Origin of the sequence: Propioniciclava sp. (genome assembly GCF_029977985.1) — a bacterium.
Lineage (GTDB): Bacteria > Actinomycetota > Actinomycetes > Propionibacteriales > Propionibacteriaceae > Propioniciclava.
The window spans coordinates 1-57,671 of the sequence record NZ_JARKOT010000166.1; the positions used below are offsets into that span (position 1 = coordinate 1).

Annotated in this window: 21 protein-coding genes and 2 pseudogenes (1 of these 23 running past the window's edge); 16 read left to right on the forward strand and 7 right to left on the reverse strand. The window is 71.8% G+C overall.

Annotated elements, in window-relative coordinates; all coding sequences use genetic code 11:
- Positions 1-854 precede the first annotated feature (854 nt).
- Entirely contained in the window at positions 855-2,246 is a 1,392-nt protein-coding gene (locus Q1K57_RS10180; RefSeq protein WP_260062985.1) for an IS1380 family transposase, read from the forward strand.
- Between the two features lie 114 nt (positions 2,247-2,360).
- Here Q1K57_RS10180 and Q1K57_RS10185 read toward each other — a convergent pair.
- Positions 2,361-3,234 (reverse strand): annotated as a pseudogene (locus tag Q1K57_RS10185) (IS5 family transposase).
- Between the two features lie 140 nt (positions 3,235-3,374).
- Between Q1K57_RS10185 and Q1K57_RS10190 the strand changes: the two are divergent.
- Positions 3,375-4,097 carry a formylglycine-generating enzyme family protein gene (locus Q1K57_RS10190; protein WP_260062958.1) on the forward strand — a complete coding sequence of 241 codons (723 nt, stop codon included), beginning with the start codon at positions 3,375-3,377 and terminating at the stop codon, positions 4,095-4,097.
- Between the two features lie 216 nt (positions 4,098-4,313).
- Here the strand turns inward: Q1K57_RS10190 and Q1K57_RS10195 are convergent.
- Both Q1K57_RS10195 and Q1K57_RS10200 read right to left on the reverse strand, forming a co-directional pair.
- Positions 4,314-4,736 (reverse strand): annotated as a pseudogene (locus Q1K57_RS10195) (MFS transporter); the annotation flags it as partial.
- A gap of 33 nt (positions 4,737-4,769) precedes the next feature.
- A complete protein-coding gene (locus Q1K57_RS10200; RefSeq protein WP_366525365.1) occupies positions 4,770-5,627 on the reverse strand; it encodes a GNAT family N-acetyltransferase in 858 nt (285 codons plus the stop codon).
- 19 nt (positions 5,628-5,646) lie between these two features.
- Between Q1K57_RS10200 and Q1K57_RS10205 the strand changes: the two genes are divergently transcribed.
- From Q1K57_RS10205 to Q1K57_RS10265, 13 genes are all read left to right on the forward strand, one after another.
- Positions 5,647-5,790 carry an IS3 family transposase gene (locus Q1K57_RS10205; RefSeq protein ID WP_300081936.1) on the forward strand — a complete coding sequence of 48 codons (144 nt, stop codon included), beginning with the start codon at positions 5,647-5,649 and terminating at the stop codon, positions 5,788-5,790.
- 144 nt (positions 5,791-5,934) lie between these two features.
- Positions 5,935-6,435, forward strand: coding sequence for an acyl-CoA dehydrogenase family protein (locus tag Q1K57_RS10210; RefSeq protein WP_300081939.1), 501 nt, complete (start codon positions 5,935-5,937; stop codon positions 6,433-6,435).
- Positions 6,432-7,853, forward strand: coding sequence for an MFS transporter (locus Q1K57_RS10215; RefSeq protein ID WP_300081942.1), 1,422 nt, complete (start codon positions 6,432-6,434; stop codon positions 7,851-7,853). Before Q1K57_RS10210 ends, Q1K57_RS10215 begins: the two co-directional genes overlap by 4 nt.
- Positions 7,843-8,589 carry an ABC transporter ATP-binding protein gene (locus Q1K57_RS10220; protein ID WP_300081945.1) on the forward strand — a complete coding sequence of 249 codons (747 nt, stop codon included), beginning with the start codon at positions 7,843-7,845 and terminating at the stop codon, positions 8,587-8,589. The genes Q1K57_RS10215 and Q1K57_RS10220 overlap by 11 nt, the downstream gene beginning before the upstream one ends.
- Positions 8,586-9,353 carry an ABC transporter permease gene (locus Q1K57_RS10225; RefSeq protein WP_300081948.1) on the forward strand — a complete coding sequence of 256 codons (768 nt, stop codon included), beginning with the start codon at positions 8,586-8,588 and terminating at the stop codon, positions 9,351-9,353. The genes Q1K57_RS10220 and Q1K57_RS10225 overlap by 4 nt, the downstream gene beginning before the upstream one ends.
- Before the next feature lie 5 nt (positions 9,354-9,358).
- The gene (fabD, locus tag Q1K57_RS10230) at positions 9,359-12,736 is read left to right on the forward strand and encodes an ACP S-malonyltransferase (protein ID WP_300081952.1); all 3,378 of its coding nucleotides are present in this window, start codon (positions 9,359-9,361) and stop codon (positions 12,734-12,736) included.
- Between the two features lie 4 nt (positions 12,737-12,740).
- Entirely contained in the window at positions 12,741-29,732 is a 16,992-nt protein-coding gene (locus tag Q1K57_RS10235) for an SDR family NAD(P)-dependent oxidoreductase (protein ID WP_300081955.1), read from the forward strand.
- Positions 29,725-42,126, forward strand: coding sequence for an SDR family NAD(P)-dependent oxidoreductase (locus tag Q1K57_RS10240; protein ID WP_300081958.1), 12,402 nt, complete (start codon positions 29,725-29,727; stop codon positions 42,124-42,126). The genes Q1K57_RS10235 and Q1K57_RS10240 overlap by 8 nt, the downstream gene beginning before the upstream one ends.
- On the forward strand, positions 42,123-51,644 hold the full coding sequence (locus Q1K57_RS10245; RefSeq protein ID WP_300081961.1) for an SDR family NAD(P)-dependent oxidoreductase: 9,522 nt from the start codon (positions 42,123-42,125) through the stop codon (positions 51,642-51,644). The genes Q1K57_RS10240 and Q1K57_RS10245 overlap by 4 nt, the downstream gene beginning before the upstream one ends.
- Before the next feature lies 1 nt (position 51,645).
- Positions 51,646-52,461 carry a metallophosphoesterase gene (locus tag Q1K57_RS10250; RefSeq protein ID WP_300081963.1) on the forward strand — a complete coding sequence of 272 codons (816 nt, stop codon included), beginning with the start codon at positions 51,646-51,648 and terminating at the stop codon, positions 52,459-52,461.
- Positions 52,458-53,138: a 4'-phosphopantetheinyl transferase superfamily protein gene (locus Q1K57_RS10255; RefSeq protein WP_300081966.1), complete on the forward strand. Its 681-nt coding sequence runs from the start codon at positions 52,458-52,460 to the stop codon at positions 53,136-53,138. The genes Q1K57_RS10250 and Q1K57_RS10255 overlap by 4 nt, the downstream gene beginning before the upstream one ends.
- Before the next feature lie 49 nt (positions 53,139-53,187).
- Positions 53,188-53,505 (forward strand): transposase, encoded by a 318-nt coding sequence (locus Q1K57_RS10260; RefSeq protein WP_300081969.1) that lies wholly within the window; start codon positions 53,188-53,190, stop codon positions 53,503-53,505.
- 577 nt (positions 53,506-54,082) lie between these two features.
- Entirely contained in the window at positions 54,083-54,691 is a 609-nt protein-coding gene (locus Q1K57_RS10265) for a TetR family transcriptional regulator (protein WP_300081971.1), read from the forward strand.
- Here the strand turns inward: Q1K57_RS10265 and Q1K57_RS10270 are convergent.
- From Q1K57_RS10270 to Q1K57_RS10285, 4 genes are read right to left on the reverse strand one after another with little or no spacing between them, the layout of a single operon-like run.
- Positions 54,688-54,840, reverse strand: a complete 153-nt coding sequence (locus Q1K57_RS10270; RefSeq protein WP_300081973.1) for a hypothetical protein — start codon at positions 54,838-54,840, stop codon at positions 54,688-54,690. The genes Q1K57_RS10265 and Q1K57_RS10270 overlap by 4 nt on opposite strands.
- Before the next feature lie 15 nt (positions 54,841-54,855).
- Entirely contained in the window at positions 54,856-55,893 is a 1,038-nt protein-coding gene (locus Q1K57_RS10275) for an IS3 family transposase (protein ID WP_300081976.1), read from the reverse strand.
- Positions 55,890-56,342, reverse strand: coding sequence for a transposase (locus tag Q1K57_RS10280; protein WP_300081979.1), 453 nt, complete (start codon positions 56,340-56,342; stop codon positions 55,890-55,892). Before Q1K57_RS10280 ends, Q1K57_RS10275 begins: the two co-directional genes overlap by 4 nt.
- A 53-nt stretch (positions 56,343-56,395) precedes the next feature.
- Positions 56,396-56,665 carry a VOC family protein gene (locus Q1K57_RS10285; protein ID WP_300081982.1) on the reverse strand — a complete coding sequence of 90 codons (270 nt, stop codon included), beginning with the start codon at positions 56,663-56,665 and terminating at the stop codon, positions 56,396-56,398.
- A gap of 132 nt (positions 56,666-56,797) precedes the next feature.
- Between Q1K57_RS10285 and Q1K57_RS10290 the strand changes: the two genes are divergently transcribed.
- Positions 56,798-57,671, forward strand: the 5' portion of a protein-coding gene (locus tag Q1K57_RS10290) for a YafY family protein (protein ID WP_366525366.1). 74 nt of this gene lie beyond the right edge of the window; 874 of the gene's 948 nt are visible here — the first part of the coding sequence; the start codon lies at positions 56,798-56,800; the stop codon falls past the right edge of the window.

Consider the following 57,671-nt stretch of genomic DNA (forward strand, 5'->3'; position numbering starts at 1 on the left):
AACTCAACCTCGGCCTCAGCGCCTGACCCCCCACGAAGGATCAGACCGTTACACCACTTCAGGGGACTTGACCCGCCGGCCAGCACGCTCAGCACTATCCGGGTCTTCTTCTCCGCCGGAATCGAGGGTGGTCTACCCATGTCTGACTCTCGTTCAGGACCTACATAACGGCCCTGCCACTAAGTCTGACGCGCGACACCGACACCCACCAGTGGGCGGGAGCGGCGACAGTGGCGACGCCGCTCCCTGGTCGTCGCCGCCTACCGAGACCGTTACCAGATCACCGACCCCACCCCGCTCGGCGCCCAGCCCGAAGACACGGCGCAGAGGATCGACCGTGCCCGGGCCGAAACAGCGTTAAGGATGTTGCCTCGCACCCGTGTCGAGAACCCCCAGACGGGGCCTGAACGGCGCATGGAGCGTCCGCTTCAACTCTGAGCCCAACTCTCTGTGACCTCAGATCTCTGTCGGCTCGCCTTGGGGATGCCCTTGACGAGCGGCAACACGTACCGACGGGGAAGACGATGGCAGAGGGTGGACAGCTAGACTTGGTTGACAAGGTGGCGCAACCTTCATAGGGCGACACCGTTCTGTCGAACGCGCAGATCACCTACGGGAAGGGGGTGCGGCCCATGATCGACTCCGCATGGAAGAGCTGGTATCGAGCAAAACATGACCAGCGGTGCATCGCTTCCGGTGATGCTTTCGAGGACTACGCCACGGCGCTCTTAGCCTCAATCCACCGATGCGGGGTGAGATTCGCTCGGCGTTTTAAGAACGGAATGCCCGTCTGATCAGGGAGAATAGGACTTGTCTAGAGTTCTGTTCCACCGTGATGAGAGGGCATCCCGTCGATGCAAGTTTCCCACACCCCGGCCGCGGTGTCAGCGTCGTTCGATGATCCGAATCTTGTGTCGACGGCCGGGCTGGTCCCGATCATGCGACTGGCCCAGAACGCCGGCCTTGCTGCGCTGTCCCAGCAGTGGTTGAGCGTACCGACGGACAAAGGTGCCAACGCCGGAGCCAAGGTGTCTTCGTTGGTGGCTGGCATGGTCGCCGGAGCGGACTCGATCGATGACCTGGCCGTGCTGCGCCACGGCGCGATGGGCAAGCTGTTCAACCGGATCTACGCCCCCTCGACGCTGGGCTCGTTCCTGCGCGCCTTCACCTTTGGTCACGTCCGCCAATTGGACGCGGTCGCCTCCCGGCTGCTGCAAGGACTGGCCGTGCAGGCCCCGCTGCTGATCCCTGGCGGGAAGGACTACACGTTCCTGGATGTCGATGACACGATCATCAAGGTCCACGGACACGCCAAGCAGGGCTCCGGGTACGGATACTCCGGGGTGCGCGGGCTGAACGCGATCCTGGCCACCGCCAGCACGAACACCTCAGCACCGGTGATCTTGGGCCAGCGGCTCCGCCGCGGCGCCACCGGTTCTCCACGCGGGGCCAAGCGACTGATCCGCGATGCCCTGGCCACCCTCAGACGGCTGCACGGGATGGATCAGGCGCCGGTGCTGGTGCGCGCGGACTCCGCGTTCTACGGCCACGCCACCATCGCTACGGCGATCAGGGCCGGAGCTGATGTGTCCATTACCGCCCGGATGGACCCGGCCGTGAAGAAGGCCGTCGCCAGCATCGACGAGAACGCCTGGACGGGGATCGAGTACCCGGAGGCGATCTACGACGAGACCACCGACCGGTGGATCTCCAAGGCAGAGGTCGCCGAAGTGCCCTTCACCGCGTTCACCTCCCGGAAGAAGTCCGAACGGGTTCCCGGTCGGTTGGTGGTGCGCCGGATCCCCGAACTGAACAAGAAGGACCTGGATCAGCCGGGGTTGTTCGATCTGCACCGGTTCCACGCCTTCTTCACCACCAGCACCCTGGATACCGTCACCGCGGACAAGACCCACCGGGGGCATGCGGTGATCGAGCAGGTCAACGCGGACCTGAAGAACAGCGCCCTGGCACACCTGCCCTCCGGGGTCTTCACCGCCAACGCCGCCTGGCTGGTGCTGGCCGTGCTGGCCTTCAACCTCACCCGGGCTGCCGCGACCATCACCGGTACCGGGCTGGCCAAGGCCACCACGGCGACGATCCGCCGCAAGATCGTCAGCATCCCAGCCCGGATCGCCTCTTCAGCCCGCCGGCTCACCCTGCACCTACCGCGATCCTGGCCCTGGCAACAGCAGTGGACCGCGCTGTTCAACCACGCCCACGGGCCGCCGACGACCACGATGACCTGACCACCGAAGCCGGACACCGGCGCGAGACGAGGAACCCCAGTGGAACACGCCGGGCAGCGAGGCCCGCCCCTCAGTCCTGCCTGGAACCATCAATCCCAACCCAAGAAGAATCCCTCACCACTGCCGAACCAGCTCGGTGGATTGAGGGTAAGTGATGGCGAGCTTGTCGTAGCGAGTAGCCAAGCCGCGCCATTGCTTGGCCAGGGCGAAGTACCGTTCCACGACGTTGCTCCCGCGGTAGGCCTGCCCGTCAAAGGCCGGGGGTCGCCCGCCGCGACTGCCCCGCCGTTGGCGGGCGGCGATCTGGTCCTTCTTGTCCGGGATGACCGCCCGGATCCGGCGCCGACGCAGTTCGGTGCGGATCACCCCGGTGGCGTAGGCCCGGTCCGCGATCACCGCCTCCGGTCGGGTCCGCGCCGCCCCGGGGCCGGGCCGGGGGACGTGGATCTCGGCCAGTACTTGTGCCAGCACGGCCCCGTCGTTGCGCTGGCCACCGGTGACGATCGTGGCCAGCGGCCGGCCCCGGCTATCGACGGCGTGGTGGATCTTGGTGGTCAGTCCACCGCGGGAGCGTCCGATGCCGTGACCAGGCGGTTCAACCTCGGTCAGCGGCAGTTTCTTCTGATTCGCCCCGGCCCCCTGTGTCCTGGTCCGGGCGGGTCGTGTTCGTGGCGTGCTGATGGGCTCGGGCGATGGTGGCATCGACCGAGACGGCCCAGTCGATCATCCCGGCCGCATCGGCCTCGGCCAGCACCTGGGTCAGGACTCGGTCCCAGGTGCCGTCCGCGGCGTAGCGGCGGTGGCGTTTCCACACCGTCTGCCACGGCCCGAACTGCTCCCGGGGCAGGTCCCGCCACGGGATCCCGGTCCGGTACCGGTAGGCGATGCCCTCGACCACCCGCCGGTGCTCCCCGAACGGGTGCCCGCGCCGGCCCTGATTCGCGGGCAACAACGGCTCGATCCGCTGCCACTGCTCGTCCGTGAACACCCGATACCGCGATCCCGTTGATCTCACCCGACCAGCCTGCCGCGAGCCTCATCACCGATAAGGGAGACACGCCCTAGCTCCGACGGGCGCTTTCGTGCGGGTGGCCAGTCGGTACGCGCAGCCTCGTCTATGGTGACTGTATGCGTTTGGGTCTGGGCACTCTCATCTCTCTGCCTGCCGGTGAGGTGACGCTGCACGACGCGCGCCGGTCCGAGCGGCGCACCGTGCGGGTGGAGGCCTTCGCACTCAGTCGCACGAGCGTTACCGAGGGATCGACCGACCTGCCACTCAGTGGGGTCACCTGGTTCGAGGCCGTGCGAATCTGCAACTTAGTCTCCGAGCAGAACGGGCTGCCGCCCGCCTATGAAATCGCCGACGAAGGGGTGCGATGGGATGTCACGTCCGATGGCTACCGCCTGCCGACGGAGGCCGAGTGGGAATACGGGTGTCGCGCCGGGACCAGCGGACCACACTATGGTCCACTCGAGGAAATCGCATGGACCGCCCTGGACGCTACCGGTTCGGCGCAACGCGTCGCCTTGAAGCGCCCCAATGCTTTCGGCCTCCACGACATGCTCGGTAACGTGTGGGAGTGGTGCTGGGACTATCTCGACACAGCACGCTATGGCGACTACCGGGTGTTCCGAGGCGGCGACTGGGCCGCCGAGCCGTGGAACGTGCGCGCGTCGGTCCGCCGAGGGAGCGCCCCGGACGCGGTGATGGCGGGCACCGGGCTACGCGTGGCCCGAGGCGGCCTCACCACGACCGAGGAAGTTCAGGGATGGTCGGCCCGACGCGATCAGGATCGGGCGGCGGTGACGGGGGCGCTACCCGTTGGTTGGACTCCCCTGCGTCCGATTTAGCGGCCATATCAATCAGCCCAGATAACGCCAAATAGCCCCACCAGAAGCACGCCACCCATCGGCAAACTTCACAAGAGTCCATTGCACTTCCGGCCGGTCGTTGAGTAGTGATGCAGCAATCTCAGCAGGGTCAGGTTCCGCCACTTGACTTAGAGACCCCATGCGGTTGCGACTCATGGGAGCCTCCGAAGACCCATCCGCGTGGAGGTCGAGTGCTTAGCGCGACAGGGCTCGATCACTGCGCAAGAGGAGAACGATGCCCATGAACCCGACAAGGCATGCAGCCGCTGTGAGCGCCAGCGAAACCTGGTACCCCTCAGTCCCGCAGGAGGGTTCACGGGCCATGAACGCCGCGTAGATGCTGCCCAGCAACGTGACGGAGATCAGGCTGCCGAACTCGTATGACACTTCCTCGACGCCGGAGGCCATCCCGGCCCGATCAGCAGACACGTTGAAAATGATCGTGGAGGAAGCCACTGTGATCAGGACTCCAATTCCTGTGCCCGCGAGGAACAGGCTGACCGCGAACATCCATAAGTTCGCCTCCAGAGCCAGGGTTGCCAGTGCATAACCCCCGCCCGCAACAACACAGCCCGCGCAGAGCAGGCGACGTCGCCCGACACGGGAAAGCAGTGAACCTGCAAGGAAGGGAGCATGAAGTCAGACTCCCGATCATTGGGGCATGTGTTCGGAGGCAAGTCGCGCGAAGATGAGGGTGTCGGTCCATTCGCCCTTGCTGAACCAGTCCTGGACGTGATGTGCTTCGAGCCGGAGCCCGACACGACGAGCCAGTGCTGCCGAGGCGCTGTTGCGGGCATCCATCTCCGCGGTGATGCGGTGGAGCCGGTAGTGGTCAAACCCGAGGGCGAGTACTGCTCGGACGGCTTCGCTGGCGAAACCTTGCCCACCTTGCGCCGGGTCGAGAACCCACCCGATCTCGCCTTGACGGTGCTCGTGATCGGTGAGCCACAACGCGACGTCTCCGATCGGGACGCCGTCATGCTCGATGACCAGCGCAAGCGCGCCAGTCTCGCCATCGATGTCAGTCTTCGCTAGGCGTTCGGTGAGCTTGTCGTGGGTGACTTCCGCGGTCCATGGCTCGTCCAGCAGGTAGCGGGCAACGTCGGGTCGCGAGTACAGCTCGTAAAGCCATCCGAAATCGCCTGTCTCATGCAGGCGGAGCCGGAGCCGCTCCGTCGCCAACGGCCACTGGGCGGTGGGCAAGAGATCGCGCCGGTAATGCAACAACTCCTCGTACTGTCCTGCGGGCGTCGTCCCTACGGATCGCTCGACCTCACGGAACCCTGCGCTCGTCAAGCACCGCTGGGAGGCCTTGTTCTCCGGAAGTGTGCGTGCCGTCAAGGTTCGCAGTCCACTGTTGCGTGCGAAGCGCGATGCCAACTCCAGGCCCCGACGAGCATGTCCCTCTCCGCGTGCATCGGGATGAATCCAGAACCCGACCTCGGCAGCCTCGGGGCTGACATCGAAGAGCACCAAGGAGCCCACAAACCGGTCCGTCTCGACAAACATCGACCACCTCGAGCTCGCCGTGGCCGAGTACATCGACTGGTACAACCATCGACGCCTGCACGGCGAACTCGGCCTGAGGCCGCCGGTGGAGTTCGAGGACACCTACTGCCGTCACAATCCCGCCCCGGCTACCGTCGAGGCGTCAGAACCGAGCCTCTACTGAACCCGGCACGCAACACAAGTGAATTCTGTTGTCCCGCAACGCGAACGGTTGGCCCGGAACCTTGACAGGTGGCCGGTGTGGCTGCTTGAATGAGCGGGGACAGCGCCCGTCACCTCGGGCCTCTCTCGGCCCTCGGGTGGCAACATGAGCTATGACGAATCGGACGACCTCTTCCAGGTCGTCGCGGACTTTTGTCGGCACCGGATGACTTCCGTGGCGGACCGCCTGGAGCTGACCGATGGTGGCGCCGAAGTGCACAGTCCGACGTTGGCAGCCGAGATGGCGGAGAACGGGTGGCTCGGCATCGGCATCGCCCCGGAATACGGCGGTGCGGGCGGCACCCTCCTCCGATGGCTCGGCGATGCGGCCTACCAGGCGGGCGTCCTGCTCGCGGCGGACTTCGTCCGTACGGAGCGAAATCGGGTCATGGAGGTCGCCTACCGCCTGGCGGGCTTCGAGTCTCCCGACGAGCTCCACCCGGACGACCGGACGAGGTTCGTCCTCGAGCCGACCCCGACGGCCGACGACGGAATCATCCACATCGAGGCGGTCGCGCCCTTCGGCCGACCGACGCCGACCCTCTGGCGTTGGTCCGGCAGCCAGGACGAGACCGTCGGTGCCGAGCACGAGGTGGCGGCGCGGTGACGGTGGAACAGCGGTCCCTTCAGTCCTCGGCCGTCCCCCACCGGTGGGCGGCGCTCCTGGCCATGGCGCTGGTCCTCGTCACGATCGGGATGGACCTCACCGTTCTGAACGTGGCACTGCCGATCCTCGCGGTGGACCTTCGTGCCACCTCGTCGGACCTTCAGTGGTTCGTGAACGCCTACTCCCTGACCATGGCCGCGTCGCTGCTGCCCGCTGGGCGACTGGGTGACCGGTTCGGGCCGCGTCCCCTCATCCTGGGTTCGACCGTCGTCTTCGGTGCGGCTTCCGCGCTGTGCGCCTGGTCGGGGAGCACGGGCCTGCTCATCGTCGGCCGCGCGATCCTCGGCGCCGCAGCGGGTGTCTTCATGCCGCTCTCCATGTCGATGCTGGCCAGACTCTTCTCGGGGGAGGAGCGCAGCCGCGCCGTGTCGGCCTGGACCGCGGCGGTCGCCCTGGGCATCCCCGTCGGCCCTGTCCTCGGCGGCTTCCTTGTCGACCACTTCTGGTGGGGCTCCGTCTTCCTGGTCAACATCCCCCTGTGCCTCGTCGCGCTCGCCTGCCTCGTCGTCACGCTGCCCGCCACGGCCGCCCAGCCGCACCTCTCCGTGGACCTGATCGGCGCGGTCCTCGCGGCGGGCTCGTTGATCGCCCTGACCTACGGTTTGATCCAGAGTGGCGACCACGGCTGGACCTCCGCGCCGACTCTCGTACCGCTCCTGGTCGGCGTCTTCCTCGGCGTGCTGCTCTTCGCGCGGCTGCGGCGCGCCCCATCGCCGCTGATCGAGCTCGACCTCTTCGACCCGCCGCAGTTCCGTTGGGGCGTCATCATGGCGACGGTCGCCTCGCTCATCATGATGGTGACGATCTACATCGTGCCTCAGTACGCGCAGGTCACAACGGACACGGACGCCCTCGGGCTCGGGCTGCGGCTGCTGCCGCTGATCGGGGGACTCGTCCTCACCGTCCCGCTCGGCGAGGCGGTCGTGCGAGCACGCGGATATCGTCTCGTCGTCGCCACGGGCTTCGTCGTCATGGCGATCGCGTGTGGCCTGGCGGCTACCACGACGACAGGCTCCGGGCTGGCGCACTTCATCGCCTGGAACGTGATCATGGGCATCGGCATCGGGTGCGCCCTGCCGACGTGCATGGACCTCGCCATGAGCGCCCTCGATGCCGAACGCAGCGGCGTGGGCTCGGCCGTCGTCCAGAGCATGCGCCAGCTGGGCGGGTCCTTCGGCGTCGCGACGTTCGGTACGGTCCTCACCTCCGCGTACCGCGGTCACCTCCACCTGGACGGCCTCCCCACCGAGATGGTGGACGCGGTCCAGAGTTCGCCGTCACTCGGCGCCGTCGTCGCCGCCGTCCGGGTGCCTCGGGAGCCCGGTAGCGGAGCCTCGGAGTTCGCCGATGGCCGCTGAGAAGGGAATCGATGCGCAGGAGGTGACGACCCGTCTCGGGGGAAAGACGATCCTCGAGAAGGTCACCCTGCACGTCGAGCCGGGGACCGTCCACGCGCTCGTCGGCATGAACGGCGCGGGGAAGACCACGCTCATGCGCAATCTGCTCGGAATGCTCCGGGTCGACGCCGGCGAGGTCCGCCTGCTGGGCCTTCCGGTGGACAGGCTCCCAGCTCGGGCGTGGGCCCGGGTGGGCCAGATGATCGAGGGCCCGGCGCTCTACCCGGAGCTCACCGTGCGAGAGCACCTGACGAGCATGCTCGCTCTGCACGGCCTGTCGAGCTCCGAGATCAACGGGGTGTTCGAGCGCGCCGTCGAGCGGCTCGGCCTGTCGCCGTGGATCGATGTCCGGGGGAAGCGGCTCTCGCTCGGGACTCGGCAGAAGGTCGCCCTCGCGGCCGCTCTCGGGCACGGTCCCGAAATCCTTATCCTCGACGAGCCGACCAACTCCCTCGACCCCATCGCCATTCGCGGCCTGCGAGACCTCATCCGGGAGATCGCCGAGGCCGGCGGGGCGGTGCTCATCTCCAGCCACCACCTCGACGAACTCGCGCGACTCGCCGACCGGGTCACCCTTCTGCACCGCGGCCAGATCGTCGGCGACCTCGACCCGACGGGCCACGATCTCGAGAAGTCCTTCTTCGAGCGGGTGCTGCGCGTCGACGAAGAGCGCCAGAACCGGGAGCCGCAGCCGTGAACTCTCTCTTCCCCGTGGCCCTGCGCTTCGAACTCGACAAGATGCGCCGCTCCAACGTCGTCCGCATCGCGTCGCTCATCGTGATGATCTTCCCGCCACTGCTCGCGGCCGCCGGAGTCGTGGCACTCCGGGCCGACCTGGAGGGGGCCTTCGCGGCGAAGGCCTCCGTCCTGGTCCGCGGTGAGGGCTGGGAGGCCTACCTTGGCCTGGCCGCGCAGGTGCTGTCCGTGGCCGCGCTGCTCGGCATCGGCTTCGTCTGTGCCTGGAGCTTCGGCCGGGAATTCGAGGAGAACACCATCGTGAATCTCTTCGGGCTGCCGATCCGGCGCGGCGAGCTCGCCTTGGCCAAGGGACTCGCACTCGTCGCCTGGGTGATCGCGCTGTCGCTCTTCGCCGCGGTGCTCGTGGTCCTCGTGGGATTCGCGGTGCGGCCGGGGACGGGGTCGCTGGCCGGTGCGTGGCTCCCGTTCGTCGTCAGCGTCCTCACCGGGTTCAACGTCTTGCCGGTCGCCTGGGTGGCAACCGCCCGGCGCAGCTACCTCCCCGCCGTCGCAGTGCTCCTCGGACTCGTCGTGGCCGTCCAGCTGCTCATGGCGGTCGGTGTCGGGGCGTGGTTCCCCTGGTCGGTGCCGGGCCTACTCGCCGGATTCTCCCCGACATTGCGCCCCAACGTCGTGCAGTGTCTCCTCCCCCTGCTCGTCGGTGCGCTGTCGGTATGGGCGGTCGTACGCGCGTGGGACCGCTTGGAACTCGGACGGAGCTGATCGTTGTGACCACCGACCTGCGCGCGGCCACGCCCCGCCTCGGCGAGACGACCGGGGCAGAGAGGCGGCCGTGGGGCACGAACCCCCTCGTGTTCGTGTTCGGCGGGCAAGGTACCCAATACCGCGGCATGGGTCGCTACCACTTCGACCACGACGAGGTGTTCCGCGAGTCGGCGCTCGCGATGGAGCGGGTCCTCATCGACCAGGGGCACGGCGGCGTTCTCGACGAGATCATGAGCCGGCCGCCCGGCGCCCCGTTCGCCATGGAGGACCTGCGCCTCTCGCACCCCGGCATCGCGATCGTCCAGCTCGCGCTCGCCGACAGCCTCAGGGCCCGGGGGGTGCGGCCGGACGTCGTGGTCGGCTCCAGCCTCGGCGAGCTCGTCGCCCTGAGCGTCGCCGGCGCCATCGACCGGGAGTGGCTGCTCAGGGCCCTTGTCGAGCAGATCCGCTCGCTCGAGCGGCACCGGCCGGCCGGCGGCCTGCTGGCCGTCTTGGAGAACCATGCGATCTTCAGCGAGGACCCCGCCCGCTGGGCACCGTTGGAACTCGCCGGGATCAGCGCCTCGCGTCACTTCGTCGTCGCCGGTCCGCCCGACGCCCTCGACGCGCGGGCGCGGGCGCTCCGTAGCGAGGGGATCACCGCCGAGGCCGCCCCCGTCCCCTACCCGTTCCACTCCTCGTACATCGACGTCATCCGCGACGACTTCGTCACCAGCCTCGCCCGCACGCCGCTGCGCCGTCCGGACATTCCCGTCGTGTCGGCCGTCACCGGCCGACAGATCACGGATGTCACCGCGGAGCACCTGTGGCGGGTGGCGCGCGAACCCTTCCTCTGGCAGGACGTCGCCTTCCACATCGAGGCCGACGGCAGCGCGAGGTACGTCGACCTCAGCCCGAGCGGTTCGATGTCGGGCTACCTCCGCATGGACTTCGGACGCCGCCTCGCGGGGCGGATCGTCGCTCTCACCGGCCCGCTGTGTCCGCAGGAACCGGTCTCGGCCCGTGTCGCCGAGATCGGCGTGAAAGCCCGACCCTTGGGGGAAACCGTGACGCTACCCACCGCTGCGACGCACGACCTGCCGTCCGCGGCCGAACCGTCGGCGCCCGCGCGCGTCGCCCTCGTCTTCCCCGGACAGGGGTCCCAGCACGTCGGCATGGGTGCCGACCTGTTCGACCGCTTCCCGGCCCTGGTGCGTGAAGCCGACGAGATTTTGGGCTACTCGATCCGGACGCTGTGTCTGGAGGACCCCGACCGCACCCTGTCGCAGACGCAGTTCACCCAGCCGGCGCTCTTCGTCGTCGGGGTGCTCGCCTACGAGGCCTTCCTCGCCGACGAGAGCGAACCCACCGACCTGGTGCTCGCGGGACACAGCCTCGGCGAGTTCACAGCTCTCTACGCGGCGGGGGCGCTGACCTTCGGTGACGCGTTGCGTCTCGTCGCCGAACGAGGACGGCTCATGAGCCACGTCGAAGGCGGCGCGATGGGCGCGGTCCTGGGGCTGGGAGAAGCCGAGATCCGCGACCGTCTCCAGCGCGCGGGAGAGGACTCGGTCGACATCGCGAACCTCAACGGGCCCACTCAGACCGTCCTGTCCGGGCGGGCCGAGGACGTCGACCGGTGTGGAGCCCTCTTCACCGGTGACGGCGTGCGCTTCGTCCGGCTCAAGGTGAGCGGTGCCTTCCACTCCCGCTATATGGCGGCCGTCGCCGACGAGTTCCGCGCCGCGCTCGACCGCACACCGTTCGCCACGCCACGGCATACCGTCATCGCCAACGCGACCGCGCAGCCGTACGCGGGCGACCCCCGCGACCTGCTCGCTCGACAGCTCGTCTCCCCCGTGCGCTGGCTCGACACGGTGGGCTGGTTCCTCGACCGCGATCTCACCGTCCGCGAACTCGGTCCCGGTGTCGTCCTCACCAGGCTCGCCTCGTCCATCGCCGCCGCATGGACGGTCCGCCCCACCCCGTGGCCGGCGGCCGAAGAACCGGCGAGGGAGCCGAGCGCCGCACAGACGACGGACACGGGGGACACGCCGGGCACCCGGCTGGGGTCCGCGGTGTTCCGCCGGACCCACGGCCTCACGTACGCCTACGTCTGCGGCGGCATGTACCGCGGGATCGCGTCCCCTGCCCTCGTCATCGACGCGGCGCGCGCGGGCGTTCTGTCGTTCCTCGGGTCGGGCGGTCTCACCACGGAGGCAGTGCGGTCCGCGATCGCAGAGGTCCGCGCGGCCGGCGGCCTGCGGGCCCCCTTCGGGGTGGATGTCGTCCACGACGTCTACGACGACACGCCGCAGGCGGAGCTGGTGTCGCTCCTGGTGGAGCAGGGCGTCACCCACGTCGAGGCGTCCGCGTTCGTCCGGGTGACGCCGGCGCTCGTCCGGTACGTGGGCGCAGGCCTGGCGCGCGCTGCCGACGGCGGCGTCGAGCGGCGAACGCATCTGCTCGCGAAGGTGTCGCGGCCCGAGGTGGCCCGCGAGTTCCTTGCGTCGGCCCCGAGCGAGATCGTCGCCGGTCTCGTTCGCGACGGCCTGCTCACGGCAGAGCAGGCGGAGCTGCTGCGGTCCGTGCCGGTCGCCGACGACCTGTGCGTCGAAGGGGACTCGGGTGGGCACACCGACCGGCGCAACCCGCTCGTCCTCTTCCCCGCTCTGCAGCGCGAAGCGCAGCGGGCCGCGACGGACTTCGGCTATGCGGCGCACCTCGCTACCCGGGTCGGGCTCGCCGGCGGCATCGGTGCGCCGGAGGCTGCGGCGGCGGCCTTCGCGATGGGTGCCGACTTCGTCCTGACCGGCTCGATCAACCTGTGCACTGCCGAGTCGGGCATCTCGGAGGCCGCGAAGGACATCCTCGTGGGGCTCGACATCCAGGACACCGACTACGCCCCGGCCGGCGACATGTTCGAGCTCGGCTCGCAGGTCCAGGTCGTCCGGCGCGGCATCTTCTTCCCCGCCCGCGCACGCAAGCTCCACGAGCTCTACCGGCGCTACGACTCCCTCGCCGACATCGACGAGGACACGCGCACCCTCCTGGAGACGCGCTACTTCCGTCGGTCGCTCGAAGAGGTCTGGGAGGACACCCGCGCCTACTTCGCGACCCGCGACCCGGCGCAGATCGCTCGGGCCGAACAGGACGACCACCACAAGATGGCGCTCGTGTTCCGGTCGTATTTCGGGCGCAGTCAACGCGCCGCGTTGGACGGAACCCCCGGCCTCAAGCTCGACTATCAGATCCAGTGCGGGCCCGCAATCGGCGCGTTCAACTCCTGGGTACGGGACACCCCGCGCGCCTCCTGGCGCAACCGGCACGTCGGGGAGATCGCCGCCGCACTCATGGAAGAGGCCGCGGCCCGACTCGACGAGCTCGCGGCGGGTCGGTGATGGCGTGAACGAGACACTCCGTCCGTGGACTCCGATCGCCGTCGTCGGGGTGGCCTGTCGGCTGCCCGACGCTGACAGCCCCGCCGAGCTCGCGCGGCTCATGATCGACGGGCGCATCGTTCCGCGGGAGATCCAGGCCGATCGGTGGGACACGCGGGAGTTCGGGGACCCGGCCCACGCGCCCGCGCGCAGCGTCACCCGCTGGTCGGGACTCATCGACGACCCCTACGCCTTCGACGCGGCGTTTTTCGGCGTTTCGCCGGCCGAAGCTCCTCACGTCGACCCGCAACAGCGTCTTGTCCTGGAGGAGAGCTGGCACTGCGTGGAGGATGCGGCCATTCCCACGGCCGAGCTGCGCGCCGCCCGTACCGCCGTCGTCATCAGCGCCGCGTCGCGCGACCACCTCCTCGGGCCGGTCGATTGGGACCACGTCACCGAACGCTCGACCTTCGGCGGGTCCGACTACATGCTGGCCAGCCGCGTCGCCCACCAGCTCGGGCTCGATGGTCCCTGCTTCTCCGTCGACGCGGCGTGCGCGGGCAGCGCGACCGCCATTCACCTCGGCGGTCGTCTGATCCACGCCGGGGAGGCGGACTTCGCCCTGGTCGGCGGGGTGAACCTCAACTTGAATCCCTGGCGATACCTGTCGTACTCGCAGGCTCGCATGCTCAGCCCCACGGGCCGGTGTCACACGTTCTCCACCGACGCGGACGGGTTCGTCGACTGCGACGGCGTCGTGACCCTGCTCCTCCGGCCCCTGGACGACGCCCTTGCCGCTGGGGACCACGTCCACGGCGTCATCATCGGGTCGGCGGTCAACAACGCCGGACCGCGCCGCTCGATCACGAGCCCGACAGTCGCGGCCCAGGCCACCGTCGTCGCCGAGGCGCTCGCCTCCGGCGGCATCGATCCCGCGTCCGTCGACCTGCTGCTCGCGCACGGCACGGGGACCCCGTTGGGCGACCCCATCGAAGTCTCTGCTGCTCGCCGCGCCTACGCCGTGGAGCGCGAGCGCCCCCTGCGGCTCTCCTCGGTCAAGGCCCACGTCGGGCACGGCGAGTCGGCCGCCGGGGCGACCGGCGTCGTCGGAGCGCTCGGGCTGATCGGCGCGCGCACCTTCCCCGCGTACCCGATCGCCGCCGACCCCAACCCGCTGCTCGTCCTCGACGACCGGGTCACGCTCGTCGAGGACGATCCCGAGGAGTGGCCGGAGCCTGCGGGCGCGCCTCGCCGTGCCGCCGTGAGTTCCTTCGGTGCCGGAGGGTCCAACAGCCACATCGTCGTCGAGGACGCGCCTTCGCCGCGAGTCGGCGCAGCCACGATGCCGGAGGAGGGCCTGCCCGCCCTGCTGTCCGCCCGCGAGCCCGCGGCACTCGAGGCGCTCTGCGCCGCCTGGCGCGAGTACGCGCAGGGCCTGTCGGCAGAGGACCTACCGGACAGCCTCTCGACGTTGGCGACCGGCCGCGACGAGATGGCCGTACGATGCGGTGGCGTCGTCCACGATGTCGCCGGCCTCGAGCGGGTGCTCACCCCGACGGGTGGGCAGCCGGCCGTCACCGCGGTCCGGACGGGCCCCAGGCCCGCTACCGTCGACGACGCGAGCATGGACGCCCTGATCGGCCACGATCACCCTCTCGCGCTGGCCTGTCGCTCGACCGGTGACGAGGAAGACCGCCGTCTTCTCGCCCAGTGCGCCGTGACGATGGCCCTGCTCGCGCACCTTCCCGCAGCCATCCCGCTCGTCGCGGCCGAGGACGGTGTGCGAGCGGCGCTTGTCGCCACCGGGATGCTCGACGCGGAGAAGGCCCTCGACCCGAACCCGACGGGACTCCGCCCGCCGATGCGGACGGTGCGGCTGGCCGGGGCCCCGTCCTGGACCGACCCCTACACGGTCACGGCTGCCGAGCTGCGCCATCTGCAGGGCGCGATGGCGAGCGAGCCGGAGGTGCTGCACGCGGAGATCGACACGGCCTTGCGCCATGCCGAGGTCAACCCGTCCGTCCGTCGCGACCTAGAGGCATGGGGGCGCGCCCTGGCGGAGGCGCAACTGCCCTCGGTGGCCGAGCATCTCGACCGCGGCGCCGACGAGGCCGGCCTGCACGCGGCTGCTGTGGCCGCTCGCGTCGTGCTCGCCTCGCTGGAGCATCGCTGGGGCATCGACGGCACGGCAGGCGCCGACGACACGGCTCTGGCCGCGTACGGGGATCTTCTCCGCGACGCGGGCGTCTCGCCGGAGGCTGCCGTCGCGCTCCTCACCGGCGACTCCGTCGTCCCGATCTCCCTCCGGAGCCCCCTGTCCGCCCGACGCCTCCTCGACCGTCGCGCGGAAGAGGCGGCAGGGGTCGCCCTGCAGGATCTCGCGGCGGAGACGGAGCCGCCCGCGCCGGACGAGCTCGTCGTCGCCGCGCACGCCACCCGCGGAGCCGTGCAGGAGGCGCTCGTCCGCGTCTGGCTGGGCGGCGGCGACATCGACTGGGCCGCCTGGCTGCCACCGCATCGCCGCGTGTCCCTCCCGACGTATCCATTCCAGCGCAAGGAGTACCGGTTGCGGCCCCCCGCTCGCCGGGACGGTTCCGCCCCCGCGGCGGAGCTGTCGTGGGCGGAGGTCGAGTGGGAGGCGACCGCGGGGGGTGATGCGCCTCGGCGCGTCCTGGCCGTGGGAGACGACATCGCGGCCGCGCTCGACGGTGTGGACGGCATCACGACGGCACCCGCCTGGACTTCTCGGGGCGACTGGGCGACGTGGTTGCAGGACGCGCGTGACGCCGACGAGCTGCCCGACGTGGTCCTCGTCTCCGGACTGGCCGACGGCGGCGAGCGCTGGGAGTCCGACGCCGTCGGGACCTTCCGCGCCCTGCTGCAGGCAGCGCTGACGAGCGTGCCCCACCACGTGATGCGCGTCGTGCTCCTGACGGCGCCGGACGCCGCGGCAGACGTCTCCTGCGGCCGGGCGCTACCGCCGGGCCTCGCCCGCGAGTCCTCGCGGCTGAGCGCCACGTACCTCAAAGTCTCCGGGGACCTGGCGGAGGCGGCCCTGTCCGAGATCCGCGCGACCGATCACGCGCCCCGGGCGCGGTACCGCCACGGAGTGCGCGAGGCCGCCCGGATCCGCCGCCGCCTGGCCGGTGGCCGACTGGGCACCCCCCGGCGCACCGGGGTCGTCCTCGTGAGTGGTGGTCGAGGCCGCGTCGGCGACGCACTCGCCCGCTGGCTGGCCCGGCAGGGGATGACCGCCGTCACGCTCGGCCGCACCCCGGCCGCCGCTCCGGACGAGCTCCTCGGCCGGGGTCGTCTCGTGCACCGTACGGCGGATGTCACGCGCGTCGACGAGTTGGCCGAGGTCGTCGACCGCCTTCGGTCCGAGTACGGGCCGATCACGGGCGTCGTGCACGCGGCGGCCGTCGTCGAGGACCGCCTGCTGCGCAACCTGGATGAGGCCGCCCTCGCCGCGACGGCCCACGCCAAGGTGGGGGGAGCACGCCACCTCGACGAGGTGACCGCCGCGGACGCCCTCGACTTCTTCGTGGTCTGCTCGTCCATCGCCACGACCGTCGGCAACCTCGGGCAATGCGGGTACGCCTTGGCCAACGCGTGGCTCGACGCGTTCGCCGAGCAGCGCGACCGGGCCGTGGCCGCAGGCTCCCGGTCCGGGAGGAGCCGTTCCATCCAATGGTCCTGGTGGGACGGCGGTGACCTGTCGCTGGACCCGGACCACCCCTCCGTACGCTCCGGTGCTCTCGTCCCGATGCCTGACGTCGTCGGTGCCGATGTCTTCGAGCACGCCCTCGCCGGCGGCGCGGCGGTCTGTCGACCTGTCTTCGGCCGGCCGGCCGCGTGGGAATCGCTCTTCGATCTGTATCAGGGCGCCGTTGCGGCGGCCGATCCCGGCGCCGACCCCGCCGTCACGGCGGCCGACATCGAGCCCGCCGCGGCGGCAGAGGCGTACGTCCGGGTCGCCCTCGGCGACGTCCTCGGCGTCGAGCCCGACGAGCTCGACCTCGGAGAGAGCCTCGATTCGTACGGCTTGGACTCCATCGCCGTCACGCGCTTCAACCACCGGCTGAGCGAGGACGTCGGCTGCACCGAGGTCACCCTCCTCTACGAGGCCCAGCACATCGGTGACATCGTCGAGCGTCTCGCGGCAGGCTACGGCGACGGGGTTCGCCGGTGGGCCGCGTCCGCTGCCACCACGCCCGATGCTCCCGTCGCCGCCGCTCCCTCCGTCGCCGGATCAGCCGAGCCTGCGGCCGCTCGCCCCGCGAGCCCCGCCCCCCAGGAGCGGGCACTCTCGGTGACCGGCCTCGCCGTACGGCTGCCGCACGCCGACGACCTGGAGGCCTTGAGCAGCCTCGTCGAGGGCGAGGTGACGGCCATCGCCCCGGTGACGCGCTTCGTCGTGCCGGAACGCACCTCGACGACGCCCTCCGGCACCCATCCCACGTCGTGCCCGACGGGCGGGTTCCTCGAGGACGTGGAGGAGTTCGACTCCCAGTTCTTCGCGATGTCGCCGCTCGAGGCCCAGGTCACCGACCCGCAGGAACGGCTGCTGCTCCAGAACGCGTGGCACGCGCTCGAGGACGCGGGCCTCCCGCCGGGCCGCTTCGGAACCCCCGGCGGCATCGGGCGCGATCGCGTCGGGGTCTTCGTCGGGGCGACCTCGCACACCTTCTCGCTCTGGGGGCCGGCCTACTGGGGCGCCGACGCGCAGGTCTTCCCGACGTCCATGGGGTGGTCGCTCGCCAACCGCCTCTCGTACGTCCTCGACCTGCACGGCCCCAGCGAGACCGTCGACACGGCGTGCTCCTCGAGCCTCGTCGCCCTGCACCATGCGGCCCGGTCCTTGCGCTCCGGGGAGTGCGATGTCGCCCTCGTCGCCGGCGTCAACCTCTATCTCCACCCGGGCAAGTACGACTACCTCGCGCACAAGGAGATGGTCTCGCCGAAGGGGCGCTGCCGCCCCTTCGGCGAGGGCGCCGACGGGTTCGTCCCCGGCGAGGGTGTCGTCTGCCTCGTGCTCCGCCGCGAGGACGACGCCCAGGCGGACGCCGATCGGGTCCGCGCCCGCGTGCTCGGCACCGCGGTGAACCACGGGGGCAAGGTGTCGGGGTTCACCGTCCCGAACCCGAGGGCACAGGCCGCGGTCATCCGCGCCGCGCTCGCGGACGCCGGTCTTCCGCCCGCTGCCGTGTCGTACGTCGAGGCCCACGGCACGGGTACGTCGCTCGGCGACCCCGTCGAGGCACGCGGCCTGGCCGAGGTCTTCGGAGGGACGCCGCCGGCTGTCGGTGCCGTCAAGGGGCACATCGGCCACCTCGAAGGCGCCGCGGGCCTCGTAGGTCTGGCGAAGATCGTCACCCAGTTCGAGACAGGCCGGATCGCGGCGACGCTCGGCAGCACCCCCCTGAACCCTGCCGTCCGAGCCGCCTACCGAGAGATCGACGTCGTCACCGAGCCCCGCCCGTGGGTGCCGGCTGCCGGCTTCGGGCTCGTTGCGGGCGTGAGCAGTTTCGGCGCGGGAGGCGTGAACGCCCACGTCGTCTTGGCGGTTCCGGACTCGGCTGCGCACGCGTCCGCGCCGCGGCCGACCCGCGAAGAGGTGGTCGTCCCGTTGTCGGCGGCGAGCGAGGAGTCGCTGCGCGACCTCGCGGGCGCACTCGCCGCGTGGGTCGACCGCCACACCCCGGACCTGGGCCACCTCGCCGAGCATCTGCGTGCCCACCGAGAGGAACTCACCTGTCGCGCCGCGATCGTCACCGCGGACCCGGTGACGCTGGTGACCGCCCTGCGCGCACTGGCTGCGGACTCCGGCCACCCGGCCCTGGTGACAGGACGCGTCCGCCGCCGCGCTGTCGCCGCCGAGCCCGACCCCGGCCTCCGTGGGCTCGCCTCCGCCTGGGTCGTCGGCGGGAGCGACCTGCCTGACCACGGTGCCGTCGCGCCGTTGGACACGCCGCTCTACCCGTTCGCCCGGGAACGCCACGTCCTGCCCCCCGTCCCGGCCCCGGCGGGCGGATCCACGCCGGCGCCGGTGCTCTCGGCGACTGCCGAATGGACGACGTCTCTCGACCCGGAGGATCCCACCCTCGACGACCACAGGGTCTTCACACGCCGCATCATGCCGGCGGCGGGCATCATCGAGCTGGTCCGTCGGGCCGCGGCGGAGTGCGGGCTGCCGGTGTCGCAACTCACGAAGACGGCGTTCGAGGTGCCGTTGCTCGTCGAGGAGCACCTGCCGGTGCGCGTGGTCTTCACGGCTGCGGGGGAGGGCTGGGACGTCCGCGTGGAGTCGCCGGCGGGCCCGGACGCGGCCGCGACCGTGTACGCGACCGCCCAGGCCCACGCGGGCGCCGGGCCGCTGCGGGGCGCGCCTGCCGAACTCGGCGGCGACGAGGTCGACCCCCACACGATCTACGCGGCCCTGCGCGAGCTCGGCCTCGACCTCGGGCGCCCGTACCGGCAGATCCGCCGCGTCCGCCGCGAGGGGGACGTCGTCGAAGCGCTGGTCGCCGCGGTCGAGCACAACCCGGCCACCTGGTGGCCCGCGACGGCCCTGGATGCGTGTTTCCAGGCGTCGAGCCTCTTCGACACGTCAGGGGACCTCCTTCTGCCCTTCCTGGTCGAATCGATCACGGTCGGGCAGCCGTGCGAGGGACCGCTGCGCAGCAGGGTGACCCTGCGCGCACAGGTCAAGAACGCTCGGAAGATCGACATCGACGTGTGGACGGAGAGCGGGGACCCCGTGATCCGGTTGGAAGGCTTCTGGGTGCGGTTGCTCACCCAGGACGCCGTCGCCCCCGCCCACTCCCTGCAGCGGCTCGTCCCGTCGTGGTCGCCGGTGACCGCCGACGCGAGCGCCGTCCTCGACCGCGTGGTCCTGGTCGCCGAGCCGGGCACGGGCCTGGAGACGCAGCTGGGTGCCACCGACCTTCGGACGGTGCCCTGGACGACGGAGTGGCAGGCCCCCGTCGCAGCCCAGCTCGATGGCGCGGAGCGCGCGGCCGTCGTCCTCGTCCCGCCCGTGGGCCTGGGGCAGGACGAGCTGGCGGACCTCGGGCCGCGGATCACGAGGCAGCTGCCGGCCGGGGCGTCGGTGCGCGTCCTCGTCGTGGAGCGTGCCGCAGCCCCCAGCCCGGCCGCTCGCGGCCTCGCGGCTCTGTTGCGCACCGCCTCGGACGAGATCAGCCGTCTGTCCGCCGCCGTCATCGCGTGGGACGGAGCCAGCCCGCAAGCCCTCGGCGCCGCCCTCGCCGGGCGGGTCAGCGGGCTGCTGCGTGCGGGCACCGAACCGGAAGCCCTCGGGTGGGGACGTGCGGCCGGCGAACCGGGGGAGAGTGCGCTGCGCCGACGGGGCACGTACCTCGTCACGGGCGGCCACCGCGGAATCGGGCTCGCCTTGTCCCGGTGGCTCGTGGACCACTGGGAGGCCTCCGTCGTCGTCCTCGGCCGCTCCCCGGACGGGCTCGAGCGCAGTGGGCTGGACCCTCGCCGGGTGCAGTACGTCCGGGGCGACGCCACCGACGCCTCGGACGTCCGGTCGGCCGTCGCCGCGGCGAACTCCGTCGGGACCGGACTCTTAGGGGTCTTCCACGTCGCGGGCGTCCTCCAGGACGAGGCGGCCCTCCGCCTCACGGATGCCGCGATCGAGGCCGTCCGGGCGCCGAAGATCACGGGCTGGCGGGTCCTTCGCGACGAGACTCGGCATCTCGACCTCGACCTCTTCTGCGTCTACTCGTCGCTGGCCGGCGCGATCCCGAGCACCTACCAGGGCGCGTACGGTCAGGCCAACGCCTGGCTCGACGGCTTGGTGGCCGAGCAGTCCGGCGGGCGCACCCGCATGCTCTCGGTCCTGTGGCCCTTCTGGGCCGAGGGCGGGATGCGGATGCCCGAGTCGGCGGCGGAGCGGCTCACCGAGCGGTTCGGGCTGACGCCGATCGGCACCGAGGACGGTCTCGCCGCCCTCGACGCGGCGCTCCGGTACGACGACCCCGTCGTGGCCGTCGTTCCGGGCGGCGCCGTCGCAGCTCTCGTGGCACCCGCGGCCCGCGCCGACCAGGCTGCGTGCCCCCCCGCCGCCGACGACGGGACGGAGGGGGTCGACGTGGGTGCGGCTGTCCGCGACTTCCTGCGCGGGCAGGTGCACGAGTTGTCCGGGGTGGCTGTCGAGAAGATCCGGCTCGATGCCGACATCGCCGACTACGGCCTCGACTCCCTCGCGTTCTCCCGCCTGGCCGAGGCCTGCAACGCCACCCTCGGCAGCGACATCACACCTGCGACGATGTTCGAGTTCGCCACCGTCGCCGAGCTCGCCGACCATCTCGTCGCCGAGTACGCCGAGCCGCTCGCCGCCTGGGCGGGCGCGACCGCCCGCCTCACCGCACCCACCCCCGAGCCGGCACCGTCGGTCGTGCGGGTCGACCACACCCGCGCGGACGTCCCCGTCGCCCCGCTGCTTCGTGGGGGGGACGAGGTCGTGGAACGGATCCCCGCCACGGCCGACGAAGCGTACGCGATCGTCGGGATGGCAGGCGTGGCACCAGGTTCGCCGTCCTTGGCCGACCTGTGGGCACACCTGCGCGACGGCGACGACCTCATCGAGGAGATCCCGTCGGACCGGTGGGACTGGCGCGAGGTCTACGACCCCGAGATGGCTCGGCCCGGGACGACCAACAGCCGGTGGGGAGGCTTCCTTCCCGACGTCCGACGTTTCGACCACGCCTTCTTCGGCATCTCCCCGCGCGAGGCCGCGCTCATGGACCCTCAGCAGAGGCTGTTCCTGGAGACGGCCTATCGGGCGGTGGAGGACGCCGGCCACAGCCCCTCGTCCCTCGCCGGGAGCCGTACGGGCGTCTTCGTCGGGGCGGCCTCGCACGACTACTTCGAGCTCGTCCGCGACTCGAAGCTGCCGATCGAGGCCTACAGCACGACCGGGATGTTCCACTCGCTGACCGCCAACCGCGTCTCCTACCAGCTCAACCTGCACGGCCCGAGCTTCCCGGTCGACGCGGCGTGCTCCAGCTCCCTCGTCGCGCTGCACACGGCCCTCGAGGCGATGCGCTCGGGCGCCTGCGATGCCGCGCTCGTCGGTGGGGCCAACCTCCTCATCTCCCCGACCGTCTACGTCTCCTTCTCCCGCGCCGGGATGCTGAGCCCGACGGGCCGGTGCCGGACCTTCGACGCCGCCGCCGACGGGTACGTTCGCGGCGAAGGGATCGGCGCCGTCCTGGTGCGCCCGCTCGCCGCCGCGAGAGCGGACGGGGACCACGTCTACGCCGTCATCCGCGGATCGGCCGTCAACCACGGCGGCAAGGTCAACACGCTCACCACCCCCAACCCGCGGGCCCAGGCCGACCTCATCGTGCGGGCCCACGAGGAAGCCGGCATCGCTGTCACCGATCTCGACTATGTCGAGATGCACGGGACCGGCACTCCGCTCGGGGATCCCATCGAGGTCAACGGGCTCGCCTCCGCGCTCCGCCGGCTCCGGGCCGACCAGGGCGAGGAGGAGCCCCACGAGGTGGTCATCGGCTCGGTGAAGTCGGTGCTCGGCCACGCCGAGGCCGCCGCCGGGATGATGGGCCTCTTCAAGGTGCTGCTCTCGCTGCGCCACGAGATCATCCCGGGCAACCTGCACGTGGAGCACGTGAACGAGCAGATCCGGCTCGCCGGCACCGGTCTGGTCATCGCCGACACCGCCCGGCCGTGGCCCACGCGGCCGGGGCACCGGCGCACGGCCGGTCTCAGCTCCTTCGGCTTCGGCGGGATCAACGCCCACGTCGTCCTCCAGGAGCCCAGCCCGGTCCCGGACGAGGTGCAGCGCCCCGTCGGTCCATACGTGATCCCCCTCTCCGGCAAGACCCCCGGAGCGCTGGCGCGCCGGGTGGACGACCTGGCCGAGGCGCTCCGGGTCTCCGGGTCCGGGACGAGCGAGCTCCGCGACCGCCTCGCGGGCATCGCGGCCGCCGACCTCGGCTGCCGCCCCGAGGAGGTGCCAGTCGAGGAGAGCTGGGCCGGCCTCGGCCTGACCCCCGTCGGCCACGCCGCCGTCGAGATCGCGCTGCGCGACGCCGCCGGCACCGCGGATCGACTCGTGGACCTGGTCGACGACGGCCCCCATCCGTACGACGTGGGCTTCACCCTCGCGCTCGGACGCGACCACCACACCCACCGCGCGGTCTTCGTCGTCGCCGACCTCGCCGAGCTGGTGGCGGCCCTCGACGCGCAGTCGTCCGGCAGGCCGCACGCCGCGATCGTCACCCCCGACACCGAGCCCCCGGGCGGCGTGGCGGGGCGCTTCGCCCAGGCCTGGCTCGCGGGCGAGGACGTCGACTGGGAGACGAGCTATCCGGTGACCGGCCGGCGGTTGGCTCTCCCGACCTATCCGTTCGGCGGTCGGGAACACTGGTTCACGACGCTGCTCGAGGGGACGCCGGAGCCCGCTCGGCCCGAACCGGTCGCTCCGGTCCGCCCCGCCGCCCCACGCAGCCGGCGCGTGCCGGTGCGAGCTGAGGACCCGGTGGTGCGGGACCACCGCGTCTCGGGCGTCCCCACCGTGCCCGGCGTGGTCCACCTGGCCCTTGCCGCGTCGCTCCTCGAGGACGGTGAGGTGCTGACCGACGTGACCTGGTCGGCCGCGGCGAGCATCCCGGTCGAGGGCCTCGACCTCATGGTCACCCGGGCGACAGAGGTGGACGGGGACGTGGTGCGCATCCAGGCGGACGACGGCTCGACCTTCTGCACGCTCCGCGTCGGCGCCGGCGGTCCGCCCGCCTCCGCAGTCGACCTCGCCGCCGCGCGGACGCGCTGCGGAAGCGTCATCGACGGGCCGGACCTCTACGCGACCCGCGCCGCGGCCGGGCTCGACTACCGGTCCGGCTATCGGGCGATCGCTCGCCTGCACCTCGGCCCCGACATCGCCCTCGCCGAGCTGATGCCGCCCGGCCCGGGCACGTCGTACGAGGGCGTCCACCCCGGTCTCCTCGACGCCGCACTCCAGACCGTCGCGGGCCTCGACCCGGCGCCAGAGGCGGGCGCGGCCCCCGTCGTACCGTTCGTGCTCGACCGTGCCGAGCTGACCGGCGACACCGCGGAGGCTGCGTACGCCCTCGCCACGCGGTACGAGGGGCAGATCACCGCCCAGCTGCTCACCGCCTCCGGTGCGCCCGTCGCCCGGTTCGAAGGCCTGCGGAGCAGGCAGATGGCGCCGCGGCGCCCCGCCCCGCACGTCCTGCGCCCCGAGTGGGCCCTCGAACCGCTCCCGCTCGCGACGCCCGCTGCGGGACCTGTCGTGCTCGTCCGGACGACGGACGACCTCGGCGTGGAGGCGCTGCTGCGGGCCCGCGGCGAGTGCCGTACGTTCCCGGTCGGCGGAACCGAGCTGCCGGCCGACATGACGGATCTGTGGCTCGCGTTGACGTGCCCCGAGGTGGGTGACGCCGAGCGCTGCTGCCTCGACGCATTCACAACCCTGCAGGCCGCGGCGGTGACCGGGTGCCTCGACGCCTGTACCTCCGTCACCGCCGCGCTGGGGCAGGCCCTTTCGGTGGACTCGGGGACCGCCGGTCAGCCCGGTGTCGCCGGGGTCCTCGGGCTGCTTCGCTCCCTGGCGCGCGAGTTCCCGCACCTCACAGTCCGGGCCGTGGTGCTCGCCGACCGTGGCGGGCCGGATCTCCTCGCCCGGCTTGCGGCGGAGCCGCCGATGCAGCCGGGGCGCGAGGTCGTCTACGACGGGAGCCGGCGCTTCGTACGGGCCCTGCGGCACGTCACGCTGCCCGCCGGGGGGGTCACCCCGCCCGTGGAGGCCGGGGGTAGCTATCTCGTCGTCGGTGCCGGCGGCATCGGTCGGGAGATCGCCCGAGACATCGCCGACCGTGGCGGACGGGTGACGCTCACCGGCCGTCGGCCTCGTGACCGGGTTACACTGCCCACGGTGCAGGGCTCCGGCACGGTGCGCTACGTGTCCGTGGACGTCGCCGACGCCCCCGCGATGCGCCGACTCGTCGGGGATCTGCAGGACGCCGGCGGCCTGCGGGGCGTCGTGGTCGCGCCGATGGTCCTCGACGACGCCGCCGTCCGCAATCTCGACCGAGAGCGCGTCCGCGCCGTGCTGCGTCCGAAGGTCGCCGGCACCGTCGCTCTGCTCGACGCCCTCGCGGACGACACGCTCGACTTCGTCGCCGTCATGTCGTCGGTCCAGTCCTTCACGGGCGCTGCCGGCCAGTCGGCCTACGCCATGGCGAGCACTGCGGCAGACGCACTCTGGCTCAATGCCCGCCGCCGGTACGGGCTGCCCGTCACGCTGCTCGGCTGGGGCCCGTGGGCAGGCGTCGGGGCAGTGTCGTCCGCCGACCAGCAGGCGAGCCTCGAGAAGCGCGGCTGGTACGGGTTCGACGTCGCCGAGGGTCTCGACCTGCTGTGGCGGGCTGTGGCGACGGGCGTGGGGCACCTCGTACCCGTCGTGTGCTCCGAGGAAGTCCTCCGGGCCGACCTCGCCCCCCGAGACGAGGCTCCCCTGACGATGAGAACCCTGGGCGTCACCGGTCTCACCGCCGGCGCTCACGCCGCCCTCGAGGCGGAGATCGCCGAGCGTGCCCGCGCCCTGCTGGACTCGACCCCGGCCGCCGGGACGAGCGACCGACGCCGCTACGTGGCTGCCCTGACCGCCCTGGCCCGCGGTGCCCGCCCCCCGGCCGTCACGCACGGTGACCGGCAGCCGCTCGCCGCCCGCGAGGCCCTGGCCGGCCATGTCCTCGCCGAGCTCCCGTCGTGGCTCACGGGGGAGGCCACCGCCCACGACGTGCTCTTCGGCACGGATGCGGGGGCACGGCTCACGGCGTTCTACCGGAGCGACCCCTTCGGCGAGGTCGCCAACGAAGTCATCTGCGCGTCGGCCGTCGCCCTCGGTGCGGCAACCAACGCCGACGGGGCTCGGCTGCGCGTGCTCGAGGTCGGTGCCGGCACGGGCAGCACGACCATTCCCCTCGTCGCGGCGCTGCGTCGGGCCGGCATCGACTTCCACTACACCGCGACGGATCTCGCCCAGAGCCTGCTCGACTCTGCGCGAGCCGTCGTCGGTGACGAGCACATGACGTACGTCGTCGCCGACCTGCAGTCGTTGCCGGCCGGCGAGACGTACGACCTGGTCGTCGCGGGCAACGTCCTGCACGTGCTGGACGACCTCCCCGAGACCCTCGCCCGCCTCGCCCGCTCCGTGGCGGACGGGGGGCGGCTGGTTGTGAGCGAGCTCGTGACCACGTCGGTGTTCCACAACCTCGTCTTCGGGTTGTTCGACGGCTGGTGGACGAGCGATCCTCGCGGGCTCCGCCTTCCCGGTAGCCCGCTGCTCGACGTCGACGGCTGGCTCGGGGTCATCGCTGCGGGCGGTCTCGTCGCCACGAGCGTCGAGACCGTGGGCCACGAGGGGGGCGCCGCATACCAGAGCGTGATCACCATGACGAAGGGAGCGCAGATGGAGTCCCCTGACGCCCGCGAGATCCGGCGGTCCGTCCTGCCCACGGCACCCGCCGCGGTCGGGCGCGTGACGGCCGCGTCGGCCCCGACCTCGTCGTCGGCTGTGGCCGTCGACCGTGCGGCCGTACAGGACGCCGTCGTCGGCGTCGTCGCGCGGGTCCTCGCGAGCACGGCGGCCGAGGTCGACGTCGACGCGTCGTTCAGCTCTTTCGGCGTCGACTCCATCGTCAGCGTGGACCTCGTCCGTGCGCTCGGCACGGCACTCGGGCTGAAGCTCAAGACGATCGTCGTCTTCGACCACCCGAGCGTCGCCGCGCTGGTCGACCACCTCGTCACCGCGTACGACCTCTCGGGGACGTTCCCCGCATCGGCGCCGGTCGCTCCGACGGCCGGGGCCCCGGCCCCGGCGGGGGCCGCGCCGGGGTGGTCGACGGCCTCGGCGAAGCCCCCGGCTCCCATCCCGGTCGCGAGCCGCGAGTTGGCGCCGGAGGAACCACGCGCGGCCGCGGCCGTCTCGGGGCAGATCCCGCCGGCGACCATGTGGTCCGCGGCGGACGAGCTGCGCGGTGCGACGAGGGCGCTTGCCGTGGTCTTCGACCGTCCGACGGCGCAGCCGGAACCGGCGCTTCGGGAGGTCGCGGTAGGCCCGCCCGGACCTGGTGAAGTCGAACTCGCCGTGACGGCGTTCCCGCTCAACTTCTCCGATCGCTTGGTGGCGCGCGGGATCTATCCCTTCATGCCCGACTTCCCCGTCGTCCCCGGCGTCGAGGTCGCGGGGCGGGTCAGCCGCCTCGGCCCCGGTGTGACCGGTCTGCGCGTCGGCGACCGGGTCGTCGCCCCCACCCGCCCGGAGATGGGTGGCCAGGCGACGGCAGTCCTCGTGGAGGCGACCTTCTGCGCACGAATCCCCGACGGCGTCGACGACGTGACGGCCTGCGGCACGGCGGCGCCGTACCTGGCCATGTGGGCCGCTCTGAGGGCTGCGCGTGCTCAGGCGGGGGAGAGCGTGCTCGTGAGCGGCGCCATGGGCACGAACGGGCTCATGCTCACGCGGCTGGCCGAGGCCCGGGGCCTTCGGGTCATCGGGGCCGTCGGCTCCGAGGAGAAGGTTCGGCGGCTGCGCGAGCAGGGGCGGACGGGAGTTCGCTACGACCGCGGGGATCTCCGCGACGCGGTGCTCGCCGCGACCGACGGTCGGGGTGTCGACATCGTGGTCGACCTCATCGGCGGCCAGGTCATCCCAGCCGGGATGTCGGCGCTCGCGCCGGGCGGACGCTTCGTCGAGGCGGCCGTGCTGGGCCTGCAGACGGCCGCACCGCTGGACGTGAGCATGTTCACGCACAACCAGGAATTCATCTCGCTGAACGGGAAGAAGCTCTTCCTCGACCATCCCGAACTTCGTGCCGAGGCCCTTGCGGCGCTGACCGCGGACCTCGCCGCGGGCGGGATCGCCCCACCGATCGCGCACCGTCTCGAGCTGTCCCGGATCGAGGAGGCCTACCGGCTGCGGGACGACAGGTCGCTCGTCGGCCGCGTCGTCGTGGTGACACCGGTCGTCGAGTCGCCGACCGCCCAGCGCCCGGTACGCGAGGACATCGCGATCGTGGGCCTCTCCGCCCGGTTCGCCGGGGCGGAGACCCCCGAGGACCTCTGGCGACTGCTCCATGCCGGCCAGGGCTCGGTCGGCCCCGTCCCCCCGGAGCGGTGGAGTGCGGACTGGGTCGACGCCGACCGCAGCCGCAAGGACCGGACGTACTGTGCGGCTGGGCACTTCCTCGATGATGTCGACGCCTTCGACGCGGGCTTCTTCGCCTTCTCCGGCAAGGAGGCCGCGCAGACGGACCCGCAGCAGCGGATCTTCCTCACGGAGGTCTGGCGGGCGCTGGAGCGGGCAGGCATGACACGGGCCCGCTTGACCGGCAGCCGATTCGGGGTCTTCGTCGGCGCCGGGGTGTCCGGCTACGAGAAGCGGATGGTCCAGGCGGGATCCACCCGCGAGGCGCAGTCCTTCTGGGGGAACAACGCGTCCGTCCTGGCTGCGCGCATCGCCTACCTGCTCGACCTGCGTGGTCCGACCATGGCGATCGACACGGCCTGCTCGTCGTCCCTCGTGGCCCTCCACCAGGCCTGCCGGAGCATCCACGCCGGCGAGTGCGACGGGGCGGTCGTCGGTGGCGTCTTCGTCATGTTCGACGAGCAGTACTACATCGTGGCCAGCAACGGCGGCATGCTCGCACCCGACGGCACCTGCAAAGCCTTCTCGGCTGCGGCCGACGGTTTCGGCCCGGGCGAGGGGGCCGGCGTCGTGATCCTCCGACGGCTCTCGGACGCCCTCGCCGACGGCGATCCGATTCTCGGCATCGTCAAGGGTTCGGCGATCAACCAGGACGGGCGGACCAACGGGATCACCGCGCCCAGTGGCCCCGCACAGACCGAGGTCATCCTCGCCGCCTGGGACGCGGCTGACGTCGACCCGCGTACGGTCGGTCTCGTCGAGGCGCATGGGACGGGCACCCCTCTCGGGGACCCGATCGAGGTGGATGCGCTCACCCGGGCCTTCCGCACCCGCACTCCCGATGTCGGGTTCTGCTCGATCGGTTCCCTGAAGACGAACATCGGGCATACGGCTGCAGCAGCGGGCGTGGCGGGCGTCATCAAGACGCTGCTGGCCTTCGAACACGACGAGATCCCGCCCACGCGCTTGAGCACGCCGGGCAACCCCCTCATCGAGTTCGACACGTCACCCTTCGTCACGCCCTTGGTGCCGCAGCCCTGGCCGCGTGTCCCGGGAGCGCCCCGCCGCGCGGGAGTGAGCAGCTTCGGCTTCTCCGGGACCAACGCCCACGTGGTTCTGGAGGAGCCACCCGTGCCGCCGGAGTCCGTCGCGGGCGAGGGGCCCTGGTGGTTCCCCGTCTCCGCCGACGACGACGAGATGCTCGCCGAGCGGCTCCGCGAGCTCGGTGGCTGGCTCACGACGCACCCAGAGCTGGAGGCCCGGATGGGCGATGTCGCCTTCACCCTGGCCTGCCGTCGAGATCCGCGAGAGAGCCGAGTGGCCGTCGCCGCTGCGGACCGATCAGGCCTCATCGCGGCCCTGGCGGGGGCACGACCGGGGCACGCCGACGGGCAGGCGCCCGGCGCGGAACTCGTCGCGCGGTTCGTGGCAGGCGAGGACGTCGACCTGACCGGTCTGTGGCCTCGGCCCGCACGGACGGTCCCGCTGCCGGCGCACCCGATGCGGCGCGACCGCTACTGGTTCGCGGGCGATCCCCTCTGGCCGGGCTCCGCGCCCGAAGGCAGTGCAGGCGGAACGCCCGAAGGCAGCGCAGGCGGGGCGACCGAAGGGGCCGCGCCCGGCACCCCGGCCGGTCGGCCGGCGCAGCCGGCTGCCGGCCGAGCGAGCTCCGCAGCGGCTCCCACGGCCGCTCAGACCGACGAAGAACGCCTCGGCGCGATCATCGACGGCTTCCTGGCCGGCGACTTCAGTGCTGACGACCTCATCGACACGACTGGGGAATGGCATGTCTGAGCCGACACGAGAGAGCGTCCGCCAGAAGCTCGTCGAGATGCAGACGGCCGGTGCTGATCACCAGGAGGTCCTGGCCTACCTCCAGCGGGTGAAGGAGCGGAGTGGGCACCTGTCGCCGGAGCAACAGCCCACCGCCGCCGACCCTGTGGCCGCGGTGGTCGAGCTCGTTCGCCGGCTCATCGCGGACCACACGGGGACTCCGCTCGAGCGTGTCCGACCGGATCAGCGTCTCGACCGGATCGGCTTCGACTCCGTGATGGCCCTCGAGGTCGTGCGGGGCCTCCGGCCGCACTTCGGCGAGGTCGGCATGGGGCTGCTCTTCGACTCCGAGACGCCGAGGGGCATGGCCGAACGTCTCGTCCGAGACCACCCGGAACGCGCCGCAGCGCTGGTCGACTCGGACCGAAACACGGGGACGGCACCGGCCACGCCGACCGGAACGGCCACCCCCGAGGAGCCGTCGCCGGCCGGGCCCACGGATGAGCGGACCCGCGAGGCGGACCGGTCGCACCGGCCCGACGGATCGCCCGCCGGCCGGGCCAGCGTCGTCGGCCTCGCGGGACGCTTCCCCGGAGCAGGCTCGGTGGCGGAGTTCTGGGACGTCCTCGCGAGTGGACGCGACTGCGTCGGCCCCGTGCCGGCCGACCGGTGGGACCACGAGGCGTACGCGGCGTCCGCCCCCGGCCGCCCCGGAACGAGCTACCTGACGCGGGGGGCCTTCCTCGACCACCCCGACGCTTTCGACGCCGACTTCTTCGCGATCTCCCCGAAGCAGGCACGGTTCATGGACCCGCAGGAGCGGTTGCTGCTCCAGGAGACCTGGCACGCCTTGGAGGACGCCGGGATCCCGACGACGGCGCTCGCCGGTCGCCCCGTAGGGGTCTACGTCGGGGTGATGTACGCCGACTACGGGGAGTGGGCTCACCGGGCCGAAGGCATCGACTACCTCGCGTCCTCGCACGCGTCGATCGCCAACCGGATCTCGTACACCTACGACCTGCGCGGTCCCAGCATGGCCGTCGACACGATGTGTTCCTCGTCGCTCACGGCTCTGGATCTCGCCTGCACGGCGCTGGCGAGCGGGGAGATCGACGTCGCGATCGTCGCCGGCGTGAACCTGACGACCCATCCGCGGAAGTTCGTCGACCTCAGCCAGGGGCGCTTCGCGTCGGCGAGCGGCGCCTGCCGAGCCTTCGGGGAGGGTGCCGATGGGTATGTCCCCGGCGAAGCGGTCGTCGTGGCCGTCCTCACCCGGCCCGAGGTGGGCGACCGCGACGGGCTGCGGCCCTGGGGCCACATCGACGGCATCGCGATCGGTCACGGCGGGCGCACGACCGGCTACAGCGCGCCCAACCCCTCGGACCAGGAAGCCGTCATCCGCCGGGCTCAGGAACGGGCAGGGGTACGGCCGGGTGACGTGTCGTACATCGAGGCGCACGGCACCGGCACGTCCCTCGGCGACCCCATCGAGGTCGACGCGCTCGCGCGGGTCTTCGGCGACGCCGAACCGCGCTCGACCCCGTGCGCCATCGGCTCGGTCAAGTCGAACGTCGGTCACTGCGAGGCCGCGGCCGGGCTTGTCGGTCTCACCAAGGTGCTGCTCCAGCTGCGGCACGACACCCTCGCCCCGTCGCTGCACGCGGAGCAGCTCAACCCGCGGCTCGCGCTCGGCGACCGGCTGACGATCCAGCGGTCGAAAGCGCCGTGGGCCGCAGGACGTCCCCGCCACGCCGGCCTGTCCTCTTTCGGCGCGGGGGGCTCCAGCGCGCACGTCGTCGTCACCGAGGCGCTGCCCGGGCGGGCGCCCTCCGCCGCGGCTCCGGAGGCGCGCAGGCCCCGGGCCTTCGCCGTCTCCGCCTCGACCTCGGAGGCTCTCCGTACGCAGCTCGTGGCCCTCGCCGACGCGGTCACGTCCGTGGCTGCGAGTTCCCAGGATGTGGCCTACACCCTCGCCCACGGCCGGACCCGGCTCGACGTCCGGACGGTCCTGCTCGCCGCGGATCTGTCGGAACTCGCTGCGCTCGCCCGCGCTACGGCGTCTGCGGCCGACCCCTCGGGCATGCACGGAACGGGCTCTCCGGACCTCTCCGCTGTCGCCGCCGCGTGGTGCCGCGGCGAGGAGGTCGACCTCCTCGGGGGCGCGACCGGCCGGCTCGTCGAGCTGCCTGGCTACACGTTTGCGACCACGTCGTACTGGCACCGTCCCCTCGCGGGGGACGACACCGCTCGGAAGGTGGCCGTCGACGACCCCCGCCTGGCCGACCACGTCGTCGGCGGTGTGCCGGTGCTGTCCGCCGCGGCAGTGCTCGACCTGCTCGCCGACGAGCTCGGGGGACGCGGGGAGACCGTCGTGGTCGAGGACATCGTCTTCCGCGCGCCGTTGACCGGCGGCCCCGACGGGCTCAGCTTCTCCCTCCACCGCACCGGCGACTCCTTCGAGCTCCGGGACGTCGGGGGTCGCCTCTGCGTCCAAGGCCGAGGCCGGCTCGCCGGCGCCGACGGTGCGCTTCCGAACATGGCCGACGCTCCGCTCGATGTGCCCCTGACCCCGGCGTCCGAGATCTACCCGCGCTTTGCCGCGGCCGGGCTCGCCTACGGGCCGTCGTACCGGCTCCTCGAACAGGTCTCGGCCCGCGGGTCCGAGGCCTGGGGAGTGCTCGCCTCCTCTGCCGGGCGGACGGGTGTCCTGGACGCCGCACTCCAGACGATGATCGGTTTCGCCTCCGACGACCATGGTGGGCTGCCGTTCTGTCTGCGCCGGGTGGTGCTCGGACCCGACACCGTGCGCGCTCGGCGGGTGGCCGCGCACCGCGACGGCGCCTCGACCGACATCCTCCTCGCGGACGCGGAGGGGCGTACGGTGGCCTCCCTCGAGGGCGTCGTCGTCCTCGCTTCCCCGCTGCTCGCGTCGGCCCGGACCGGAATCCTGCGCGAGACCTGGGGGCCGGCCGAGACCGGCTCGGTGATGACGGCGCCGACGGTCGCGATCTGGGCCGCCGACGCCGGAACCGGCCGACTCGCCGCCGCCCTGGAGGCACACGGCGCGGCCGTACGGGCGGTCACCCCGCCCACTCTCCCCTCCGACGCCGACGTCCTCGTGGACCTGCGGTTCCTCGCCGGGCAGGGGCTGCGGGAAGCGATCACGGCGTTCGGGCCCACGATGTCCGCCCTGACCGGGCGACTCGCCGAGGGCGGCACCGCGCTGCGGCGCATCGAAGTACGACGCTGCGGCGACCCCGGCATCCGTACCGGGGCTGCCCTCGATCGCACGCTCGCCGTTGAGGACGGGCGCTATCGCGGCCGCGGCGTCCTGGTCCCGGGTGGGTCCGTGGACGTCGAGCGTCTCGCCGCCGAGGTCCTCCTCGACTCGGACTGGGGCGGCATCGTCCGTCTCGGTGACGGGAGGCGTGAGAGCCTGCACCTCTCCTTGGAACACCCGCTGCCGCAGCCCACGGAGGGGGCGGCCGGGCCCGCGGTCCGTCCCGGTGGCCGCTACCTCGTCACCGGCGCGCTCGGGGGGATCGGCCGCATGTTGTGCCGGACCCTGGCCGACCGCTACGGGGCGGACCTGACGCTTGTCGGCCGCCGCGACGCGCCCGCGGAACTCGAGGCGCTGCTGGGAGAGATCACGGCAGCAGGTGGCCGGGCCCGCTACGTCGCGGCCGATCTGGCCACCGCCGCCGGCGCCCGACAGGCGGTCGACGCAGCCCTGGCCGACGGTCCGGTCGACGGCGTCTTCCACCTCGCCGGCGTCGTCCGCGACGCACTCGCCGTGCGTAAGCGGTCCGAGGACGCCGAAGCGGTGCTCGCCGCGAAGGCGCTCTCCCTCGCCGAGGTGACGGACGCTCTCGCGGAGGCGGGTGCCGCCCCGTGGGTGATCTGCTTCGGCTCCGCGAGCGCGTACGTAGGCGTGCCCGGCCAGGTGGACTATGCCTACGCCAATGCCGCCGTCGCGGCCTGGACGGAGCAGACGGGGCTCCGCGCAGTCACGGTCGAATGGCCGTTGCTGGAGTCCGTCGGCATGGGGGTCCCGGCCGGGGTCCGCCAGCGACTCGAAGCCCACCTCGGCTGGCGCCCGATGCCGTGGACCGGTGTCGCCGATGTCCTCGCCTGGACCGCCGCCACGGACGACAAGGTCGTCCGGCCGGTCTTCGGTGACCCCGCGACGATCCGCCGGTGGTTGGAGCACTTCGCCGGGACGCCGCAGGCGGCCGCCGCCACGGGGCCGGTCCTCCACGCGCCGACCTCGGACCGGCCGGCGCCCGAGCCCAGTGGAGCCCCTGCTCCGGTGCCGGCGGCGTTCGTCGACCACCTGGCCCGGCTCATCGGCGATGAGCTGGGCCTGGCAGGGCCACTCGACGCCGACCGCTCTTTCGACCGCGTCGGGCTGGAGTCCGTCATGGTCATGAACATCACGGCAGCGCTCGACGCCGACCTGGGGTCGGTGCCCTCCACGGTGCTCTTCCAGTACCGGACCGTCCACGAGCTCGCGGACGGGCTCTGGGGCTCACACCGGGACCAGGTTCTCGCGCTCCTGGGCGACTCCGCCGCGGAGCCGGCTGCGGAGCGCGGTGGCGTTCCCGGGTCCGCGGCCCCGGCGCCGGCCAGGCCCGCGCCGGAGCCGGTCGTCGCCCCCCTGCCCCCGCCGACGCCGCCGTTCCCTGAGGACGACCCCATCGTCATCGTGGGCATCGCCGGGCGGTTCCCGAAGTCGCCCGACCTTGAAGCGCTGTGGGAGAACCTGCGAACCGGCACGGACTGTGTCGTGGAGGTCGGTGACGACCGCTGGGATCACGCGGCGCTCCTGGACGATCGCCCCGGCGTACCCGGCCGTACCTACGCCCGCTGGGCGGGCCTGCTGGACGACATCGACCTCTTCGACGCGGCCCACTTCCACATCTCGGCGCGGGAGGCGCGGGCCATGGACCCGCAGGAGCGGCTGTTCCTCGAGACGTCCTGGCACGCGCTCGAGGCCGCGGGCTTCGCCCCGGACGACCCGGCACTCGGGCGCTGCGGCGTCTACGCGGGCACCATGTACGCCCAGTACCAGATGTACGGCAGCGACCCCGCCGTCACCGAGAGCGGAGCGCTGCCTGCCTCGCAGCATGCCGCGGTCGCGAACCGCGTCTCGTACGCCCTCGACCTCACCGGCCCGTCGCTGACGGTCGACACGATGTGCTCGTCGTCCCTCACGGCACTCCATCTGGCCTGCCAGGCCCTTCGTGCCGGTGATTGCGAATCGGCGCTGGTCGGCGGAGTCAACGTCATCTCGCATCCGTACCGCTTCCTCCAGATGGCCGCAGGGCGCTTCGCGGCACGGGACGGGCGCTGTCGCAGCTTCGGAGCGGGCGGCACCGGCTACGTGCCGGGGGAGGGCGTCGGCGTGGCCCTCCTCATGCCGCTCTCGCGGGCGTGGGCGGCGGGCGCCCACGTCGAGGCGGTCATCCGGGGATCCGCCGTCAGCCACGGGGGGCGGACGAACGGCTTCACCGTGCCTTCCGTGCCCGCTCAGGCCGAGGTGATCCGTACGGCCCTGGACAAGGCCGGAATCGACGGCACGGCGATCGACTACGTCGAGGCGCACGGCACCGGGACGGAGCTGGGCGACCCCATCGAGGTCGCCGCCCTTCAGGAGGCGCTCGGGCGCCGGGACGGGCGCGCTCTGCCGGTCGGCTCCATCAAGTCCAACCTCGGTCATCTCGAGCCGGCCGCAGGCATGGCCGGGCTCGCGAAGATCATCCTGCAGATGCGCCACCGGGCTCTCGTCCCGTCGCTGCATTCCGACGAGCCGAACCCGTTCATCGACTTCTCCGGCATCGTTGTCCAGCACGACTTCGAGCCCTGGGAGTCCGCCACGGGCACCCCGCTCATCGCCGCCCTGAGCTCCTTCGGCGCGGGCGGTTCCAACGCACACGTCATCCTCGAGGAGCCGCCCGTCGTCGCGCTCCCCGACGAACCCGCGGGCGTACGCCATGTCGTGCCGCTCAGCGGCGGCAGCCGGGAGCAGGTGCTCCTCGGCGCGGCGCAGCTCGCGCGGGCGCTGGAGCGTTCGGAGGGCGTACGGCTCGTCGATGTCGTCCACACGCTGGCTGTCGGTCGGGCACGAGGGGACTACCGCGCCGCGGTCGTCGCGGGTTCCCTCGACGAACTGGCTGCCGGTCTTCGCGCGCTGACCGAGGAGCGGTCCGTACCCGGTGTGCTCCCGGTGACGGGCCCTGGCGACCGCCCCGACGATGTCGTGGCCGACCTCCTGAGCGGCCCCTCGGGCCACCGGTTCGTGCTCGATCTCCAGGAGCGCGGCGAGCTGGACCGCATCGCCCGGCTGTGGTGTCTCGGTCTGGACCTCGACCTCGCCCCCCGCGGGGGGCGCCGGATCACCCTGCCCGGGACCGTCTTCCGGAAGGTCCGGCACTGGATCACGGACCGCGTGGCGCAACAACCCGACGAGACCCGTGGCACGGGGTTCCCGGCAGCGCCCACGCCGACCGTGGGCACGCACCAGGACGTCCCCCCGGCGCCCGCCACCGGAGCCGAGGCGATTCCGTCGCCGGCCGGGCCCAGCACGCCCGCTCCGGTGCCGGTCGAGGCGGCGCTGGCGCCCCGCGCGGCGCAGCAGCGCCGCCCGTCCGCAGAGCTCGTGCGCGAGGCGATGGCCACGGTGCTCGAGGTGCCCGCCGAGGAGCTCGACCCGACGGCTTCGCACACCAACCACGGGGTTGACTCCGTGCTCGCCGTCGAGATCGCCGATCGCATCAGTCGGGAGAGCGGGGTCGAGGTCAAGCCGACCGACATCTTCAGCTACGCCTCGATCCGAGAGCTCGCGGCGTACGTCGACACCCTCCTGCCGGCTGCGCCCACCGCCGAAGCGGTGCCTCCGGCCGGGGGACCGCCGCCTGCGGAATCCGCCACCCCCGTCACCGCGCCGACGGCGCACACGCGATCGGTGGCTGTCGGCGAGACATCCCAGGAGCTTGCCCCGCCGGCCCTCTCGGAGGGGCCGTCAGCGGTGGCCGGACCCGTCGACGACGTCGAGATCGCGATCATCGGTTGGTCTGCGATTTTCCCCGGCGCGGACGACATCGAGTCGTTCTGGGCCAATCTCCGCGACGGCCGCGACAGCGTGACCGAAGTGCCGCCGACACGCTGGGACGTCGACCTCCACGTCGACCCCGATCCTGCGGCGCCGGGCAAGTCGTACAGCCGATGGGCCGGCGTCATCGAACGGCCGGACCTCTTCGACCCGGACCGGTTCGGCATGTCGCCGCGCGAGGCGCAACTGGCCGATCCGCAGCACCGACTCCTCCTTCAGGAGGGCTGGCGAGCACTGGAGAACGCGGGCTACCCCGCCGAGACCCTCGCGGGCCGCAACATCCCCGTGTACGTCGGCGGGGCGGCGGGCGACTACCGCGAGTATCTGGCGGGCCACGGCCTCCGTCCGGAGGGCTACTTGTTCACCGGCACGAGTGCCGCCGTCCTGTCCTCGCGTCTGTCGTATGCGCTCAACCTCAGCGGCCCCTCGATGACGGTGGACACGTCGTGCTCGTCGTCGCTGCTCAGCATCCACCTGGCGGCCCAGGCCATCCGCGAGGGGCGCTGCGAGATGGCCGTGGCCGGGGGGGTCGCCCTCTTGTTCACCCCGGACCTGCACATCCTGGCGTCCAAGAGCCGGATGCTCTCCCCCCGCGGCCGGTGCCACGCCTTCGACGCCGAGGCGGACGGGTTCGTGCCCGGCGAGGGGGCGGGCGCCGTCATCCTCAAGAGGCTCGACGCGGCGATCCGCGACGGTGATCGGGTGATCGCCACCGTCATCGCCTCCGGGACCAACCAGGACGGGCGGAGCAACGGCATCACCGCGCCGAGCATGACCGCCCAGCGTGACCTCGAGCGGGCCGTCTACGCCGCCGGCGGGATCGACCCCGCCGACATCGGCTACGTCGAGTGCCACGGCACGGGGACGCGGCTCGGCGACCCCATCGAGATCGAAGCCTTGCGTCACGCCTTCGGGGAGCAGCCCGCACGGAGCTGTGCCCTCGGATCGGTCAAGAGCAACATCGGCCACGCACTCACCGCCGCCGGTCTCGCCGGTTTCGTCAAGGCGGCGCTCTGCCTCGAGCACCAGACGTTGGTGCCGACCCTGCACGTCAAGACCGTCAACCCCCTGCTCGAGCTGGGCTCGGGCGGCTTCTATCTCTCGACGGAGCGGGCGCCCTTCCCCGCCCCGCGGACCGGCCGACGCCTCGCCGCGGTGAGCGCCTTCGGGTTCAGCGGGACGAACGTGCACGCCGTCCTCGCGGAAGCACCTGCCGTGCCGCGGCCCGCCGACCCGGTGCGGGTCGACCTGCTGCTGCCCGTCTCCGCGCCGACGAGGGAGCAGCTCGACGAGCTCCTCGAGCGGCTTGCCCGACGCGTCGACCAGCTCGACGTGCGCGACGTGGCCTACACCCTGCAGCATCGGCGCACCCACTACGCGGTGCGAGCGCTCGTCGTGCTGCACCCGGGAGGATCCGCGGCCGAAGCCCTCCGGGCGGCCACGTCCACCCCGGTGCCGGCGGGAGGCATCGCCGCCCGATACCTGGCGGGCGAGGCGGTCGACTGGCCCGCCCCGGCCCCAGGGGCGCGCGTCGCCGATCTCCCCGGTCTGCCGCTGGCGCTCACGAGCCAATGGCCGGTGCCCGGCGTGTTCCCGGCCGGTCGCGCGGCATCGACGGGAGGGAACGGCGGCGGCCGTACGGTGCATCTGCGGCCGAGCGACCCTCTCGTGGCCGATCACGTGGTCGCGGGGGCTCCCGTGCTGCCGGCGGCAGGCCATCTCGAGCTCGTCGTCGACCTCGTGCGGGAGCGGACCGGATGGGCGGGCTTCGAGCTGCGCAAGTGTGTCTTCCTGCGACCGGTGATCGTCGACGCGGAACTGGACCTCACGGTGTCGCTCCTCGAGGACGGTGACGGCCTTCGCTTCACGGTGAGCAGCGGCTCCGGTCTGCTGCACAGCCGCGGTGAGGTCGTCCGGGCGACGCCCGAGGCCTCGTACCCGGACGTCGCTGCCGCCCGGGCCCGCTGCGATCGCGAGATGGATGCGAGGGTCCACTACCACCGGTTCCGGGGAGTCGGAGTCCGGTACGGCGAATCGTACCGGACGGTCACCGCGATCCGGGCCGGCCACGACACCGTCGTCGCCAGCCTCATGGCTCTCGGCGACGGCGCGGCCCACCTCCCCGCCCCCTGGCTGGACGGAGCGATCCAGACCGTCGCCGCCCTGCACGATCCGGCCGAGGAGTCGTCGCCGACGCTGCCCTTCGCGATCGACCGACTCGTCGTCGCCGCACCGCTCCGCGGGGCTCTCACCGTCGTCGTCGTCGAGCAGCAGTCGCCGGACCGGGCCACGCTGCGCCTCGTGGGCGAGGACGGCCGGGAGCTCGTCCTCGTCGACGGCCTGCTCTCCCGCCGCCTGCCCGAGACGACGGCACTGCACGTACTTCACCCGACCTGGACTGCCGACGACCTGCCGCGCGCACAGAGCGTGCCGCCGCCCGGGCCCGACGACCTGGTCGTCGTCGAGTCCCGGACGGGGCCCGTCGCGTACGCGCTTATCGGCGACCGGCGGACGGCCGTCCCCCTCGGCGACCCGGCGATCGAGGACCAGGTGGTGGAGTGGGCCGCACGCGGCGCCGGGGGACGGGTGGTCCTAGCCCTCAACGGGGCGGGCGCCGATCACGGCTGGCGCGCCTGCGACCCCGCGTACGAACGGGCCACGATCGGTCTGCCCGTCGTGCGCATCCTGCGAGCGCTTGCGCGCTCGGGGGGCACCTACACCCTCGACGTCGTGACCGTGGCTGCCGCGGCGGTCCCGGGCTTCGAGCAGGCCCGGCCCATCGCCGCGCACGTCACCGGCCTGGTGCGCTCGCTCTCGCGCGAGCACCCGAGCTGGACCGTGCGCATCGCCGACATCGACTCCGCGACCGCTCGCTCGGCGGCCGCCCCCGACGTGGTGGCCTCGGCGCTCGCAGCCGCGGGCGCCGGTGGCGGCCTGTGCTGCGTCCGTGGCGGGCGGGCCTGGAGCCGGGGCCTGTCACCCGACTCCCCCTCCGACGGCGCGCGGGTCGTGCCGGCCCGCCGCGGCGGCGTCTACGTCATCTTCGGGGGCGCCGGCGGGATCGGGGCGGAGACGGCCTTGGCCCTTGCCGAGAAGCACGCGGCGCATGTCGTCCTCGCAGGACGGCGACCCGCCGACGACCGTACGCGGGAGCTGGTCGCCCTCGTCCGCGCGGCGGGCGGTTCGGCGGAGTACGACCAGGCCGATCTCGCCGATCTCGACCAGGTCACGCACCTGCTGCGGCGTACGCGCGCCTCGTGGGGCCCGATCTCCGGCGTCTACCACTCGGCGCTCGTCCTGCACGACGTGCCGATGGCCGCCATGACCGACGAGTCGTACGACGCGGTCTGCCGCCCCAAGATGGAGGGTTTGCACAACGTCCTCACCGCCTGCGCGGGCGAGGACCTCGACCACCTCGTGGTCTACTCCTCCATGCAGTCTTTCGTGTGCAATCCCGGCCAGGGCAACTACGCCGCGGCCGGGTTGTACGCCGACGCCCTCATGGACGGCGCGCGCGCCGGGGGGTTGCCGGTCCGCCTCGTCAACTGGGGCTACTGGGGCGAGGTGGGCGTGGTGAGCCACCCGCGTTACCGGGCAGCGATGGCCGCCGAGGGCGTCGGGTCCATCGGCGCCGGCGAGGGCATGCGGGCGGTCGCCGGGGTGCTCGCCGGCGACGGCCACCAGACGGTCGTCGTCCGCTCGACCCCCGAGGTGTTGGACAGGCTCTCGATGCCCGGGGCCGGTACCCCGGCCACGCCGACGCCGTCGTCGTACGACCGGGCGCGCATCGTCGACCTCGTCACGCATCACGCGGAGCTCGAGGAGCTCGGCCTGCGCTGGGCGCGGCTCGTGCTGGCCGAGGTGGGGGTGCTCACTCCGGCCGGCGACGTGGCCGACGAAACACACTGGGCCGCTCAGGTCCGACCGGCCCGCTTCCCGCTGGTCCGCGCGATCGTGGGACACCTGCACGCCACCATCGGGACGGCCGGCGGGGGCGAGTCGCCCGACACCCTGCGGGTGGCTCTTAGCGTGCATGGTGAGCGACACCCCGACCTCGCCCCTCAGGTCGCCCTGCTCGTGTCGTGCCTGGAGTCGTACGCGGCGTTGCTTCGCGGCGAGCGGGAGTCGACCGAGGTCATGTTCCCAGGCTCGTCCATGGAACTCGTCGAGGGCGTCTACCGGGCGGACCCGCTGATCGCGGGGCTCAGCCGACACGCGGCCCAGGCCCTGGTCGGCGAGTGCCTCACCGCGGACAAGGCCCTGACGGTGCTGGAGGTCGGTGCCGGCACCGGCGGGACGACGTCGGTCGTCCAGCCGGCGCTCCGTCAGTGCGGCGCGCCGTACACCTATCTCTACACGGACCTGTCCGCGGGCTTCCTGGCTCACGGCCGGCGCGAATTCGGTCGGGACGATCCGTCGATGCGCTTCCTGCGGTTCGACGTGGAGGCGGAGCCCGCGGGTCAGGGCATCGAGCCCGGATCGGTCGACGCGGTCGTCGCCGTGAATGTCCTGCACGCGACGAACGACCTGCGCCGTACGCTGCGCAACATCGCTGCGACCTTGCGACCGGGCGGCACTCTCACCCTGATCGAGACGACCTCGGTGTCGCCCTTCGCGACGCTGACGTTCGGTCTGCTCGACGGGTGGTGGGTCTTCGCCGACGGCGTCCGCGAACCCCACTCCCCGCTCGCCTCGGTGGAGACCTGGACGCGTCTACTGAAGGAGTCCGGCTTCGCCACGGTGGACGTCTCGCCGTCGCTGGCGGATCTCGGGGTCGGCGTCGGCCAGCACGTCTTCCATGCCCGGTTGGCCGACCGGGGTTCCCTGGAGGTGCCGCCAGAGGCGCCCGCGGCGGTCTCGGCAACGGCCAGTCCGACGGCGGCAACCGGTGGGGCCACGGCGGGCCCGGCCGCGGCGGACGAGTCCGCGATTGCGGCACGCATCGTCGAGGTCATCTGCCAGGTGCTGCGCCGCGAGCAGGGCAGCCTCGACCACGAGCAGCCGTTCGCCGAGTACGGGGTGGATTCGATCATCCTCGTGGAGCTGGTCGGGGAGCTGAATGCCGCCCTCGGCGTGGAGCTCGACAACACGGCCCTGTTCGACAACCCGACGATCGCCCAGCTCGCTCGGGCTGTGGCCCAGACGGCGCCCTCCGAGCCGACCGCCCTGCCGTCGCCCCCGAGCGCCTCGTCGGCGCTCACACCGCCCGCGACAGAGATGGACGAACTCGCCCTGCTCGAGGCACTCGCCGCGGGCACCTGTTCGGTCGAGGACGTGGAGTTGATGATGGAGGACTACCGGTGAGCGATCGTCGAGCCATCCTGCAGGCTGTCCGTGCAGGGACTCTCTCGCCCCAGGAAGCGGCTCAGCGGCTGCGTGGCCAGGAACGGGAGGTTCCCCCCGCGGCCGGCGGCGGCTACGCCATCGTCGGGCTGAGCGCTCGCTTCGCGGGCGCCCCCGACGTCGAGGCGCTGTGGTCGATGATCCTCGACAAGCGCAGCGGGATCACGACGGTTCCCGACACGCGTTGGGATGCCGCGGCACTGTTCGATCCCCACGGCGGGCCGGGGCGGATCACGTCCAAGTGGGGCGGCTTCCTCGACGACGTCGACCTCTTCGACCCCATGTTCTTCCGCATGTCCGGGCGGGACGCGGAAGCCATGGACCCGCAACAGCGGCTGTTCCTCGAGACCGCGTGGGCCGCCCTCGAGCAGTCGGGCTACGCCGGCAGTCCCCGGTCACGGCGAGCTTGCGGCGTCTACGTCGGCACCCCGCCGAGCGACTACCTCACGGTGGCCGAGCGAGAGGGAGCGCTGGCGGACAGCCGAACGATGATGGGCAACGACTCCGCAATCCTCGCCGCACGGATCTCGTACCTCCTGGACCTGCAGGGGCCGAACCTCTCCCTCAACACGGCCTGTTCCTCCTCGCTGGTCGCGCTGGACCTGGCGTGCGCGGCGCTCGCCGCCGGAGACATCGACATCGCCATCGCCGGTGGCGTGTGCCTCTTCCTCGGTCCGGGCTTCTATCTGTCCGCCAGCGCAGGCGGCATGCTCTCGCCCACGGGCGCCTGCCACGCCTTCGACCGGGCCGCCGACGGCTTCGTCCCAGGGGAGGGCGTCGCCGCGGTCGTGGTGCGTCGACTCGAGGATGCCCTCCGGAACGGCGATCACATCCGCGCGGTCGTCCGCGGGACCGGCGTAAACCAGGACGGTCGCAGCAACGGCCTCACCGCCCCGAGCGCACGGGCCCAGTGCGATCTCGAACGGTCCGTGTACGCGGGGGCCGGGGTGGATGCGCGGAGCATCGGGCTCGTCGAGGCGCACGGGACGGGCACGCCGCTCGGTGACCCGGTGGAGGTCGACGCCCTGACCCGTGCCTTCCGCGCGGACACCGCCGACCGCGGGTTCGCGGCCATCGGCTCCGTGAAGACCAACATCGGGCACACCGGTCAGGCCGCGGGCTTGGCCGGCGTTGTGAAGGCGATCAAGGCGCTTGAGGAGCGGACGATCCCGCCGACGCGGGAGTTCTCCGTCGCCAATCCGGCCATCGACTTCGCGGGATCCCCCTTCTACGTCGCTGAGACGGCGCAGCCCTGGGAGAGCACCGGTCCGCGGCGGGCCGTGGTCAGCTCGTTCGGGTACGGGGGCACGAATGCGCACGTGTTGTTGGAGGAGGCTCCGGCGGTGCCGGCCCGGCCGACCCGACCGGAGCGGCACGTCGTCCTGGTGAGCGCCGACACCGAAGAGGCACTCGAGCGACTGAAGGGGCAGCTGGCGGCTGCGCTCGATCCCCCCGCGGCGGGGGTGACGTTGCACGACGTGGCGACGACCCTGAGCCGTGGCCGTCGCCGGTTCGCGGTGCGCTGGGCCTGCGCGGTCGACACGATCGAGGGCCTGGTCGCCGCCCTCCGTGGGGCGGTGCTCCCGCCCGACCCGGAGGTCACCGCGTTCGTCACCGACGCCGCCGAGCCGGCTCCGACGCACGACTGCCCCGGCGTGCAGGTGCCGCTGCCCACTCACCCCCTCGCCCGCACGCGGTTCTGGCACGACGTGCCCGCGCCGGAGGCGGGGGACGTCCTCGACCTGACCCCGACGGGAACGACTCCGGAAGGCGCACGGTCCTGGCGCCTGACGGCGCGCGGTGCGTGGATCGACGAGCACCAACTCTCGGGACGCCCTGTCCTCGCCGCCGCCGCCACGATGATCGTCATGGTCCGGGCCGCCCGAGCTCTCGGTGTCCACGGTGAGGTGGTTCTCTCGGGCCTCGAGTGGCGCCGGCCCCTCGACCCCCGCCCGGGCGTCGACGTCGTCGCGACCCCGGAGGGGCAGGGCTTCCGTCTCGAGCTCCGGCAGGCCGCTGATGTCTCCCCCGCGACCGTGGCCCATCTCGAGGCGGCGAGCGCTCCCCTCGCAGGCCCGTCGATCGACGTGCCGACCGACCCAGGCACCGCCCTCGACGTCGAGGGCGCCTATGCCGCGAGCCGCGCGGCCGGGCTGATCCATGGCGTCACCTACCGGGTTCTGACCTCCGCGAGGCTCGCCGGTGCCGTCGCCACGGCCGAATTCGCCGTGCCCTCCGCCCGACCCGGCGGCTACGCCATCGACGGCGCGCTGCAGACGGCGGCCCTGCTCCTGAACGCGACGAGCCGTGAGCGCCCCGGACCGCCGGTCCGGCTGGCCGAGGCCGTGCTCGGGGACGACATCCCGCAGCGCGGCGTCATCTCGGCGGTGCAGAGCGATGGCCGACCCGTCGTCGAGCTTGGTGACGGGACCCACGTCGCCGTCCGGCTCAGGGGCCTGGAGACCGCGTCGTCCGGGCCGGCGCAAGAGGGCCCCGGCCTGCTGCGGTTCGACTGGGTGGCCGTCGACGAGCCCACGCCCGTACCTCCTGCGGCCCTTGCGCTCGACTCCACCGGGGCGGTGACCGACCCGTACGGCTGTCCGGTCACCGACGTGGCGGGGTACGTCGACGGCGAGCACGTGGCCGTCGCCGTCGCCGCAGACGCCGCCCACGCCTGGCACGGCGCGCGAGGGGTGCTCTCGGCCCTGGTTGACCTCCCCTCCGCCCCCCGCGTGACGTTCGTGTGCCCCGAGGGCGCGCGCGGCCGCACGGTGGCGACAGCCCTGGCCGCCTATGCGGCCTCGGTGCGCCGGGAGGGGGTGTCCCTCGATGTCGGCGTGACGCTGGCGTTGCCCGGGGCCCCCGCGCTGGCGGGCCGGGGGGCCGGGCCGTTCGCGCTGATCGACGGGGAGCTGCGGGCGCCGCAGCCGGTGCCGGACGAGACGGGTACGCCCCTGGCCCTGGGGCCCGGCTGGACCGTCCTCACCGGCGGGACCGGGTTCGTCGGCTCTGCCATCGCCTCCGCGATCGTCGCCGCGGGCGGTCGCGTCGCGCTCCTCGGTCGGACGGAGCCCGCCCCGGACCTGCTCGCCCGACTCGGCGGTGCGGCGACCTTCGTCGCAGCCGATGTCCGGGACGCCGCCTCTCTCCGGGCGGCGCTCGCCGGCCTGAGGGAGAAGGCGCCCATCACGTCAGTGGTGCACGCCGCCGGGACGGTGCACACCCAGCGATGGCGGGGGACCGAACCGGCAGCCCACGAGGCGATGCTCTCGACCAAGCTGGACGGCGCCAGGCTTCTGGACGAGGCGACCGCGGGTGATCCCTTGACGGCGTTCGTCCTCGTGTCCTCCGTGGTGGGGACGACCGGCCTCGCCGGGCACTCCTCGTACGCCTATGCGAACGGGACCCTCGCCGGCCTCCCCGGGGAGCGGGCAGCCCTCGGCCGCCCCGGCCGCACCCTCGTCCTGGAGTGGGGGCCGTGGGCCGGGGGGCTCGCCGGGACGGACGCAGCGGAGGGCCCGGCGGCGTTCTCGGCCGAGACCGGCGCTGCGGCTTTCCGCGTCGCGCTCGCGGCGTCTGGCGACCGGGTCGTCGTCATGGCTGACCGGCACGACGCCCAGGCCCTCGCCGGGGCGCGCGGTGCCGTGAGTCCTGTGGTCGACGTCCCCGCGCCGGCCGTCGGCGCCGAGGCCGCCGACGATGTGGCCCTGGTCCGGTCGCTCATCGCGGAAGAGCTCAAGGTGCCCCTTGACCGGGTCACCGCCGAGCGCGAACTCGCTGATCTCGGCGTGGAGTCGTTCATGGTCGTGGACCTCGGCCGGCGGCTCGAAGAGCACTTCTTCCGCGTGCCGAAGACGATCTTCTTCGAGAGCCGTACGGTCGGTGACCTCGCCGCGTCGTTGTCTGCGCATGGACGGCGGCCGTCCCGGACCGAGTCGCCCGTCCCCACCGTCGAGCCGGCCACGGTCGCGTCTCCCGTCGCCCAGCCGCTCCCCGCTGCGGCCGACGAGTCGACGAGCGACCTGCCGGAGCCGGTGGCGATCGTGGGCATGAGCGGGCGCTACCCGGGGGCTCGCGATCTCGACGGCTTCTGGCGCGTCCTGGAGGAGGGCCGCGACTGCATCGTCGAGATCCCGGCGGACCGGTGGCAGATGGACGGGTTCTACTCACCGGAACGCCAGCCAGGTCGGAGCTACGCCAAGTGGGGCGGCTTCCTCGACGGGATCGACAGGTTCGATCCGGCGTTCTTCCGCATCGCCCCCAACGAGGCGGCGATGATCGACCCGCAGGAGCGGCTCTTCCTGGAGGAGGCGTGGCACGCGGTCGAGGACGGCGCCCTCACGCCCGACACGCTGCCGCGCCGGACGGGGGTCTTCGTCGGGGTGATGTACGGAGAGAACCAGCTCTTCGGCATGACCGACGACGGGCGCCTCGCCGGGACGTCGTTCGCGTCGGTCGCCAACCGCGTCTCGTACGTGATGAACCTGCACGGGCCGAGCCTCGCCGTCGACTCGATGTGTTCTTCCTCGCTGACCGCCCTGCACCTGGCTCTCTCGGCCATCCGAGCGGGCGAGTGCGAGGCCGCGATCGTCGGCGGCGTCAACCTCAGCCTGCACCCGCGCAAGTACCTGCAGTTGAGCCTCGGCAGGTTCGCCTCGTCCGACGGGCGCTGCCGGAGCTTCGGGGAGGGTGGGGACGGCTATGTTCCCGGCGAAGGGGTCGGTGCGCTCGTGCTGAAGCCGCTGGCCGCGGCGATGCGCGACGGCGACCCCGTACGCGCGGTGATCCACGGGAGCGCCCTGGGTCACGGTGGCCGGACGAACGGCTACACGGTGCCGGACCCCGTGGCCCAGGCCGACGTCATTACGCGGGCCCTCGCCGCGAGCGACCTGCCGGGCGGGCTCGGCTACGTCGAAGCCCACGGTACGGGCACCGCCCTCGGCGATCCGATCGAGGTCCGCGGGTTGGCCCTGGGGCTGGCGGAGGCGCCCGAGCCCGCGGTGAGCCCGCTGCTCGGGTCGGTGAAGTCGAACGTCGGCCATCTGGAGTCGGCCGCCGGCGTCGTCGCGCTCGCGAAGGCGGTCCTGCAGATGGAGCACGGGCTCCTCGTCCCGAGTCTGCATGCGCAACCGCGCAACCCCGATCTCGCGCTCGAGGACACCGGCTTCACGCTCGCGGAGCGCGGGCGCCGGTGGGAACCCGAGCGGCCGCGCACCAGCCTGGTCAGTTCCTTCGGCGCGGGCGGGTCGAACGCCTCCGTCGTTCTCTCGGGGGCGCCGTCGCGTCCGGCGTCGCCGGTTGCACCGCACGGCCCGTTCCTCTTGCCGCTCAGCTCGAACGAGCCGGTGGGACTCGCGCGGGTCGCCCGCGCCCTTCTCGCCTGGTTCGACCGGAGCGGTGGGCAGGCGGAGGCCGTGCGCGGGGCCGTTGCGGAGGTGCTCGGCGTCGAGGCGAGTGAGATCGACGACGATGCCACGTGGGACGATCTGGGTCTCGACCCGCAGCAGCTGGCGATCGTCGAGGGCCAGCTGCAGCGGGCCGGAGTGACGGTCGACCTTCGAGCGGCGACGTCCGTCGGGGCGGTGCCGTCCGGCGCTGCCGAGGCCGGCCTCGCCGACGTCGCACAGACGCTGCAGACCGGGCGAGTCCACCTCAAGCATCGTGTCGTGATCGTGGCCGCCGATCCCTCGGAGGCTCGGCGACTGCTGGGCCGACTGGCGGAGGGCGAGCGACCCGAAGGCGACCTGCTCGGTGACCTCGACCGGATCGGCGCGGAGCCGCTGGACGTCGCCCGCGCCTGGCTCACCGGTGACCCGGTCACCTGGCCCGCCACCGGGGGGCAGCGGATCTCCCTTCCCGGCTACCCGTTCCGCGAGGACCGCGTCTGGCTGGACGGGACGACTCCCCTGACCTTGCCCGGAACGGCGGTCGTCCCTGCGTCGGCCGTCGTCACGACGTCGACCGACCCGGTCCCCGTCGAGGCGGCGGCGGGCGGGGAGCCCACCGAGCTCGCCGCCGCAGCCGACGGGGTGGACCGACTTCGCCACCGGGTCCGGGACGCCCTCATCGCGCTGACCGCACAGATGATCGGGCTCGAGGAAGAGCGCATCGACACGTCGTCGTCGTTCGGGGACCTGGGGTTCGAGAGCATGCGTCTGCGGGACCTCGCGACGGAGGTCTCCGACAGGCTCGGCGAGGACATCAACCCGGCTGTGTTCTACGAGGTGCGAGACATCGACGAACTGGCCTCGTTGCTGGTCGACGACTTCCCGGAGCAGACGGGGCGTCTCCTCGGGGACGCTCCCGCCACCCCCCCCGCGGTCGGCGAGCGCGTGCCGGAGGACCGCCCTGACGGGGAGCCCTCGGTCGTGGCGGGACCGTCGGGCGAGCGGCCGGCCGACACGCAGAGCGCCACATCCGCCGACACCTCGGCCGACGCCGTCGATGAGCACTTCGGCGACGACGGTGCCGTCGCGATCGTCGGTCTTGCGGCTCGGGTCGCGGGCGCCCGCGACTACGTGGATTTCTGGGATCGGCTCGCCCGAGGCGAGCGGCTCATCGGGGAGGTCCCCGAGGAGCGCTGGGACTGGAGGAGCTTCGGCGAGGGACCTGACTCGGTCTATCGGTGGGGAGCTTTCCTCGACGACGAGGACGCGTTCGATCACGACTTCTTCGGGATCCCCGCGACCGAGGCAGCGGGCATCGACCCGCAGCAGCGGCTCCTGCTGGAGAGCGCCTGGGCGGCGCTCGAGGACGGCGGCATCCTGCCGTCGAGTCTCGCCGGGTCGGCGACGGGCGTCTTCGCCGGCGTGCAGTTCCGTGACTACCAGCATCTCCTCCACGAGGCGGCCGTCCTGAGTTTCGAGACCGCGACCGGCTGCGAGGACACGTTCGCCGTCAATCGCATCTCGTACCTACTCGACCTTCGCGGTCCGAGTGAAGTCGTCAACACCGCGTGCTCCTCGAGCCTCGTGGCCGTCCACCGTGCGGTCCGCTCGCTGCGCACCGGCGAGTCCGATCTGGCCCTGGCGGGCGGCGTGGCGCTCAACCTCACGCCGTACTCGATCCGGGCGCTGGAGGGCGTCGGGGTCCTCGCCGCCGACGGCCACTGTCGTCCGCTCGACGCGGAGGCGCACGGCTATGTCAAGGGCGAGGCCGTGGGTTTCGTCGTCCTCAAGCGCCTCGCCGACGCTCTGCGCGACGGTGACCACATCCACGCGATCGTGCGAGGGAGCGCGACGAACCACGGGGGCAGGGCCACCGCCTTGGCGGCGCCCAACCTCCGCGCGCAGGCCGCCGTGGTGGAGTCCGCAGTACGTGATGCCGGGGTTTCTCCCGACTCCATCGGCTACGTCGAGCTCCACGGCACGGCCACGTACGTCGGCGACCCCACCGAGGTCCGCGCGCTGAGCCGCGCGGTGCGCTCCTTGGCGCAGGGCGACGGGCTCGACCCAGCCACGTGGTCCGTCGGACTGGGCTCGGGTAAGGGCAACTACGGGCATCTGGAGCCGGCGTCGGGCCTGGGCGGGCTCGTCAAGGTCGTCGGCGGGCTGACCCGCGGACGCTTCTTCCCGATGCCGGACTTCGAGGCGCTCAACCCCCACGTCGAGCTGTCGGGCACGCCGTTCTTCGTCACGGACGCGGGCGGTGACTGGGCCGCCTGCGCGGGGAGCCCGCGCCGAGCCGGCCTGAGTTCGTTCGGGTTCGGTGGTTCGAACGCGCACGTCATCCTCGAAGAGGCTCCGGACCGACGGCACGCGCTCGTCGCCGTCGACAGCCCGCTCCTCTTCCCGCTCTCGGCGAAGAGCGCCAAGGCGCTCCGGCGGATGGCCGGGCGGCTCGACGCCTGGCTCGCGGCGGCGGAGGGCCCGGACCTCGCACGGGTCGCGGTGACGTTGCAGGAGCACCGCGAGCCGTTCGCGCATCGGGCTGTCGTCGTCGCCTCGACCGTCGACGCTCTGCGCGCGCAACTCGCCGCGATCGCCACCGACGGCGCCACCGGGGTCCTGGGTGCCACGGACGACCTGGAGACTGCCGACCGAGCTGCCGCCGAGGAGTGGTCGGAGGGGCGGGGCGGCACGCCCCGTCAGGGGTTGTCGGCCCTGGTCATCCCCCTGCCGACGTACCCCTTCGAGCCGACCCAGCACTGGTTCACGGACCGAGTCCCCATCTCCGGCGACGCAAAGCCGGCGGCGCCGGCCACGGCGGTCGTAGCCACCGCCGAGCGACCCGTGAGCGAGCCGGCGACGATCGCGACCACCGGGGGGGCCATGCTCGCGCGGCTGCGCGTGCTCGTCGGCGAGGTGCTGGACGCCGCGCCGGAGTCGATCGACGTCAACACGCCCTTTCGTGATCTCGGCGTGGACTCGCTGGTGGCCATCCAACTCATGGAAGCCCTCCAGGACCGTGTCGACAGCTCGCTGCCGCTCTCGACGCTGGCAGATCACCCGACTGTGGCCGCTCTCGCGGCTCGTCTCGCTCCCGCCGAGACGGCACCCGCCACGAGCGAGCGCCTCGAGCAGCCGGAGCAGGGCGCTGCGGGGCACGTGACGCCCGGGGAGCAGAAGAAGGAAGCTCCGGCGCGGCACCGCGCCGCGGGCCCGTCCGCCGAGCTCTTCCGGCTCTCTCCGGGCGAGGAACACCCCGGGAGCTTCTGGGTGCCCGGCGCGGTGGGCTTCGCCATGGCCTTGGGCGAGCTGGCGGGAGCCTTGGGGGGCGGGCACCCCTTCCATGCGTTCCAGTCCCGCGGGGCCGACGGTGTCTCCATGCCGCAGATGTGGAACGAGATCCTCGACACCTCGTACCGTGCCATCCTCGACACGCAGCCGGAGGGCCCGTACCTCCTGGGCGGGCACTCGTTCGGGGGGCTCACGGCGATGGCCCTGGCCCGTCGGCTCACGGCGTCCGGCCGAACGGTGGAGCACTTGTTCATGGTGGACACCTATCCACCGGTCGAGCGGGTGTTCACGAGCCACGACGACAGCTACGACCCGGCGTTCATGGCCTATTACCTCGCCAACGTCCTCGTGGACCTCGACCACCACCCGGAGCGGCGCATCGCGCGCAACGATCTGGACGGTGTCCCGCAGGAAGTGCTCCTTCCTGCGCTCGCCGAGATGGTGGCGCAACGGACGGGCGGGGTCGTCTCGCCGCCCGACGCCTACCGCTACCTCCGCGCGGGAATCACCCTGTCCGAGCACTCGGCTGGTCTCTACCAGCAGGCCGAACTCGCGCCGTACGACTGCTCCCCGGTGACGTTCTTCCACGCGACGGACGGCTTCGTGGGCAAGTCGTCGGCGGCGTTCTGGGAGCCGGTCGACATCCTCGGTAACTACGACTACGTGGCGGAGTGGGCGGGGGCGATCTCGACCCCGTTCGACGACATCGCGATCGACGACGACCACCTTCACCTCCTGTCGGGTCGTGGAGCCGCCCAGGTGGCCGAGGTGGTGCGCGCGAAGCTTGGCTGGAACCGTTGACGTGACCCGGCGGACACTCTGGGCCGCCTCCGACCTGCACCTGCAGGATCCGCAGAACCGGCGGCTCGTCGCGGAGGTGACACCGTCCTGCGGCGACGACTGGTTGCTGCTCTGCGGAGACATCGGCTCGGTGGCCGACCTGCGCTGGTTGCTCTCGACCGTGCGGCCTTCGTCCGCCGGCGTCGTCTTCGTGCCGGGCAACCACGACCTGTGGGTGGGCACCGATGATACGGACAGCGCCACGACCTACGAGCGGCTCCTCGCGGTCTGCCGTGACTTCGACGTTCTCACCCCCGAGGACCCGTGGTTCGTCCTAGAGACGGCCGACGGGCCACGGCACCTGGTCCCTCTCATGACGCTGTACGACTACACCGGGATGGGGAACCCCGCCGGATCCGGGGCGGGCCTTGCCCGGGCTCGGGAGGCCGGTGTCGTGTTCAGCGACGAGTTCTTCCTCCGGCCTCCGCCGCCCCACTCCTCCATCGCCGACTGGAGCCGGGCGCGGGTGGCCGAGGCCCGCCGTCGGCTCGACGCGTTGCCGCCCTCGGCACGGACCATTCTGGTCAACCACCATCCGCTGACTGCTCGCCCACTGAGCTTCTTCCGCTGTCCCCACTACGCGGTGTGGTCCGGCACGAGTGCGACGTTCTCCTGGCCTGAGCGGTACGGAGCGAGCCACGTCGTCTACGGGCATCAGCACATCCCCCACAAGTTCGTGGAGAACGGCATCACGTACCTGGAGGTGTCCCTCGGCTACTTCCGGGAGCACCTTCGGCGCTACCCGGTCCTGCGGGCCGTCTGCGAGCTCGCCCGATGATGCGCGACCTGCTCTCTGGCCGGGTTGCGGTCGTGGAGCTGCGCCGCGACGTCGTGGTGCCTCTCTTCGCGGCGGAGGAGGCCGCTGTGGCGAGCGCTGTCCCGGCGCGCAGACAGGAGTTCATGACGGCGCGCGAGTGCGCTCGCCGAGCCCTGCTCGCCCTCGACGAGCCGGTCGTCGCGATTGGGCGCGGCGAGAAGGGGCAGCCGTTGTGGCCGCCCGGCGTCGTGGGGAGCCTCACCCACTGCCGTGGTTACCGAGCCGCTGCGCTGACCACCGACCCCGACGTCGCCTCGGTGGGCATCGACGCCGAGCCCGACCTGCCATTGCCGCCGGGCGTGCTGCGGCACGTTGCCGCTGACGCCGAGGGGCGGTCTCTGGAGCGGCTCCGGTTGGAGCACCCGGGGCCCAACTATGACCGGCTCCTCTTCACCGCCAAGGAGGCCGTGTACAAGGCGTGGTATCCGTTGGAGCGGTCCTGGTTGGGGTTCGAGGACGCCGACGTCCTGCTGCACCCGGACGGCCGGTTCACGGCGCGTCTCGCCAAGATTCTGCACATCGGCGCCCGTGACCTGCGCGACCTGGAGGGCCGGTGGACGGTGGCGCAGGGGACACTCCTGGCGGCCGTGGAGCTTGAGGCGGACGGCGGCCCCGATGTCCCGCGTCAAGCTTTCTGACAGGTCGGTTATGAGGGCGTGATCGGCGTCTGAGAGCAGGAGGAGCGTTGTGGGACGACCGCCAGTATTCAGCCCGGAGACGAAGATCCGGATCGTGCTGAGCGTGCTGGCTGGGGAGGTCAGTATGGCCGAGGCCGCGCGCAAGGAGAAGGTCTCGGAGCAGTTGATCGGTAGGTGGAAGGCCGAGTTCCTGGAGGCTGGTAAGACGGCCTTGGCGGCGGGGAGGTCGGGTCCCTCAACACGTGAGGCCCAGCGGGAGGCGCAGGTCGAGGATCTGACCTTGGCGTTGGGTGAGGCAGCGGTCGAAATCCGGGTCTGGAAGAAGTGCGCGGAGCGTCGGCTGGTCCCTTCGAAGACCTCGAGGTGATCCGGGTCGAGGAGGGGATGTAGACCTCGAGGTTCTGCGCGCTGATCGACATTCCCGAACGGACCTGGCGCCGCTGGCAAGCGCGATCCCGCTCGGGCAAACCAGCCAAGGGGCCGTGGCCGACGCCGTCGCGTCAACGCCACCGCAGTACCGTGGTGGAGATGGTCAGTGAGCATCCTGCCCGGGGGCATCGCAAGATCTGGGCGATGGTGCTGTCAACGGCGCAAAGCTGCGTTCGCAGCACCGCCCACCGGTCCTAATCAGGTGTGGCAGTTCGACTTCAGCGAGTATGAAACGACTGCGGGTGGGACCTGGCGTGTGGCCGGGGTCGTGGTGGCTGTGACAGCTTGGTATGGCCCCATCGTGACGGTCGAACTCGGCTCCGCCGGACCCCTGCCATGTGGCCTTGCTGGTCGGACTCGGGCGGCGGCAAGGCTACCTCGTGGCATCTTGACGTCTATCGGCTTGTCAAGCGGGCATGCCGGGCTCCGACTACATTGCGCGGCCTGGTCTGCGGGGAGCGATTTGTGCAAAGTACGCCGCGTACGGCCGTGCAATCTAGGAGACGTCTCGACAGGTGGACATCGTGGAGGTCGCGAGGGCATCGGTGAGGCTGCTGGACGAAGGCGGGTTGAGGGCCCTCACCCTGGGCGCCGTGGCGCAACAGGTGGGTGTCGCTCCAGCCAGCCTGTACTCCCGCGTGGAATCCGTCGACGATCTGTTCGACCTCGCCCTCGACACAGCGCTTGCAGACGATCGCGTGATGTCCGAGTCGATCCGCAACGCCGACCTGCCCGCCCTGATGCACGCCTTCTTCGCGCACCTCACGACCCACCGGTGGGCCGGTCAGGTCATCGGTATGCGCGCTCCCAGGGGCCCGGCGTACCTGGCCCTTTCCGAGCGGATGTGCGTCCTGCTCGAACAAGCGGGTACCCCGGATCCGCTGGGAACTGCCTACCGATTGTCCAACCTGGTGATTGGCGCCTCGCTGACCGCACCTATGGCGTCTGACGAGAAGCGCGTCACCATTGACCCTGACCAAGCTCCTACCTATGCGCGGCTCCACGCGACGCACCACATCAGCCCGCAGGAGATACTTGCCGACGGAATCAGCGCTCTCCTCGCCTCGCCCTCCAAACCGAGTGCGCTTTGGGCCTCAGCGGGGGAATGTCAGCAAGCCCCCTAAAGGTTGGTGGTGTCGGTGGCGCAGACGCGGAGGCGGTGTCCATCGGGGTCGGTGGCGACGAAGGTGTAGCCGAACTCCAGGGTGGTGGGTTCCAGTGCGATGGGGAAGCCAAGTGTTGTCCAGTCTTGGTAGAGCTCGGAAGTTGTCAAGTCAAATGAGACGTCTCAAGCCTTCTGAGTCTCGGGTTCGGGGAGTCGTTTCGCGGGGTCGTTGATCGTGACTCGTTCGGGTAGCCGGGGTGGGGTGGGGCGGCGGTTGAACCGTTCGGGGTGGGCGAGCCAGGCGGCGTCGAGGGTGGCCTGTCGGGCGGCGCGGATGTCGTGTGCGGTGCCGTAGTGGACGGAGGCCGGGGTGTGCAGGCCGATGCGGGAGTGCCGGTGCTCGTGGTTGTACCAGGTCATGAACTCCTCCATCCACGCCCTGGCGTGGCCGATGGAGTCGAATCGGGCCGGGTAGTCGGGGGTGTACTTCATCGTCTTGAACTGGGCTTCGCTGTAGGGGTTGTCGTTGCTGGTGCGGGGCCGGGTGTGCGAGCGGGTGATGTCGAGGTCGGCCAGCAGCGAGCTCAACGGTTTGGAGGTCATCGCGGCGCCGCCGTCGGCGTGGAGCCAGCCGGGTGGGGTGCCCTGGGTGGCGATGATGTCGGCGATCAGGTCGGTGGCGAGCCGGCCGTCCTCGACGGCCTCGACGCGCCAGCCGAGGGCGTAGCGGGAGAAGATGTCGAGGACGACGTAGGCGTGGTACCAGATCCCCCGAGCCGGGCCGGCCAGCTTCGTGATGTCCCAGGACCAGACGACGTTGGGGGCCTCGGCGACGAGTTCGGGGATCGCCCGGGGCGGGTGGGTGGCTTGGCGGCGGCGTTCCCCGCCTTGGCCTGCCGCGGCCAGGATCCGGTACATCGTGCGTTGTGAGCACCAGTACCGGCCCTCGTCGAGCTCGCACGCCCACACTTGGGCCACCGACGAGTTCGCGTAGTCGTCGCTGTTCAACACCGCCAGGATCTGCTCGCGTTCGGCGGCAGACAGCTCCGCTGGATGCTTCGGTTTCGGGTGCGGCCCGAACACCTTGGGTTTGGGGTGGGTTTGCCGGTGGTGGGTGGCCCGGGACCGGCCGACCAGCTCGCAGGCCGTGCCACCGCCGGTGTGCGGGGTGAGGTCGTCGACGGTGGCGGCCTGCCAGGCCCGCCAGGTGCTGCGGGTCATCGCGCGTTCCGCGACGAGATCGCCTCCAAGAACGCGACACCTTTTCCCAGCACCTGGAGTGCGGCATCACGATCGGCGATGACCTCGTCCTTCCGCGCCGCCTCGGCCTCCAGCCGGGCGACCTGCCGCTCCAACTCGCCGATCCGGGCCTGCTCGGCGGTCTTGGCGGGCCGGCCCCGCCTCGGCGGGTCATCCAACGTGCCGGCGGTGATGGCGGCGCGCCACTCCTGCACGTGGGAGTCATACAGCCGTTCCCGGCGCAGTACCGCCCCCTTCGTCCCGTTCGGGGCAGCGTCGTACTCCGCGACGATCCGCCGCTTGTACTCGGTGGTGAACGTGCGCCGCTTCGCGCGCCCCGCCCGCGGCCCGTCCGCCGCCGGGGTCGATGCCGTCGGGCTGGTCGTGGTCGTCGTCTCCTCCGAGCCGACCAGTGCTGTGGTGGTGGTCATGGACCTACTTCTCCTGTCCCCGCCCCAGTCAAGTTCCGCTCAGCCTGGGCGTCTCACACCAGTCTGTCGGATAGGGGCTGGTCGACGTCATCGTGGGTGGCGTAGCTCATGGATAGTTCGACGCTGCCGGGTGTGCCGGTGGCGGCGGGGTCGATCTGGTCGCGGGTCTGGAGTCCGATGGTGACGTCCTCGGTGAGGGCGAACACTGCGAAGTCGTCGAAGGTCTCGATGGGCTCCTTGTTCAGGGCTTGGCGGTAGAAGGTGGTGCTGGCCTCGACGTCGGTGACGTAGAGGATCACGCTGGTGGGTGCGAAGTCTGTCATGGCGGTTCTCCTTGTGGGCCCCCATGGGGGCAGTCTGGTTGCTTGGATCACGACGTTACGGGGGATAGATGACGTCTTCTGTCATGTATGTGTGCGAGGGTTGGGGCCATGCGGGCGGATCGGTTGTTGGCGATGATCTGGCTGCTGCGTACCCATGGCGGGCTCTCGACGGCAGAGCTGGCGCAGCGGCTGGAGGTGTCGCGTCGTACCGTGCTGCGGGATGTGGAAGCCCTTTCGGCTGCTGGAGTGCCGGTGTACTGCGAGCGCGGCCCCCACGGCGGGGTCCGCCTAATGCCGGGCTACCGCACTGATGTCACAGCGCTATCCGAGGACGAGAGCCGCGCGTTGTTCGCTGCGATCTCGTCGTGGGGCCCGGATTCGATCGGGCTGGGTGATGCGTTTGCCTCGGGGGTGCGCAAGCTGCTGGCTGCGGTTCCCGAGGCGCATCGTGGTCAGAGTCTGGAGGTTGCGTCGCGGATCGTGGTTGATCCGCACGGCTGGTTGCCGCAACCTGATGCGCTGCAACCTGGGGAGGCCTTCGCAACCGTCCAAGGAGGCGTGTTCGCCCGTCAGCGGTTGCGGTTGACGTATCGTTCACGCCAAGCCGCACGTGTGCAGGAGCTGGTGGTGGAGCCGCATGGTCTGGTGTCGGCCGGCAGCGACTGGTATCTGTGCGCCAGCGCCGAGCAAACAGTGCGATTTTTCAAGGCAGTCCGTATCGAGCACGCCGCCCTGTTGGCTGAACCGTGCTCAGGGCCCGAGCTGGATGTGGCCCAAGCATGGCGGGATCACCGCGCCAGGTTCCTCGACCAGTTCACTCCTGTCAGTGTTGATGCCTGGCTCCGCGCGCATCGGTGGGACGACGCGCGCGAGTGGAGTATCTGCACCAGCCCGATGGACGTGCCCGGGAGCCCACCGGGCGAGGGGTGGCAGCCCGTGCGCCTGGAGTTCATGGACCACCTCCACGCGGTCACCATCCTCTTGCGTCTCGGCTCTGACGTTCGAG

Bases quoted from the DNA above. Each gene is read 5' to 3' on its own strand.
- Q1K57_RS10180 (WP_260062985.1), top strand. From the start codon at position 855: ATGCAAGTTTCCCACACCCCGGCCGCGGTGTCAGCGTCGTTCGATGAT.
- Q1K57_RS10190 (WP_260062958.1), top strand. From the start codon at position 3,375: ATGCGTTTGGGTCTGGGCACTCTCATCTCTCTGCCTGCCGGTGAGGTG.
- Q1K57_RS10200 (WP_366525365.1), bottom strand. From the start codon at position 5,627: ATGTTTGTCGAGACGGACCGGTTTGTGGGCTCCTTGGTGCTCTTCGAT.
- Q1K57_RS10210 (WP_300081939.1), top strand. From the start codon at position 5,935: ATGAGCTATGACGAATCGGACGACCTCTTCCAGGTCGTCGCGGACTTT.
- Q1K57_RS10220 (WP_300081945.1), top strand. From the start codon at position 7,843: ATGGCCGCTGAGAAGGGAATCGATGCGCAGGAGGTGACGACCCGTCTC.
- Q1K57_RS10240 (WP_300081958.1), top strand. From the start codon at position 29,725: ATGTCTGAGCCGACACGAGAGAGCGTCCGCCAGAAGCTCGTCGAGATG.
- Q1K57_RS10255 (WP_300081966.1), top strand. From the start codon at position 52,458: ATGATGCGCGACCTGCTCTCTGGCCGGGTTGCGGTCGTGGAGCTGCGC.
- Q1K57_RS10275 (WP_300081976.1), bottom strand. From the start codon at position 55,893: ATGACCCGCAGCACCTGGCGGGCCTGGCAGGCCGCCACCGTCGACGAC.
- Q1K57_RS10280 (WP_300081979.1), bottom strand. From the start codon at position 56,342: ATGACCACCACCACAGCACTGGTCGGCTCGGAGGAGACGACGACCACG.
- Q1K57_RS10285 (WP_300081982.1), bottom strand. From the start codon at position 56,665: ATGACAGACTTCGCACCCACCAGCGTGATCCTCTACGTCACCGACGTC.